The sequence below is a fragment of the Listeria sp. ILCC796 genome, assembly GCF_900186175.1.
Lineage (GTDB): Bacteria > Bacillota > Bacilli > Lactobacillales > Listeriaceae > Listeria > Listeria goaensis.
Map to the genome: position 1 here is coordinate 115,344 of NZ_FYBV01000001.1, position 57,671 is coordinate 173,014.

Annotated in this window: 53 protein-coding genes (2 of these 53 cut by a window edge); 44 read left to right on the top strand and 9 right to left on the bottom strand. The window is 38.8% G+C overall.

The window, feature by feature from the left end; genetic code table 11:
- The 6 genes in view from CFS04_RS00590 to moaA are tightly spaced (at most 11 nt apart) and all read left to right on the top strand, a layout consistent with a single transcriptional unit that may run on beyond the window.
- Positions 1-245 carry the 3' portion of a molybdopterin molybdotransferase MoeA gene (locus CFS04_RS00590; protein WP_088808663.1) on the top strand. Its footprint begins 967 nt before the window's first position, so the window shows 245 of its 1,212 coding nt (coding positions 968-1,212); the start codon falls outside the window, past its left edge; its stop codon occupies positions 243-245.
- A complete protein-coding gene (mobB, locus tag CFS04_RS00595; protein WP_088808664.1) occupies positions 224-712 on the top strand; it encodes a molybdopterin-guanine dinucleotide biosynthesis protein B in 489 nt (162 codons plus the stop codon). The genes CFS04_RS00590 and mobB overlap by 22 nt, the downstream gene beginning before the upstream one ends.
- Positions 709-1,131, top strand: coding sequence for a molybdenum cofactor biosynthesis protein MoaE (locus CFS04_RS00600; protein ID WP_088808665.1), 423 nt, complete (start codon positions 709-711; stop codon positions 1,129-1,131). Before mobB ends, CFS04_RS00600 begins: the two co-directional genes overlap by 4 nt.
- Positions 1,118-1,360 (top strand): MoaD/ThiS family protein, encoded by a 243-nt coding sequence (locus CFS04_RS00605; RefSeq protein ID WP_088808666.1) that lies wholly within the window; start codon positions 1,118-1,120, stop codon positions 1,358-1,360. Before CFS04_RS00600 ends, CFS04_RS00605 begins: the two co-directional genes overlap by 14 nt.
- Entirely contained in the window at positions 1,360-1,836 is a 477-nt protein-coding gene (moaC, locus tag CFS04_RS00610; RefSeq protein ID WP_369821452.1) for a cyclic pyranopterin monophosphate synthase MoaC, read from the top strand. Before CFS04_RS00605 ends, moaC begins: the two co-directional genes overlap by 1 nt.
- Before the next feature lie 11 nt (positions 1,837-1,847).
- Positions 1,848-2,852, top strand: coding sequence for a GTP 3',8-cyclase MoaA (moaA, locus tag CFS04_RS00615; protein ID WP_088808668.1), 1,005 nt, complete (start codon positions 1,848-1,850; stop codon positions 2,850-2,852).
- Positions 2,853-2,897: 45 nt separating this feature from the next.
- Here the strand turns inward: moaA and CFS04_RS00620 are convergent, their stop codons facing one another.
- Genes CFS04_RS00620 through def form a run of 3 tightly spaced genes read right to left on the bottom strand, consistent with a single transcriptional unit; the run spans position 2,898 to position 4,999 of the window.
- Positions 2,898-3,386, bottom strand: a complete 489-nt coding sequence (locus CFS04_RS00620) for a molybdenum cofactor biosynthesis protein B (RefSeq protein ID WP_088808669.1) — start codon at positions 3,384-3,386, stop codon at positions 2,898-2,900.
- Positions 3,387-3,400: 14 nt separating this feature from the next.
- On the bottom strand, positions 3,401-4,399 hold the full coding sequence (locus tag CFS04_RS00625) for a ThiF family adenylyltransferase (protein ID WP_088808670.1): 999 nt from the start codon (positions 4,397-4,399) through the stop codon (positions 3,401-3,403).
- A 48-nt stretch (positions 4,400-4,447) separates the two neighbouring features.
- A complete protein-coding gene (gene def, locus CFS04_RS00630; RefSeq protein WP_088808671.1) occupies positions 4,448-4,999 on the bottom strand; it encodes a peptide deformylase in 552 nt (183 codons plus the stop codon).
- 765 nt (positions 5,000-5,764) lie between these two features.
- Between def and pdhA the strand changes: the two genes are divergently transcribed.
- From pdhA to CFS04_RS00680, 10 genes are all read left to right on the top strand, one after another.
- Positions 5,765-6,880 (top strand): pyruvate dehydrogenase (acetyl-transferring) E1 component subunit alpha, encoded by a 1,116-nt coding sequence (gene pdhA / locus CFS04_RS00635; RefSeq protein WP_088808672.1) that lies wholly within the window; start codon positions 5,765-5,767, stop codon positions 6,878-6,880.
- A gap of 2 nt (positions 6,881-6,882) precedes the next feature.
- The gene (locus CFS04_RS00640; RefSeq protein WP_088808673.1) at positions 6,883-7,860 is read left to right on the top strand and encodes an alpha-ketoacid dehydrogenase subunit beta; all 978 of its coding nucleotides are present in this window, start codon (positions 6,883-6,885) and stop codon (positions 7,858-7,860) included.
- Between the two features lie 73 nt (positions 7,861-7,933).
- A complete protein-coding gene (locus tag CFS04_RS00645; RefSeq protein WP_088808674.1) occupies positions 7,934-9,541 on the top strand; it encodes a dihydrolipoyllysine-residue acetyltransferase in 1,608 nt (535 codons plus the stop codon).
- A 4-nt stretch (positions 9,542-9,545) separates the two neighbouring features.
- Positions 9,546-10,949 (top strand): dihydrolipoyl dehydrogenase, encoded by a 1,404-nt coding sequence (lpdA, locus tag CFS04_RS00650; RefSeq protein ID WP_088808675.1) that lies wholly within the window; start codon positions 9,546-9,548, stop codon positions 10,947-10,949.
- Between the two features lie 111 nt (positions 10,950-11,060).
- On the top strand, positions 11,061-11,381 hold the full coding sequence (locus CFS04_RS00655; RefSeq protein ID WP_088808676.1) for a hypothetical protein: 321 nt from the start codon (positions 11,061-11,063) through the stop codon (positions 11,379-11,381).
- Between the two features lie 47 nt (positions 11,382-11,428).
- Positions 11,429-11,719 carry a hypothetical protein gene (locus tag CFS04_RS00660; protein WP_088808677.1) on the top strand — a complete coding sequence of 97 codons (291 nt, stop codon included), beginning with the start codon at positions 11,429-11,431 and terminating at the stop codon, positions 11,717-11,719.
- A gap of 161 nt (positions 11,720-11,880) precedes the next feature.
- Entirely contained in the window at positions 11,881-12,153 is a 273-nt protein-coding gene (locus CFS04_RS00665) for a UPF0223 family protein (protein ID WP_088808678.1), read from the top strand.
- Between the two features lie 15 nt (positions 12,154-12,168).
- Positions 12,169-12,705 (top strand): DsbA family protein, encoded by a 537-nt coding sequence (locus CFS04_RS00670; protein ID WP_088808679.1) that lies wholly within the window; start codon positions 12,169-12,171, stop codon positions 12,703-12,705.
- Between the two features lie 134 nt (positions 12,706-12,839).
- The gene (locus CFS04_RS00675) at positions 12,840-13,382 is read left to right on the top strand and encodes an NfeD family protein (RefSeq protein ID WP_088808680.1); all 543 of its coding nucleotides are present in this window, start codon (positions 12,840-12,842) and stop codon (positions 13,380-13,382) included.
- A 60-nt stretch (positions 13,383-13,442) separates the two neighbouring features.
- Positions 13,443-14,945 carry an SPFH domain-containing protein gene (locus tag CFS04_RS00680; RefSeq protein ID WP_369821506.1) on the top strand — a complete coding sequence of 501 codons (1,503 nt, stop codon included), beginning with the start codon at positions 13,443-13,445 and terminating at the stop codon, positions 14,943-14,945.
- A 119-nt stretch (positions 14,946-15,064) separates the two neighbouring features.
- On the opposite strand, the gene CFS04_RS00685 is transcribed toward CFS04_RS00680, so the two are convergent.
- Positions 15,065-16,009 carry a magnesium transporter CorA family protein gene (locus tag CFS04_RS00685; RefSeq protein ID WP_088808682.1) on the bottom strand — a complete coding sequence of 315 codons (945 nt, stop codon included), beginning with the start codon at positions 16,007-16,009 and terminating at the stop codon, positions 15,065-15,067.
- A 205-nt stretch (positions 16,010-16,214) separates the two neighbouring features.
- The gene (locus CFS04_RS00690; protein ID WP_088808683.1) at positions 16,215-16,826 is read right to left on the bottom strand and encodes a YktB family protein; all 612 of its coding nucleotides are present in this window, start codon (positions 16,824-16,826) and stop codon (positions 16,215-16,217) included.
- 122 nt (positions 16,827-16,948) lie between these two features.
- Here CFS04_RS00690 and CFS04_RS00695 point away from each other — a divergent pair, with 122 nt between their 5' ends.
- From CFS04_RS00695 to CFS04_RS00710, 4 genes are all read left to right on the top strand, one after another.
- A complete protein-coding gene (locus CFS04_RS00695; RefSeq protein ID WP_369821455.1) occupies positions 16,949-17,716 on the top strand; it encodes an inositol monophosphatase family protein in 768 nt (255 codons plus the stop codon).
- 285 nt (positions 17,717-18,001) lie between these two features.
- Entirely contained in the window at positions 18,002-19,840 is a 1,839-nt protein-coding gene (gene typA, locus CFS04_RS00700) for a translational GTPase TypA (RefSeq protein WP_088808685.1), read from the top strand.
- Between the two features lie 93 nt (positions 19,841-19,933).
- The gene (locus CFS04_RS00705) at positions 19,934-20,533 is read left to right on the top strand and encodes a GNAT family N-acetyltransferase (protein ID WP_244169912.1); all 600 of its coding nucleotides are present in this window, start codon (positions 19,934-19,936) and stop codon (positions 20,531-20,533) included.
- A 103-nt stretch (positions 20,534-20,636) separates the two neighbouring features.
- Positions 20,637-21,494, top strand: a complete 858-nt coding sequence (locus CFS04_RS00710) for a DUF5068 domain-containing protein (protein WP_088808686.1) — start codon at positions 20,637-20,639, stop codon at positions 21,492-21,494.
- Positions 21,495-21,548: 54 nt separating this feature from the next.
- On the opposite strand, the gene CFS04_RS00715 is transcribed toward CFS04_RS00710, so the two are convergent.
- A complete protein-coding gene (locus CFS04_RS00715) occupies positions 21,549-21,782 on the bottom strand; it encodes a YlaI family protein (protein ID WP_088808687.1) in 234 nt (77 codons plus the stop codon).
- Between the two features lie 160 nt (positions 21,783-21,942).
- On the opposite strand from CFS04_RS00715, the gene CFS04_RS00720 reads away from it, so the two are divergent.
- The 5 genes from CFS04_RS00720 to CFS04_RS00740 all read left to right on the top strand — a co-directional run bounded on the left by CFS04_RS00720 (position 21,943) and on the right by CFS04_RS00740 (position 29,241).
- Complete coding sequence (locus CFS04_RS00720; RefSeq protein WP_088808688.1) at positions 21,943-22,221, top strand: YlaN family protein; 279 nt, start codon at positions 21,943-21,945, stop codon at positions 22,219-22,221.
- 120 nt (positions 22,222-22,341) lie between these two features.
- Positions 22,342-23,514, top strand: coding sequence for a putative lipid II flippase FtsW (gene ftsW / locus CFS04_RS00725; protein ID WP_088808689.1), 1,173 nt, complete (start codon positions 22,342-22,344; stop codon positions 23,512-23,514).
- A gap of 261 nt (positions 23,515-23,775) precedes the next feature.
- Positions 23,776-27,216 (top strand): pyruvate carboxylase, encoded by a 3,441-nt coding sequence (pyc, locus tag CFS04_RS00730; RefSeq protein ID WP_088808690.1) that lies wholly within the window; start codon positions 23,776-23,778, stop codon positions 27,214-27,216.
- A 264-nt stretch (positions 27,217-27,480) separates the two neighbouring features.
- The gene (locus tag CFS04_RS00735; RefSeq protein WP_088809062.1) at positions 27,481-28,293 is read left to right on the top strand and encodes an ABC transporter permease; all 813 of its coding nucleotides are present in this window, start codon (positions 27,481-27,483) and stop codon (positions 28,291-28,293) included.
- Between the two features lie 12 nt (positions 28,294-28,305).
- Positions 28,306-29,241, top strand: coding sequence for an ABC transporter ATP-binding protein (locus CFS04_RS00740; protein WP_088808691.1), 936 nt, complete (start codon positions 28,306-28,308; stop codon positions 29,239-29,241).
- Positions 29,242-29,277: 36 nt separating this feature from the next.
- On the opposite strand, the gene CFS04_RS00745 is transcribed toward CFS04_RS00740, so the two are convergent.
- Positions 29,278-31,311: a DUF6270 domain-containing protein gene (locus tag CFS04_RS00745; RefSeq protein ID WP_088808692.1), complete on the bottom strand. Its 2,034-nt coding sequence runs from the start codon at positions 31,309-31,311 to the stop codon at positions 29,278-29,280.
- A 247-nt stretch (positions 31,312-31,558) separates the two neighbouring features.
- Here CFS04_RS00745 and CFS04_RS00750 point away from each other — a divergent pair, with 247 nt between their 5' ends.
- The 4 genes from CFS04_RS00750 to CFS04_RS00765 all read left to right on the top strand — a co-directional run bounded on the left by CFS04_RS00750 (position 31,559) and on the right by CFS04_RS00765 (position 38,644).
- Positions 31,559-33,565 carry an SH3 domain-containing protein gene (locus tag CFS04_RS00750; RefSeq protein ID WP_088808693.1) on the top strand — a complete coding sequence of 669 codons (2,007 nt, stop codon included), beginning with the start codon at positions 31,559-31,561 and terminating at the stop codon, positions 33,563-33,565.
- A 304-nt stretch (positions 33,566-33,869) separates the two neighbouring features.
- Positions 33,870-35,525, top strand: coding sequence for a DUF6020 family protein (locus CFS04_RS00755; protein WP_159457868.1), 1,656 nt, complete (start codon positions 33,870-33,872; stop codon positions 35,523-35,525).
- Between the two features lie 24 nt (positions 35,526-35,549).
- Positions 35,550-36,491 carry a glycosyltransferase gene (locus CFS04_RS00760; protein WP_088808695.1) on the top strand — a complete coding sequence of 314 codons (942 nt, stop codon included), beginning with the start codon at positions 35,550-35,552 and terminating at the stop codon, positions 36,489-36,491.
- Between the two features lie 149 nt (positions 36,492-36,640).
- Positions 36,641-38,644, top strand: coding sequence for an SH3 domain-containing protein (locus tag CFS04_RS00765; protein ID WP_117584596.1), 2,004 nt, complete (start codon positions 36,641-36,643; stop codon positions 38,642-38,644).
- 107 nt (positions 38,645-38,751) lie between these two features.
- Here the strand turns inward: CFS04_RS00765 and galU are convergent, their stop codons facing one another.
- Positions 38,752-39,660 (bottom strand): UTP--glucose-1-phosphate uridylyltransferase GalU, encoded by a 909-nt coding sequence (gene galU / locus CFS04_RS00770; RefSeq protein WP_088808696.1) that lies wholly within the window; start codon positions 39,658-39,660, stop codon positions 38,752-38,754.
- A 214-nt stretch (positions 39,661-39,874) separates the two neighbouring features.
- Between galU and CFS04_RS00775 the strand changes: the two genes are divergently transcribed.
- The 13 genes from CFS04_RS00775 to CFS04_RS00835 all read left to right on the top strand — a co-directional run bounded on the left by CFS04_RS00775 (position 39,875) and on the right by CFS04_RS00835 (position 55,670).
- On the top strand, positions 39,875-42,175 hold the full coding sequence (locus CFS04_RS00775) for a CDP-glycerol:glycerophosphate glycerophosphotransferase (RefSeq protein WP_088808697.1): 2,301 nt from the start codon (positions 39,875-39,877) through the stop codon (positions 42,173-42,175).
- Positions 42,172-43,158, top strand: coding sequence for a hypothetical protein (locus tag CFS04_RS00780; RefSeq protein ID WP_088808698.1), 987 nt, complete (start codon positions 42,172-42,174; stop codon positions 43,156-43,158). Before CFS04_RS00775 ends, CFS04_RS00780 begins: the two co-directional genes overlap by 4 nt.
- 65 nt (positions 43,159-43,223) lie before the next feature.
- Positions 43,224-45,794: a YfhO family protein gene (locus CFS04_RS00785; protein ID WP_159457869.1), complete on the top strand. Its 2,571-nt coding sequence runs from the start codon at positions 43,224-43,226 to the stop codon at positions 45,792-45,794.
- Between the two features lie 97 nt (positions 45,795-45,891).
- Positions 45,892-46,605: a 2-C-methyl-D-erythritol 4-phosphate cytidylyltransferase gene (locus CFS04_RS00790; RefSeq protein ID WP_088808700.1), complete on the top strand. Its 714-nt coding sequence runs from the start codon at positions 45,892-45,894 to the stop codon at positions 46,603-46,605.
- Complete coding sequence (locus tag CFS04_RS00795) at positions 46,598-47,623, top strand: ribitol-5-phosphate dehydrogenase (RefSeq protein WP_088808701.1); 1,026 nt, start codon at positions 46,598-46,600, stop codon at positions 47,621-47,623. The genes CFS04_RS00790 and CFS04_RS00795 overlap by 8 nt, the downstream gene beginning before the upstream one ends.
- Positions 47,624-47,685: 62 nt before the next feature.
- Entirely contained in the window at positions 47,686-48,822 is a 1,137-nt protein-coding gene (locus tag CFS04_RS00800) for a CDP-glycerol glycerophosphotransferase family protein (RefSeq protein ID WP_159457870.1), read from the top strand.
- Between the two features lie 17 nt (positions 48,823-48,839).
- Positions 48,840-49,223: a glycerol-3-phosphate cytidylyltransferase gene (tagD, locus tag CFS04_RS00805; RefSeq protein ID WP_088808703.1), complete on the top strand. Its 384-nt coding sequence runs from the start codon at positions 48,840-48,842 to the stop codon at positions 49,221-49,223.
- Positions 49,224-49,347: 124 nt separating this feature from the next.
- On the top strand, positions 49,348-50,838 hold the full coding sequence (locus CFS04_RS00810) for a nicotinate phosphoribosyltransferase (protein ID WP_088808704.1): 1,491 nt from the start codon (positions 49,348-49,350) through the stop codon (positions 50,836-50,838).
- A 58-nt stretch (positions 50,839-50,896) separates the two neighbouring features.
- On the top strand, positions 50,897-51,721 hold the full coding sequence (gene nadE / locus CFS04_RS00815) for an ammonia-dependent NAD(+) synthetase (protein WP_088808705.1): 825 nt from the start codon (positions 50,897-50,899) through the stop codon (positions 51,719-51,721).
- Positions 51,722-51,733: 12 nt separating this feature from the next.
- Positions 51,734-52,042: a putative quinol monooxygenase gene (locus CFS04_RS00820; protein ID WP_088808706.1), complete on the top strand. Its 309-nt coding sequence runs from the start codon at positions 51,734-51,736 to the stop codon at positions 52,040-52,042.
- Position 52,043: 1 nt separating this feature from the next.
- Positions 52,044-52,439, top strand: coding sequence for a PTS sugar transporter subunit IIB (locus tag CFS04_RS00825; RefSeq protein WP_088809064.1), 396 nt, complete (start codon positions 52,044-52,046; stop codon positions 52,437-52,439).
- 121 nt (positions 52,440-52,560) lie between these two features.
- The gene (gene guaA, locus CFS04_RS00830; RefSeq protein ID WP_088808707.1) at positions 52,561-54,117 is read left to right on the top strand and encodes a glutamine-hydrolyzing GMP synthase; all 1,557 of its coding nucleotides are present in this window, start codon (positions 52,561-52,563) and stop codon (positions 54,115-54,117) included.
- 230 nt (positions 54,118-54,347) lie between these two features.
- Positions 54,348-55,670 carry a TerB N-terminal domain-containing protein gene (locus CFS04_RS00835; protein ID WP_159457871.1) on the top strand — a complete coding sequence of 441 codons (1,323 nt, stop codon included), beginning with the start codon at positions 54,348-54,350 and terminating at the stop codon, positions 55,668-55,670.
- Positions 55,671-55,852: 182 nt separating this feature from the next.
- Here the strand turns inward: CFS04_RS00835 and CFS04_RS00840 are convergent, their stop codons facing one another.
- Complete coding sequence (locus CFS04_RS00840) at positions 55,853-56,170, bottom strand: helix-turn-helix domain-containing protein (protein WP_088808709.1); 318 nt, start codon at positions 56,168-56,170, stop codon at positions 55,853-55,855.
- A 139-nt stretch (positions 56,171-56,309) separates the two neighbouring features.
- On the opposite strand from CFS04_RS00840, the gene CFS04_RS00845 reads away from it, so the two are divergent.
- Together CFS04_RS00845 and CFS04_RS12935 are read left to right on the top strand one after the other, a co-directional pair.
- Positions 56,310-57,209 (top strand): site-specific integrase, encoded by a 900-nt coding sequence (locus tag CFS04_RS00845; protein ID WP_369821502.1) that lies wholly within the window; start codon positions 56,310-56,312, stop codon positions 57,207-57,209.
- Positions 57,210-57,584: 375 nt separating this feature from the next.
- Positions 57,585-57,671, top strand: the start of a protein-coding gene (locus tag CFS04_RS12935) for a hypothetical protein (protein ID WP_159457872.1). The gene runs 261 nt beyond the window's last position; the window shows 87 of its 348 coding nt (coding positions 1-87); the start codon lies at positions 57,585-57,587; the stop codon falls past the right edge of the window.

Genomic DNA, 57,671 nt, shown 5'->3' on the forward strand with positions numbered 1-57,671 from the left:
TACCGATTCGTGAGGTGACGGGGATTATGGCAGAAGACTACTTAAAAAATAATGGCTACGACCGCTTCTTACGCGGCACATATAGCGAGCAAGCAGGCACCTTTTTTGTTTCCAAAGTAGGAAGTGATATGTCGAGTTCGCTTGGCAACCTGCATCTAGCAACCTGTTTAATTATGATTCCGCGGGGACAAGTCGGCAAGAAAAAAGGAGAAGAGGTTAGCGTATGGCTATTGTCCTCCAAGTAGTGGGCTTTAAAAATAGCGGTAAGACGACGCTCATTCGCGATTTTATCGGCATGTTGAAACAACAAAGCTATACAGTTCACGCCATTAAGCATGACGCTCATGATTTTGAGATGGATCATATCGGAACGGATACGTATTTTTTTGCAGAAGAAGGTGCGGATGCGGTCATGATTACGTCTAGCGAAAAATACGCCATCGTCAGTCAGGAAAATGTCACACTTCATGATGCGATTGCAAAATTAGGGGCAGCAGATATAACGCTCGTAGAAGGCTATAAAAATGCGCCTTTTCCTAAAATTGTCCTTCTGCGTTCGGCAGACGAGATGATGTGGTTTAAGCAGGAAGTAGGGCAAATTATCGCGTTTGTTTCCCTTGTGAGGTTGGAACAGAATGAAGTGACTTTCATTGGGACAAACGAAACGAGAACGGCATTTTTAGAATCGTTAATTGGGGAGTTTTTAGAATGAAAAGGGTAGAATTAACACATAAAAAAATTGAAATTGCGCCGCTGTATGATTTTCTAATTGACGCTAAATACGGCGGAATCAATACATTTGTAGGTACGATTCGCGAATGGACGGGGGAAGTTCAGACGGAGCGAATGCGTTACACAGCCTACGAGGAGATGGCGCTTTTAGAAATGGAAAAGCTTGCCCAATTTGTAGAAGCTAAATTTGATGCACGTGTTGCTATTGTGCACCGCCTAGGCGACCTAGAACTTTCAGATATTGCCGTTTTTATTGGTGTCGCAACGAAGCATCGCGCTGAAAGTTATGAAGGCTCTCGCTATATTATTGAGCAGTTGAAAAAATCGGTTCCCATTTGGAAAGAGGAATTCGATACGGATAAAGTAAGATGGGGAGGCTTAAACGATGACAACCATTAAGTTTTTTGCCTATTTGACAGAAAAAGTCGCGCCTGAAGCTGCACTCAACGTGACAGGCTGCCAAACGGTAGGCGATGTGCGGGATTTAATTAGCAGTGAGTTTCCAGAAATCGCAGATGACTTACACCGCTCTATGCTTGCCGTCAACATGGAATTTAAACAAGATACAGATGAATTACCCGAGTCAATTCTAGAAATTGCGGTCATTCCGCCTGTTAGTGGAGGTTGATGATGGATAAATTATCACATTTTAACAAAGAAAAGCGCGCTCAAATGGTAGACGTGACAGAGAAGAATGAAACAAAACGAATTGCGGTTGCAGAAGCAGTTGTTGTGATGCAACCTGAAACATTAACGCGCATTAAAGAAGGTAAAATTTCAAAAGGTGATGTTTTGGCCGTAGCTCAAGTGGCTGGCATTATGGCTGCGAAAAAAACGAGCGATTTTATCCCCATGTGTCACCCGTTAATGACGACAAAAGCGGATTTATCGTTTCAAGATGACGGTGACAGGACGCTGACCATCCAAGCGACGGTGGTTACAGTTGGCAAAACAGGGGTCGAGATGGAGGCACTCTCAGCAGCAAGCATCGCGGCACTCACCATTTATGATATGTGTAAAGCCATGGACCGCGGCATGGAAATTACACGGACGCGTTTGCTTCAAAAATCAGGCGGTAAAAGTGGCGAATTTTCGTCAAAATAGGGGGAATAGCTGTGCAAGTTTTAACGGATCGTTTTGGTCGGGCGCATGATTACATTCGAATTTCGGTTACGGATCGTTGTAATTTACGCTGCGTTTATTGTATGCCAGAAGAAGGACTTAAATTCTTACCTCACGAAAAAGTGTTATCAAAGGACGAAATTGTCGATTTCATGAAAATTATGGCGCAATTTGGCATAAAAAAAGTACGGATAACAGGCGGGGAACCGCTTCTCCGGACGGATATTGTCGAAATCGTCAGAGGCATCGCAGCAATTCCAGAAATTGAAGACATCGCGATTACAACAAATGCCATGTATTTGGCTAAAAAAGCAGAAGCTCTAAAAGAAGCGGGACTTTCGCGAATTAATGTTAGCCTTGATTCTTTAAAAGCGGACCGATTCAAGGAAATCACACGCGGTGGGCGCTTACAGAAGGTACTTGACGGCATAAAAAAAGCGGAAGCAGTGGGCCTTTTTCCGATTAAATTAAATGTTGTCCTCATCAAAGGGCAGAATGACGACGAAATTATCGACTTTTTAAAGTTTACACAGGATAAAGATATTAACATTCGGTTCATCGAGTACATGCCAATTGGTCATGCTGGAAATAGTTGGAAGAAGAAATATTTGTCTTTAACGACCATTTTTGACAAGTGTAAAGAAGTTGGGTTTGAATATGAAGCGGTCGATTCAGTGAGAGGAAACGGTCCGTCTGAGAATTACCGCTTGAAAGGGGCGGCCGGGACTTTTGGCTTAATCCATCCGGTGAGCTCGCATTTTTGCGCGAGTTGCAATCGGCTGCGTCTGACGGCAGATGGCTACATTAAAGCATGTTTATACTGGGACGAGGAGCTTAATATTCGCCCGTACATTCAAAATAATCCTGAAGAATTGATGAAGATTGTGCAACAATCCATTGACAATAAGCCTGAAAATCACGAAATGGCCTTGAAACTTCAAGATGAGGATACTTCGCATAAACCAACTTGGCGACGAATGAGCCAGATTGGTGGATAATAAAAAGGACGAAATCTCGGAAAAGGTTTCGTCCTTTTTGCATTTTTATTTATGTCGTTCTGCCAAAAGATGCCCCATCTCCGGCAAAATTAAGTGTTTCATACCCGTTTCGCAGGCGTTTTTTGAACCCGGTAACGCAAAAAATAAAATATCGTTATCTAGGAATCCGCTAAACGCACGGGTTGCCATGGCTCTTGTGCCAATCTCAGCAAAACTAATTTGTCTGAAAAGCTCACCAAAGCCGGGGATTTCCTGTATGATTTCCGAAACAAGCGTTTCGAATGTTACATCGCGTTTCGCAAGTCCCGTACCACCAGTCGAAATAATACAGTGTATGTCCTCTTGTTTTAGAGCTTCCATTGCCTGCTTAATTTGCACCGCGTCATCTGGCACAATTACGCGCTTTAAAACGCGGTGAGGCGATGCCGCTAAACTCTCTTCAATATAAGCTCCGCTAGAATCCGTTTCAAAAGTCCGCGTATCGCTAATCGTCAAAATGGCTACAGTCGCCACAAATGAATTGCCTGCATGCATTGAAATGCCTCCTTTTAATTGAAAAAGTGGTGATAAATTTTCCGCGCCGTATTTAATTCGTCCGTTCCATGAACTAAAACGCGCCCGTTTTTAAAAACCGTGAGTTGGTAGCCTTCAAAATCAAAATAAAGCAGAAAATCATTGCGGTGCACGTCCAATTGTTCCCGCACAAGCCGCTTCATAATCCCGTCAAAATCAACCTGCCGACTTTCCACCAGTTGAAATTGCACCGTATCACGCCCACAAAGCAAAATAGGCTGCGAAGAAAATGCTCTCTGCTCTTGCTTTTTTTCCCCGCAAGATGGACAAGTCCGCAACTTCAAAACAGCAATTTTTTGTAATGAGAATTGCCAGTTATCAATTTGATAAAACGTATTATATGTAAAATTTTCATCAAGCATCATTTTAATTAACAGCGAAACTTGCGCCCCTGCTACAATGGGGATAAGTGCACCATGCACCCCAATAATATCGCAACTTGCTTCATTGGTTTGCGGCATTTCCCCAATCAGGCAAGTTAAACAAGCAGAAGCTTTTGAATCAATCGGCATCAGCCCAGCGTAAGTCCCCGCACAAGATGTATAAATCCACGGAATCTCGTGTTCCCGGCACCAATCATTTAAAAAGCGCCGCGTCCCAAAATTGTCCGTACAATCAAGCACAAAATTCACGTCCGTAAAAGGGGCAAGCGACTCCGCATTGGCGTCGTCCACAACAAAATCCACCACAACATCACGATTCATTTGTTTTAAAGCTAAGGCTGCAGCGTACGCTTTAGGAAGTCTTGCTTCCGCATCAGCTTCCGTAAAAAGCGTCTGACGTTGCAAATTCGACAGTTCAACAAAATCGCGGTCGATTAAAACAAGCCGCTTAAAACCCATACGGACAATCATTTCAGCCGCATAAGTCCCAATTGCACCCACTCCAACAATAAGGACAGTCGTTTCCCTAATTTTTTTTTGCCCAAAAGCTCCGATTTCCTTAACCCGAATCTGTCTATCGTATCTCTCCATAGCAAAACCTCCTAAAAAAGATGCGCAAAATAGGCATCTTTTTTTATCTTAACCTAACACGTCCACATCTGGCGGAAGGTAAGATGGATTATTTTTATTAATGTGGTCAAAAAACATAATGCCGTTTAAATGATCAATTTCATGTTGCACCACAATCGCAGGATAATTTTTTAGGCGAAGCTTAATAGGTGTTCCGTTTTCATCAAAAGCAGTAAGCGTAATGCGCTCGCTGCGAACGACATAGCCCGGCACTTCGCGGTCAACAGATAGACAGCCTTCACCGCCTGCAAGGCATGCTTCTTGAACGGAATAGCTTTTAATTTTTGGGTTATATAAAACATAGCTATACAGTTTATCATTTTCATCTTCAATATGGATAGCAATAATTCGTTTATTAACAGCAAGTTGCGGGGCAGCAAGACCAACACCACCACGTAGTCCATATTTTTCTGCTATTTCTTCATCTTGACTATTTTTTAAAAAAGTTAACATCTCTTGTCCTAATTGTTTTTCTTCATCAGAAAGAGGGAAAGTTACTTCTTTTGCAACTTCGCGTAAAGCCGGGTGACCTTCACGAACAATATCTTTCATTAAAATCATCTCATCGACGCTCCTGTTCATTCATTAACTACTCTTTATTCTATCAAATATGTTTTAAAATTGGAATGGATTGAGAAAACTAAATTATATTGAGAGATAAAAGCGAACGAATTGATTAATATCTGAGTGATTATTCGTTTTTAATCCAGAAGAAAAATTTTTATAGTTTGTGAATTCACAAACTAACTAATAGGCAGATGAAAAAGTGTCTTACTGGTGTGGTAATAACTGTTTTATTATATTATATAACAGAATTTAAAATGGAAGGTGTTTTTTAGTACAGTGTGAATAAACGAATAATGACTGATGTTAAGCTAATGAAAGCGATAGAAATTCCGAAGTTCATTATATTGACTTCCTTTGGTTAGTAGTGTAAATTAAAAGGGAAGATTGGTGTATTAATAAAGATTCCGTTTTTGATTAGAACAGATTTCGTAAAGAAAATGAGCTGATTAAAAAATTGGTAAGGTCTTTTTGTGAAAAAACATTCGAAAATTCACAAACTCAGAAATATACAGATGTTTTGCTGTGTGTGTCTGGGGAAAAGTAAAGCAGCAACTAGACCAGTGAACATGTTTAGAAGAAATATTCTAAAGTGCAACCAAACAAGTTTTACATACATTTAGAATGATTTCTTCTATTATTAATGCTCGCATTTTTATTAATACATAATCAGGTTTTCAGGAAATGAAGCTTTCAGAGAGTCTGAATGATGGCGCATTCATTTTCTCCACTATTTTGTTAAACGAAAGGAAGAGATACGTAATGGCTTCTAAAGAAAAGAAGGCAGTAATTAATGTAACGCAACAATTTGATGCAGTTGCGAAACAATTTGAAATGGTTCAAATTTTAAATGAAAAAGGTGAAATTGTAAATCCGGATTTAATGCCTGATTTAACAGATGAACAATTGGTTGAACTTATGACGCGTATGGTTTGGACTCGTGTGCTTGATCAACGCTCCATTTCGTTAAACCGTCAAGGTCGTTTAGGTTTCTATGCACCTACAGCAGGTCAAGAAGCATCTCAACTTGCAAGTCATTATGCCCTTGAAAAATCAGACTACGTGTTACCAGGTTACCGTGATGTGCCACAACTTATTTGGCACGGTTTACCGCTTACAAAAGCATTCCTTTTCTCACGTGGACATTTTGTAGGGAACCAATTCCCAGAAGACTTAAAAGTGTTGTCCCCGCAAATCATTATCGGCGCACAAATCGTGCAAGCAGCGGGTGTTGCATTAGGACTTAAAAAACGTAAAAAAGATAATGTTGTTATCACGTATACAGGTGACGGTGGTTCATCTCAAGGTGACTTCTATGAAGGATTAAACTTCGCTGGTGCGTTCCATGCTCCTGCTATTTTCGTTGTACAAAATAACATGTTTGCCATTTCGACTCCTCGTGAAAAACAATCCGCAGCACCAACGCTTGCGCAAAAAGCTGTTGCAGCTGGTATTGCAGGTGTTCAAGTAGACGGAATGGATCCACTTGCAGTCTATGCCGTAACGAAATTTGCTCGTGAACGTGCAGTTGCAGGCGATGGTCCAACACTTATCGAAACGATGACTTACCGTTATGGTCCACATACACTTTCAGGGGATGACCCAACTCGTTACCGTACAAAAGAACTTGACGGAGAATGGGAACTAAAAGATCCAATCGTTCGTTTCCGTACTTTCTTAGAAGGCAAAGGCCTTTGGAACGAAGAAAAAGAAAATGAAGTTATCGATCGTGCGAAAGAAGAAATCAAAGAAGCAATTAAAGAAGCAGACGCAATTCCTAAACAAAAAGTATCTGATCTTCTTAAAAATATGTATGAAACACCAACAGCCAACGTTAAAGAACAATTGGCAATTTATGAAGCGAAGGAGTCGAAATAATCATGGCGCAAAAAACAATGATTCAAGCGATTACAGATGCGCTTGCAGTTGAACTTAAAAATGATGAAAACGTCTTAGTATTCGGTGAAGACGTTGGTAAAAACGGCGGAGTTTTCCGTGCAACAGAAGGTCTACAAGCTGAATTTGGCGAAGACCGTGTATTTGATACACCACTTGCAGAATCCGGTATCGGCGGTCTCTCAATTGGTCTAGCACTTGAAGGTTACCGCCCAGTGCCTGAAATTCAATTCTTCGGTTTCGTATTTGAAGTTATGGACTCTGTAGTTGCACAAATGGCACGTATGCGTTACCGTACAGGTGGTACACGTACTGCACCGATTACAATTCGCGCACCATTTGGTGGCGGGGTTCACACGCCTGAACTTCATGCCGATAATTTAGAAGGTTTAATGGCACAATCCCCAGGGCTTAAAGTCGTTATTCCGTCCACACCATATGACGCAAAAGGATTGCTTATTTCTGCGATTCGCGACAATGACCCAGTTATTTTCCTAGAACATATGAAATTATATCGTTCGTTCCGTGAAGAAGTTCCAGAAGGCGAATATACCGTTGAAATCGGCAAAGCAGCAGTTCGCCGCGAAGGTACAGATGTAACAATCATCGCTTACGGTGCAATGGTTCAAGAATCTTTAAAAGCAGCAGAAGCTTTGGAAAAAGAAGGCGTGTCTGCTGAGGTAATTGATTTGCGTACAATCAGCCCAATCGATACCGACACAATTGTTGCCTCTGTGAAGAAAACAAACCGTGTTGTTATGGTTCAAGAAGCACAAAAACAAGGTGGCGTAGCGGCAAACGTTATCGCTGAAATTAATGACCGTGCAATTCTTTCACTTGAAGCGCCAGTTATGCGTGTTACTGCACCAGACAGCGTTTTCCCATTCTCACAAGCGGAAACAGTTTGGTTACCTAACCATAACGATGTAGTTGAACGTGTTAAAGAAGTTTTAGCTTTCTAATTAAAAGCGTACGTTACGTGATGGCGTAATATTCTATATAAAGTTTGAATAAAAACAGGAGGCTTAATAGACAATGGCATATTCATTTAAATTACCGGATATCGGTGAAGGTATCCACGAAGGTGAAATCGTCAAATGGTTCGTAAAACCAGGCGATAAAATTGAAGAAGACGAATCTCTATTCGAAGTACAAAACGATAAATCTGTGGAGGAAATTACTTCCCCCGTTTCAGGTACAGTAAAAGAAATTAAAGTAGCTGAAGGCGAAGTAGCCACTGTAGGTCAAGTTTTAATTACTTTTGATGGCGTTGAAGGTCATGAAGACGCAGCTGAAGAAGTGAAGGAAGAAGTAACAGCACCAGCGGCAAAACCTTCTAGCGGAGCAGGCGTTTTTGAATTTAAATTACCTGACATTGGTGAAGGAATCCATGAAGGCGAAATCGTCAAATGGTTTGTTAAATCCGGTGACAAAGTAGAAGAAGATCAAGCAATTTTTGAAGTACAAAATGATAAATCAGTCGAAGAAATTACATCGCCAGTTGATGGTACGGTTAAAGACATTTTAGTTGGTGAAGGTACAGTTGCAACAGTAGGTCAAGTGTTGATCACATTTACTGGTGACTTTGAAGGTACAGCGGATCATTCCTCTACACCAGAAGCGCCAGCTGAAACAGCTAAAGTAGAAGAAAAACCTGCGGCGGCTCCTGTAAGTGGCGGCAACGGAACACCATCTGCTGAAAAAGATCCAAATGGTCTTGTTATTGCGATGCCATCTGTTCGTAAATTTGCTCGTGAAAAAGGCGTTGACATTCGCCTTGTTGCAGGAAGCGGCAAAAATAACCGCATCTTAAAACAAGATATCGAAGCTTACTTAAGTGGCGATGCACCAGAAGCGCCAGCTGCAGAAGCGGCAGCACCGCAAAAAGAAGCGGAAGCGACGAAAGCAGCACCAAAACCAGTTCCAGCTGCTGGCGATGCTTATCCAGAAACACGCGAAAAACTTACACCAACTCGTCGCGCGATTGCAAAAGCAATGGTGAACTCGAAACACACAGCACCACACGTTACATTAATGGACGAAATTGAAGTTTCTGCTCTTATGGCGCACAGAAAACGTTTCAAAGAAGTTGCGGCTGAAAAAGGTATCAAACTGACATTCCTCCCTTACATGGTGAAAGCTTTAGTTGCTACATTAAAAGAGTTCCCAGTGCTTAATACAACGATGGATGATGCAACTGAAGAACTTATTTATAAACATTACTATAATGTCGGCATTGCGGCTGATACAGATCACGGTTTATATGTGCCAGTCATTAAAAATGCAGATACAAAATCCATCTTCTCCATTTCAAATGAAATTAATGAGCTAGCTGGAAAAGCACGCGATGGTAAACTAACAGCTGACGAAATGCGCCACGGTTCTGCAACAATTTCAAATATCGGTTCTGCCGGTGGACAATGGTTCACACCAGTAATCAACTATCCTGAGGTTGCTATTTTAGGTGTAGGTCGTATTGCTGAAAAAGCAGTCGTAAAAGACGGCGAAATTGTAGCTGCTCCAGTTCTTGCTTTATCATTAAGCTTTGACCATCGTGTAATTGACGGCGCAACAGCTCAAAAAGCAATGAACAATATTAAACGTTTATTAAATGATCCAGAATTATTACTAATGGAGGCGTAAAATAATGGTTGTAGGAGATTTTCCAGAAGAAAGAGATACGATAGTTATCGGTGCAGGCCCCGGTGGATATGTTGCCGCAATTCGTGCAGCGCAACTTGGACAAAAAGTAACGATTATTGAAAAAGAATATTTCGGCGGTGTATGTTTAAACGTCGGTTGTATTCCTTCCAAAGCTTTAATCACAGTTGGTCACCGTTTTAAAGAAGCAAGTCATTCTGATAATATGGGGATTACAACGAAAGATGTTAATCTCGATTTTGCGAAAGCACAAGAATGGAAAGGCAGCGTTGTTAACAAATTAACGACAGGCGTTCGTGGACTTCTTAAAAAGAATAAAGTTGAAATGTTAGAAGGGGAAGCATTCTTCGTAGATGAACATTCACTTCGTGTCATTCACCCAGATTCTGCTCAAACTTATACGTTCAACAATGTTATCATTGCGACTGGCTCACGTCCTATCGAAATCCCAGGTTTCAAATATGGCAAACGTGTGTTAAGTTCAACAGGAGCACTCGCTTTACAAGAAGTACCGAAAAAACTCGTTGTTATCGGCGGTGGCTATATTGGTACTGAACTTGGCGGAGCATTTGCTAACCTAGGCACTGAACTTACGATTCTTGAAGGCGGACCTGAAATTTTACCAACATATGAAAAAGATATGGTATCGCTTGTTAAACGTAGCTTGAAGAGCAAAAACGTTGAAATCGTAACGAAAGCACTCGCTAAGTCAGCAGAAGAAACTGAAAATGGCGTGAAAGTGACTTATGAAGCAAATGGCGAAACAAACACAATCGAAGCGGATTATGTACTTGTAACAGTTGGTCGTCGTCCAAATACAGATGACATCGGCTTGGAACAATTAGGCGTAAAAGTTTCTGAACGTGGATTAATCGAAGTCGATAAACAAGGACGTACAAATGTACCGAACGTATTCGCAATCGGCGACATCGTTCCAGGTGTTCCTTTAGCCCATAAAGCAAGCTATGAAGCAAAAATTGCTGCTGAAGCTATTGCTGGGGAAAAATCTGAAAATGATTATACTGTGCTTCCAGCTGTTGTGTTTAGTGACCCTGAACTTGCAACTGTAGGTATGACAGAAAAAGAAGCGAAAGAAAAAGGAATTGATGTGAAAGCATCGAAATTCCCATTCGGCGGAAACGGCCGTGCTCTTTCACTTGATGCACCAGAAGGTTTTGTACGTTTAGTGACACGTAAAGAAGATGGCCTTGTACTTGGCGCTCAAGTTGCAGGAATGAACGCTTCAGATATTATTTCTGAAATCGGTCTTGCAATTGAAACGGGTGTAACCGCAGAAGATATTGCCCTTACAATCCATGCCCATCCTTCACTTGGAGAGCTTACAATGGAAGCGGCTGAACTTGCTTTAGGACGCCCTATTCACATTTAATAAAAAAATACGCTGTTTACAATTGTAAACAGCGTATTTTATATGTTAAAATTTACATGGCGTAAAAAAGAGGAATATTTCACGAAAATAACTTAGAATTCAGGTGTGAAAATGAAAAAGCATTGGCATATTCCGCATTCCGTTTTTATTTTACTTATGATTGTTGCAGGGCTTTGTACAGTGGATACATTTATACAATTTGGGATTGGTTTTATTCATCATATGCATGATACCGATGGCTATAAAGCTGTTTTGCGTATCATTGCGACACCGTTTACAAATCCTGTTGTCACCATTCCAATTGCAAGCGTTCTTGTGCGCTATGTAGTCGTGTTTATTTTGAATTTTGTTCTTCCCGCATTCTTTTTTGTTGGCATGCACTTCGCGAGAATCAGTTACAGAGAAAAACATGTGGAATCGCATAGTTATTAGGCGTTGATGTTTTTATTCTGGGAAATAAACGAGAGTAAGGTGAAGTGATGAAAAAAAGTTTGTTTTGGATATCTTATGTTATAGCGGGAATTTGTTTTCTGCTAGCCATTGTGGCTTTCGTTATTGGCTTTATTCAACATATGCATGATGCAGGGGGATTTCAGGCGGTTTTTAAAATTTTAGAAACACCGATTACTGGTTTTATTAAATTAACGAATGGCTACATTCAAAAATCGACGCTGGAAATTATCATTTTAATTATTGTAAGTTACATTTTACCGGCTTATTTTGTTGTGATGACAATGTTACTAAAACGGAAAAGAGAACAAGGTTATTAAAGGTGCTGCTAGCATCTTTTTTTTGTAAACAATTCATTTTAAACTTTGGAAGTTGCATGATAAAATGAATTTAATAGGCTGTTAGTTCCGAAACTGAGCATTTTATGTTGTCTTGGAAATGTGGAACTTGGGAATTTGTCCAAAAGAAGGGGTGACAAGAAATGAATTATAGTTATCCGATTGATATGGACTGGACGAAAGAGGAAATTGCGGTCGTCATCCATTATTTTGAGTCGATTGAGAAGGCTTATGAGAAAGGCGTCAGTGCGGCGGAATTGAAAGAAACGTACCGGGCGTTTAAGACGGTCGTGCCGTCGATTGGTGAGGAGAAGCGTCTTGGGCGTGAGTTTGAAGACGTTAGTGGTTATTCGCCTTATCAGGTGATGCAAATGCTGAAAAATGCTACGACGAGTACGATTAAAATGAAACCATAACTAGGGGGAATAAAAGTGGATATTAGTCAAATTAAGGCTGCTGAAGTGAAAACAACAGAAGGAATTCATATTGCACAGTCACAAAATGCGAAAGTTAAAGTGATGTCATTTGTGAATTTGCGTTGTCCATATTGCCGTAAATGGCATACTGATTCAAGAAAAGTGTTAGATCGTTTCGTTCGAGATGGAAAGATTGAGTTAATTATTAAACCATTTGATAAGGAAAAAGAAAAACTTCAGCCGGGCAACGTGGCGCATCGCTATTTAAATTACGATACGCCGTTTGAAACGTGGGAAGTGATTGATAAAATTTATGCGACGCAAGATGAGTGGGGCAATTTGCCGCTTCACGAAGTAGCTTCTTATATGGAAGATAAATTGCAGTTAAAAGAGCAAAATAACGAAGAGGCGACGGCGGCTATTATCGAGGAAGCGAACCGCGCGAATGTTGTTTTTGTTCCTACTGTCATTGTCGGTGAACATATTTTTGATGAACACATTACACCCGAAGAGCTGGAAGAACTTTTAAACGCTGAATTTGCTAAAAAATAACATGTTTTAATGGAAGTGAGAAGTGTACTCACTTCTTTTTTTTTGCTTCCTAGGAACAATTGATGTGGTGCCGACTTTCTGTTAAAATGGAAGTATGACTATTTGTTCACAAAGAAGTAATTGGAGGGAACAACATGATGGTATTTGGAATGCCAATAGAGAATGTATATTATTACATATTGATTGTGGTAGGTATACTGATTGTAATCGATCTAATATCGGCGTTAATCTTCTCAGTTAGTATTGTCAGCTTTGCCTTAGATTTATTACCTATTCCAGGATCGATTATTTTATACTTTTTAGGTGCGTTTTCATTAGCCGGCTTTTTAGGTGAGAAATATACGTCTTTATCAAGTATAAATGTTTTAATTGGTTCGATTATTATCGGATTGATTTTTTCGTCAATTCTCTATTTTGGAATACTTTTGCCACTTTCTAGGACAAGTGATTCAATTGCTTATGAAACAAAGGATTTAGAAGGAAAAACAGGTGTCGTCATTACTTCTATTCCGAGCGATGGTTTCGGTGAGGTCTTGATTGAAATGAATGCAGGTAAAGTAGCAAAGGCGGCGAAATCAAGTGATAATGAACCTATTTCGCTTGGAGAAACAGTGCTTATTATTGATGCAGAAGATGCTTACATTTTAGTTTCGCCCTATACCTCTTTCTTAGGATAAGGACAAATTAGTTACTACACAAAAGGGAGGCTGTAAAGTTTGAATATTTTAACCGGAGGAATTACATTAGTTTTAATCGTTGCAGTTGTTGTTTTAATTTTGTTTTTAATTGTGTTTGTAACCAAATACAAAACTGTCGGACCAGATGAAGCATTAATCGTTTCGGGAAGCTACTTAGGTCGTAAAAATGTCTTTGTTGATGAAGGCGGAAAAAAAGTCAAAATTGTTCGCGGTGGCGGTACATTCGTAATGCCAGTTTTCCAGCAATCGCGTCCAATTAGTTTACTTTCGAGTAAATTAGATGTTAGAACGCCTGAGATTTATACGGAACAAGGGGTTCCTGTTATGGCGGATGGTACGGCAATTATTAAAATCGGTGGATCAATTTCCGAAATTGCCACAGCCGCTGAACAATTTTTGGGAAAAACAAGTGAAGAGCGAGAAGCAGAAGCGATTGAAGTGGTTGAAGGGCACCTTCGTGCGATTTTAGGGTCCATGACGGTGGAAGAGATTTATAAAAATCGCGATAAGTTTTCTCAAGAAGTGCAAGGAGTTGCGGCTCAAGATTTAGCTAAAATGGGATTCATTATTGTTTCCTTTACGCTTAAAGAAGTGCGAGATAACAATGGCTACTTAGATGCGCTAGGTAAGCCGCGTATTGCGCAAGTGAAGCGTGATGCAGATGTGGCGGAAGCAGAAGCGAGTAAAGAAACGCGTATGAAACGAGCGGAAGCAGAAAAAGAAGCGACTCGTTCTGAACTAGAGCGTAAAACAGAAATTGCTGAAGCTGAAAAGCAAAACCAATTAAAAGTTGCTGAATATCGCCGGGAACAAGAAACAGCAAAGGCGAATGCCGACCAAGCTTATGATTTAGAAAGCGCACGTGCGAAACAAGAAGTTGTTGAGCAACAAATGCAAATTCAAATTATTGAGCGTCAAAAACAAATTGAATTAGAAGAACGTGAAATTCAACGCCGTGAACGTCAATATGATGCGGAAGTGAAGAAAAAAGCGGATGCGGATCGTTATGCTGTTGAGCAACAAGCGGCGGCTAGAAAGAGCCAAGAATATGCAGAAGCAGAAGCGAACCAATATCGTATTGAAACAAAAGCGAAAGCAGAAGCGGAACAAGTTCGCGTTCAAGGGATTGCAAAAGCCGAGGCGGAGCAAGCACAAGGGACAGCGGCAGCCGAAGTTATCAAATTACGTGGTTTAGCAGAAGCAGAGGCAAAACGAAAAGTGGCGGAAGCTTACGAATTGTATGGCCAAGCAGCGATGCTCGATATGATTGTCAATATGCTGCCTGAATATGCGAAACAAGTAGCAGCTCCAATGAGCAATATTGATACGATTACTGTTGTTGATACTGGAAGTGATGGTACAAACAGTGGTGCAAATAAGGTAAGTGCGTATGCAACGAATTTGATGACGACCGCACAAGAAAGCCTAAAAGCCACTACAGGCCTTGACATTCGCGAATTGCTGGAGAACTTTTCTGGTAAGGGTAATGTGAAAAATAGTGTGGATGAACTAACTAAAACGATTCAGTCAGATAAGGAATAAAAAGGTGGGGTAAGCCTCGTCAGCTTTTATTCCAAAAGATAGTCAATAAAAAAAGCATAAGTCCAGTAAGATTACCATTTTGAAAAATGGATTTTACAGGATTTATGCTTTTTTATGCTTTAAAAAAACTTTCTTCGCCAAAAAACAAGTGCAAGTATTCCGGCGATGCTAAATGAAATACCTAGCGTGACAATCCAGGCGAGTGACATATCCATAAACGGCAATTTTACATTCATCCCATAAAAACTGAATACCATCGTTGGAATCGTTAAAATAATCGTGAAAGATGTCAAAAATTTCATGACGATGTTCATATTGTTCGAAATAATCGAAGCATACGCATCCATCATACCACTTAAAATATTGGAATGAACTTCCGCCATTTCAATTCCTTGGCGGTTTTCAATGATGACGTCTTCTAGTAAATCCTGATCTTCCTCATACATTTTTACAATGTGTTGGCGCATCATTTTATCTAGCACAAGTTTGTTGGATTTGAGGGCAGTGACAAAGTAAACTAAACTTTTTTCTATCCCCATCAAATCATAGAGCTGCTTGTTTTTCATGGATTCATGCAATTCTTTTTCGATTTCATCGGTTTGACGATTAAGGCGTTTTAGATGGCGCAAAAATTGCGTGGAAATCATATAGAGAATTTGTAAGGCAAAGCGCGTTTTCATATGCGTATAAAAGCCTTTGATACGCCGTTTTATAAAGGATTGAATAATCGACGAATCAATCGTGCAAATCGTAATAAAATAGTCTTTTGTTAAAATAATCCCCATTGGAATAGTTTCAAACGAGGCGTAATGAATATCGTCTTCATCCACAACTGGAAAGTCACAAATGATTAAAACGGCTTCCGTGTCGTCATCGCGTTCAATCCGCGCACTTTCATCTTTATCGAGTGGATCTTCGAGAAATTCTAATGGAATATTGTAGTTTTCGGCAACTTGATTGATTTCTTCTGATGTAGGCGCAACAATGTTAATCCATGCATTGCGTTCCACTTCTTCAAGCTCAATTAATTTGCCATCTTCATCGGATTTAAAAATTTGGTGCATTTGGAACCCTCCTCTTTTTTAACTAGAGCAGGCGTTTTGCAACTAGTGAAGGAATTGTCCTCCGCAAAATTGACTCGCGCCTGTATACTTCGATGTGGATCAGGCTCACTAGGCTTTCGATTTTGTTTCTTCATGACAATTCACTTCCTTTCCAAAATACTCACAACTTCACTATTATATCGAGTTTAGGCCTATTTGTACATGTTTATTTTAGCGCAAGTTTGTAAAGTGGTATGAGCGCGCGCAAAACGTCTTCCGCTTCCTCGATGAACGCTTTCTCGGAGCGCAGCACAGCCGAATTTTCCGAATAAATCTTCCCAACTAAAAACTCGCCTTTTTTCACATCGCGAAAACGTTCTAAAGCGCTTTTAAGTTCTTTTTTGTTTAAAGCAAAAGTGGTGCTGACGGTATGATCTTTCGAGAGGGAGAAGCCATCTGGCAACGCTTCAAACATGGCCTGGTGCGCCAAAAAGCGACTGGCAATTTGATCCCGGTCCTCGTTTTCATAAATGAAAGCGAGCCAAATAAACACATAATCGCCGTAAAGGCCGACTTGAAAGTGCGGGTGTTTCTTGTAGCCACGCTTATCCGCGCAAATGGCAAGCCAAGTACTATCAGGCGGGTTCACCGACCGCCTAGCGTGCCGTGCGATATGTAAATGCATCTCCGTATTAAGGGCATCACTTAAAAATCCCGTAAGTTCCTCACCAAGCGCCTTAAATTTCGGCTGAATGTCCGTCTGAATCGCTTCCATTCGATTCGCGAGTCCAGGCGTTCTCATCGCCTTAAATTCCTTCTTTGTAAAACCGTTTGTCATGCTATATACCCTCCAAAAATAGTCGTTATGACTATTATACGAAAGTAGCGAGGCATATACAATCAGAAGAATTTTATGCTAAAATAAAACATTATAACTAAGGAGCTGTTGAGATGAGCCGTCTGGATAAAGAAAAACAATTTGTTAGCGCTTTTTTTGAAGAAGCAGGGGCCGAAATCATGGCTTCTTTTGAGGAAAAATTAGAAATTGAAACAAAATCAAATCGTAATGATTTAGTCACGAATATCGACAAGCAAGTAGAAACTTTATTTGTGAAGCGCGTTTTAGAACAGTTTCCAGACCATCGTATTTTCGGCGAAGAAGGAATGGCGGCCGAAATCGATTCGCTCGAAGGCCCCGTTTGGATTGTCGATCCAATTGATGGCACGCTTAATTTTGTCATGCAGCAAAAAAACTTTACAATTTCAGTGGCGCTTTACATCGATGGCGTGGGCGTATATGGCGCCATTTATGAAGTTGAAAAAGGGGACATTTACACGTGCGAAAAAGGTTGCGGTGCCTATTTAAACGGCAAAAAATTAACACCAGTAAACGCAGACGACACGCTCGCTGATCATTTGCTAGTGGCGAATTTAAGTGCGATTCAGACCAATGAACGGCTTTGGGAGGCTGTTAAAGCGTCACGCGGCTTGCGGCTTTACGGCGCTGCCTCACTGGAATATATGTATGTTGCAACAGGAAAAGTCGGCGCTTATATGTCGGCAAACTTGGCCCCGTGGGATATTGCGGCAGGTAAAATGATTGCCGAAGAATTGGGCTGCATCGTAACCCGCCTAGACGGAAGTCCCATCAACATGCTTGAACAAGGCTCGTCACTTGTGGCTTTACCAAACGTTCATAAGACACTTTTGGACAGTTATTTATCATAAAAAATTTCGTTTTCTGAAAACAAATGGGTGTCAAGTGAAAGAAGTTGTGCTATAATAGGAAAGTTGATTTATACGAAATGTTCGGATTAGGCATAAATGGTCGATTTCACGGATGACTCATCTGGTTGCGCGTCGTGCGTTTAGTACTTCGTAAGTTTAATTTTACTGCTTCCGAGGAAAATAAATTATTTTCCTTTTTCTTTTTATTTGGAAGTTAGATGAGATTCATACACATTTCGTTCTAAAAAAGCAAATTGAAACCCGATTTTAGGAGGAAACAAACCAGTGAAATTAAGAGAAGACATTCGTAATATTGCGATTATTGCCCACGTTGACCACGGTAAAACAACGCTCGTGGATGAGCTTTTGAAACAATCCGGAACGTTCCGTGAAAATGAGCATGTTGATGAACGTGCGATGGACTCAAATGATATTGAACGTGAGCGTGGTATTACGATTTTAGCAAAAAATACAGCTATTAATTATAAAGGTATCCGCGTTAACATTATGGATACACCAGGACACGCCGATTTCGGTGGTGAAGTGGAACGGATTATGAAAATGGTTGACGGTGTACTTTTAGTTGTCGACGCTTACGAGGGTACAATGCCACAAACGCGTTTCGTACTAAAAAAAGCGCTTGAGCAAAACTTAACACCAATCGTTGTTGTAAATAAAATTGACCGCGATTTTGCGCGCCCCGAAGAAGTTGTCGATGAAGTTTTAGAACTGTTTATTGAATTAGGTGCAAACGATGACCAACTAGAATTCCCTGTCATTTATGCATCCGCAATTAACGGGACTTCAAGCGAAGATTCTGACCCAGAAAAACAAGAGAAAACAATGGCGCCACTTTTAGATACTATTGTGGATCATATTCCAGCGCCAGTGGATAATAGCGATGAGCCGCTTCAATTCCAAGTTTCCCTTTTGGACTATAACGATTATGTTGGTCGTATTGGGATTGGTCGTATTTTCCGCGGAACAATGCATGTCGGCCAGACGGTAGCACTTATGAAACTTGACGGTTCTGTGAAACAGTTCCGCGTAACAAAAATGTTCGGTTTCTTCGGCTTAAAACGTGAAGAAATTAAAGAAGCAAAAGCAGGCGACTTAGTGGCTCTTTCTGGAATGGAAGATATTTTCGTTGGAGAAACAGTGACACCGTTCGATCAACAAGATGCGCTCCCTGTATTACGTATCGATGAGCCTACGCTTCAAATGACTTTCGTAACAAATAATAGTCCTTTTGCGGGTCGTGAAGGAAAGCATGTGACGAGTCGTAAAATTGAAGAGCGGTTAATGGCCGAGCTTCAAACGGACGTTTCACTTCGCGTAGAACCAACAAGTTCGCCAGATGCGTGGACAGTTTCAGGTCGTGGTGAGCTTCACTTGTCGATTTTAATTGAAACGATGCGTCGTGAAGGCTACGAACTACAAGTATCCAAACCAGAAGTTATCATTCGTGAAGTGGAAGGCGTAAAATGTGAACCAGTCGAAGATGTTCAAATTGATACACCTGAAGAATTCATGGGCGCTGTCATTGAATCAATCAGCCAGCGTAAAGGTGAAATGCAAAATATGGTCAATGACGGAAACGGTCAAGTGCGCTTACAATTTAAAGTGCCTGCACGTGGCTTAATTGGCTATACAACTGACTTCCTTTCTATGACGCGTGGTTATGGTATTATCAACCATACGTTCTTAGCGTATGAACCAATGCAAACGGGTCGTGTCGGCGGACGTCGTAACGGCGCTTTAGTATCAATGGAAACAGGAAAATCAACAACATATGGTATTATGCAAGTGGAAGACCGCGGAACCATTTTTGTTGAGCCAGGTACGGAAATTTATGAAGGCATGATTGTTGGTGAAAATAGTCGTGAAAATGATATCGCGGTTAACGTCACAAAAGCTAAACAAATGACGAATATTCGTTCCGCAACGAAAGACCAAACGAACGTTATTAAAAAACCACGTCAAATGTCTTTAGAAGAATCACTTGAATTTTTAAATGATGATGAGTACTGTGAAGTAACACCAGAAAGTGTACGCTTGCGCAAGAAAATTCTCAATAAAAATGAACGTGAAAAAGCTCAAAAACGCGCGAAAAGCGCTGAATAATGAATGATGGAACTGCTACTTAATCAAGTAGCAGTTTTTTTGTATTCCAAGTAATCATTTGCTAAGATGGAAGTAGGAAAGTAGGTGGACACATTGATTCAAGTAATTACTTCTACAGAGTGTCGTAAGGACCCACGCATGGAAATGAGCCGTATTTTTGTGGACGGCTTTTATCAGTGGCTGAAATTTTTCTCGAAAGATAAGAAAAAGCTCGCGAAAGCCTTTAGTCATGCATTCCAATTAGACGTCTTTCATCTGGCCATAATCGATCAGGAAATTGCCGGAATGACCGCGCTAAACGATGGTTCAAAGCCAACACTTATTTTGGATAAAAAGGAGTTACGCAAACACCTCGGTTTTATTCGCGGAAGCATTGCTTTTAAAGTTTTAAAATATGAATTTGAAGAGAAGCAATATCCGTTCCCGTCAGAAGTTGGACTCGGCTACATTGAATTCGTAGCTACTTCGGAAAATTACCGGCACATGGGAGTAGCAAGCACGCTTATTCAGTCGCTCCTTGAAACAGCCAGATTCACCTCTTACGCGCTTGAAGTGGCGGATACGAATAGCCATGCTGTTATGCTCTATCAAAAACTTGGTTTCAAAGAATTTATGCGCGTTGAAATGAAACATAAGAAGCGTAGTGGCGTAAATTATTTAATTTATATGAAGCGAACTGAAGAAACTGCTTAACAGAAAAAGACCAGTCCATTTTTTTGGCGGTCTTTTTATTGTAATATGATTGTAATATTCCCAGTTTTTTGCTATAGTATAAGGAGAAAGGAGTGTGTTTAGTATGAAAAAGTGGTTACTAAGCTTAATCATTTTGAGCATCGCGATTTTAGGCGCGGCTTGTGGAACAGATGCAACAAATTCTGATAAAGAAAAAACATCTGAAAAGCAAGAAAAAGTACAGAAGAAGGAAACTGCAAAAAAAGAGGCAACATCTGAGGCGGAAAAAGAAGATGCGGATACAAATACAACTTCTGATGATGGTAAAGATAACTCGGAAGCAGACAAACCAGCAGCTGATGAAAATCAGGATCAAAGTCAGAACAAAGATGCATCGGAGAATTCAAATGATGCAGCGAAACAAACGATTGCAGCACCGCAAATTGATAAATCAGCATTTAGCGTATCAAACGTATTGCCAATTACAGGCGGTCAAGTGACTACTGTTTCTGGAAATTACAGTCCATCTTTTATAAAAGATTTTAATTCGCTTGTTATTCGTATTAATCAATATAAAGTAGAGCGCGTTCAAAATCCGACGAAGGAAATTGATGTTTACTCACCTGAAAGTTACATGAAACACGGCGGGTATGTCGTCACATTAGACGTATCAATTTTTAACAAAACAACGAAAGATATTACTTATAAAGCCGAGCAAATTAATTTAGTTGGAAAAAGTAAAAGTACTGGTGGTAGCCTAGATAATTTCATTCCGAATAAGTACCATTTAGCAGGAAGTGCAGCTGATCCTTATGTGTTTAGCCCAGGGAAAACAGCAGAAGGCTTCATTACGTACATGATGGATGATGCCAAATATGCGGACTTTAAAGCGAGCCCAAGCGTTGCAGTTCCTAGTCCAGGACAGTTTGATGCTAGCTTGCCGAAAAGTGAAGCGGCAGTTGCAACATTAACTTTAAATTAAAAAGACTGCGTGTAGTTCCACTTAGCAGGTTAAGCTAAGCGCTACACGCAGTTTTTATTTAGATTCCCGCTCTAAAATTTCGCGCTTTAATTGACTAAGCGGTTTATTGAACGGCTTATTAAAATGAAATTTCCCGGAATTGATTCGCGCCATCGTTTGAATAGCAACGCGATGATCGCAATCTGGGCAAATATACATACGAATTGGTTTATTGCGCAGTTGCTTCGTTTTAAATTCACGTTTGTCTAAATCGTCTATCCGGTCGCATAAAATGCAAGTTGCTTTCATGAAAAATCACCTCGTGAATCCATTATAGCATGTTTTAAAGAAAAAGAAGAGAAGCGCGATTTTTAACATAAACCGTTTGCAGTCCATCGATTTTGTGCTATACTTAATTTATTAATAGATTGAAGCGTCTAGAGAACGCATAGAGAGGGAGGTCGCTGTGATGACTGAAAATACAAGCCACCGAGATCAGGCTGTTGAGTTACTAAAAGAAGATTCGCGTCGAATTTTGCAACTGATTAAAGTTCAGATGGATAATTTAACTTTGCCACAGTGTCCAGCGTACGAAGAAGTACTAGATACACAAATGTACGGTTTATCCCGTGAAATTAATTTTGCAACTAGACTTGGCTTAATTGATATGGAAGAAGGCAAACGTCTTCTAGCAACATTAGAAAAAGAATTGTCGACATTACATGAATTGTCAATGAACAAACAGTGAGATTTTAAAAAGGGTCTACAAATTCTGTAGACGCTTTTTTTCGTTTACACCTAGGCTCTTTTTCTTTATAATGTTAAAATAGAACGCTTAAAAAAGCGCAACAAAGATTGGAAGAGGACTATGCTTAAAAAAATTCTAAAATCGTATGATTATTCGTTAATAGCAGTGTATCTTGTCCTATGTATATTTGGCTTGATTATGGTTTATAGTTCCAGTTGGTCGCTTGCTTATCGGCAAGATTTGCCTGCGGACTTTTACTATTTGCGCCAAGTTAAAAATTTAGTGATTAGCTTGCTATGTTTCGGTTTGTTTGCTTTTTTCCCATACCGAATTTATCAAAACAATAAATTTTTAATTCCGATGATGTTCGGCTCCGTTTTATTACTCTTACTTATTTTTGCGATGGGGCATACGGCAAACAATGCACAAAGTTGGTTTAGACTAGGTACTGCTTCGCTTCAACCAGCGGAATTTGTGAAAATCTCGGTCATCATTTATTTAGCCGCGATTTATGCGAAAAAGCAAAAATACATTGATGATTTTAACCGCGGTGTATTGCCACCTATTTTCTTCCTAGCGGTCGTTTGCTTTTTAATTGCCATTCAGCCAGACATTGGCTCCGCATTTATTATTTTTATGACAGGCTGCTGTATCATTATATGTTCAGGCATGCGTCTTAAAACAATTTTAAAACTAATTGGGCTTGGACTAGGTATCATTTTAATTTTAAGCGTTATAGTGCTTCTGCTGCCAGATGAAATTCAAAAAGAAATCATTTCTCCGACTAGAATGGGAAGGCTGACAAGTTTCCTTAACCCGTTTATCGACCGAGGCAATACAGGACATCAACTCGTCAACTCGTTTTTTGCCATCGGTTCTGGAGGTGTTTTTGGACAAGGCTTAGGAGAAAGTGTACAAAAACTTGGTTATTTGCCAGAAGCGCATACCGATTTCATTATAGCTGTCATTGCTGAAGAACTAGGCATATTCGGCGTGTTAGTTGTTATTTTCGGACTGTTCTTCATGATTTTTAGAATTATTTTGACTGGATTACGTGCGAACAATCCATTTGGTGCTTTGCTTTGTTACGGGACGGCTGGACTTATTGGCATACAGTCATTTATCAATTTAGGCGGTGCAACTGGTGTAATTCCAATTACTGGGGTTACATTGCCGTTCATTAGTTACGGGGGCTCCTCGCTAATGGTTATGTCAATTTTAATTGGAATTGTTGCAAACGTGGGGATGTTCACAAACTATCAGCGGAAATACGGAAAACAAGAGGGAATATGATTGGAGAATGAGGCAAAACATGACGAATGTTTTGCCTCATTCTTTCAAAAATATTCGTTTGTTTTGTAGACTTTCTAAAAAATTGGTAGAAAGTAATTTACATCTAGTATGTTTTAATACTATAATTGAATTTATATACCGCTTTTTACATGACAGAATAAACAAAATGAAAAGAGCTTTCTTGTTGTTGATAAAAAGGGTTTAAGCAACCAGAAGGTTATTTTGTGCTAAAAAGGCAGAGTGTTGGTTAGGAGGAGAAAAATGAATAATATTAAAAAAGTATTAGTGGCAAACCGCGGTGAAATTGCAATTCGCGTGTTACGTGCATGTACTGAACTCAGAATCAAGACAGTAGCAATCTATTCACAAGAAGATACGGGAGCATTTCATAGATATAAGGCGGATGAAGCTTATCTCGTCGGAGAGGGTAAAAAACCAATCGATGCCTACTTAGATATCGAAAATATCATTGAAATTGCAAAAGAAGCAGAAGTTGATGCGATTCATCCAGGATATGGTTTCCTGTCTGAAAACATTGAATTTGCGCGCAGATGTGAACAAGAAGGCATCATTTTTGTTGGTCCTAAATCGAAGCATTTAGACATGTTTGGCGATAAAATTAAAGCGAAAGAACAAGCTTTACTAGCTGATATTCCAGTTATCCCAGGAAGCGATGGTCCTGTTTCTGGAATTGATGACGTCGTTGAATTTGGTAAGAAAAACGGTTATCCGCTCATGATTAAAGCTTCTTTAGGCGGCGGCGGAAGAGGTATGCGTGTTGTTCCATCAGAAGAGCATGTAAAGGAAGCCTTTGAACGGGCTGCCTCAGAAGCAAAAGCTGCTTTCGGTAACGATGAAGTTTACGTTGAAAAATGCGTCATGAATCCAAAGCATATTGAAGTTCAAATTTTAGGCGACTCGCATGGCAATATCGTTCATTTGTTTGAACGTGATTGTTCTGTCCAAAGACGCCATCAAAAAGTAGTGGAAGTTGCCCCTTGTAATGCCATCACATCAGATTTACGTGAGCGCATCTGTTCGGCAGCTGTTAAATTAATGAAAAACGTGGATTATCTAAACGCAGGTACAGTTGAATTTCTTGTTGAAGGGGAAGATTTCTACTTTATCGAAGTAAATCCGCGTGTTCAAGTAGAGCACACCATCACAGAAATGATTACTGGAATTGATATTGTGCAGTCGCAATTATTTATTGCAGATGGCTATTCAATGCATGACCAACTCGTTGCTATCCCGCAACAAAAAGATATTCGTATTCAAGGTTCAGCTATTCAATGCCGTATCACAACAGAAGATCCACTTAATAATTTTATGCCGGATACTGGACGAATCAATACTTACCGTTCAACAGGTGGTTTTGGTGTCCGTCTTGATGCGGGGAATGGTTTCCAAGGAACAGTCGTAACACCGTTCTATGATTCACTACTCGTAAAATTATCAACATGGGGTATGACATTTGAGCAAGCACTAAGAAAAATGGTTCGTAATCTAGTTGAATTCCGAATTCGTGGCGTAAAAACGAATATTCCGTTTCTATTAAACGTAGCACGTCACCCAGACTTCATTAGCGGAAACTACAACACATCGTTTATCGACTCAACGCCAGAACTATTTAAATTCCCTCACGTACGCGACCGCGGGACAAAAACCCTGCGTTATATTAGTAACGTCACCGTGAACGGCTTCCCGGGAATTAAGCAAGATGAAAAGCCAGTTTATAATGAGCCACGAGTGCCAAAAATCCCTTACGGACAAAAAATTGAACCAGGTACGAAACAAATTTTAGACGCAAAAGGGCCAGAAGGTGTAGTGGATTTTGTGAAGTCACAAGATGAAGTATTACTCACAGACACCACGCTTCGTGATGCGCACCAATCCTTGCTCGCGACACGCGTTCGCTCTAAAGATATTTTCCAAATTGCAGATGCTATGGCGCATTTGCTTCCAAATATGTTTTCATTCGAGATGTGGGGTGGTGCCACGTTTGATGTCGCTTATCGTTTCTTAAATGAAGACCCGTGGGTACGTTTAGAAACCTTGCGCAAACAAATTCCAAACGTCATGTTCCAAATGTTGCTTCGTGGTGCAAACGGCGTCGGTTACAAAAACTATCCAGATAACGTCATTCGCGAATTCGTGAAACTTTCCGCTCAGTCAGGCGTCGATGTTTTCCGTGTGTTCGATAGCTTAAACTGGATTAAAGGAATGGAAACGTCCATTGAAGCTGTTCGCGATACAGGCAAAATTGTGGAAGCGACAATTTGTTACACAGGTGATATTGATGACGAAACGCGTACAAAATACACAATCGATTATTACAAAGATATGGCCAAAGAATTGGTGGCGCAAGGGACACATATCCTCGGTATTAAAGATATGGCAGGCCTTTTAAAACCACAAGCTGCTTATCGTTTAATTAACGAACTAAAAGATACGGTCGATGTACCAATTCATTTGCATACGCATGATACGAGCGGTAATGGAATTTACACATATGCTGCTGCTGTTAGTGCTGGCGTGGATATTGTCGATGTTGCGTCAAGCGCGATGAGTGGGGCGACGAGCCAACCGAGCATGACAGGTCTTTATTACGGTCTTGTAAACGGGAAGCGCCAAACAAATTTAGATGCGCACAACTCGCAAATTTTGAACCATTACTGGGAAGATGTTCGGAAATACTATAAAGACTTCGATAATGCGCTCAATTCACCGCAAACAGAAGTATATGTACACGAAATGCCAGGTGGCCAATATACCAACTTACAACAACAAGCAACGGCTGTAGGACTGGGCGATCGTTTTGATGATGTGAAGGAAATGTACTCTACAGTGAACCAAATGTTTGGCGATATCGTAAAAGTGACACCTTCTTCAAAAGTTGTCGGTGACATGGCACTCTTCATGGTACAAAACGATTTAACAGAAGAGCTTGTTTATGAAAAAGGAGATACGATTGATTTTCCTGATTCGGTCATTGAATTTTTCCGCGGCGAAATTGGACAGCCGTACGGAGGATTCCCTGAGAAGCTACAAAAGCTCGTATTAAAAGGTCAAAAGCCACTAATCGATCGTCCGGGAGCGCTTATGGAGCCAGTTGATTTTTCTAAAGTAAAAGAAGAATTACAAGAGAAAATGGGCTACGAGCCAACTGAACGCGATGTGATGGCTTACATTCTCTATCCAAAAGTATTCCTTGATTATCAAAAAATGATTGATAAATATGGTAATGTAACAGTTCTTGATACACCAACATTCTATAAAGGAATGCGTCTCGGTGAAACAATTCAAGTGGAGCTTGAAAAAGGAAAAATCTTGCTCATTAAATTGAATTCTATCGGAGAACCAATTGCTGACGGAACACGAGTCATCTACTTCGAATTAAACGGTCAACCACGTGAAATTAACGTGCAAGATTTCAACGTACAAGCGACTGTTGTTGCGCGGCGTAAAATTGATACGACGAATCCGGAACATGTAGGTGCAACAATGACTGGCTCTGTTATCCAAGTTGTTGCGGCTAAAGGACAAAAAGTGAAAAAAGGCGACCCACTTCTCATCACGGAAGCGATGAAGATGGAAACGACCATTCAAGCACCATTTGATGGTGAAGTCAAAACTATTTTCGTATCAGACGGTGATACGATTGAATCTGGCGATTTGTTAATGGAAGTCGCACGCATTTAAGAAAACCTCTAGGGGCATGGCTCGCCATGCCCCTTTTTTATGAAAAAAGGCTTGAAATTACTTTACAAATATTACGTTTTGAGGTAACTTAACATAAGGTGGTTCTCCCACCAAATGAAAGCAGCTTATGCGAAACGGAAGGCGTTACATAAGAAAACATACAAATACATCGACATCCGTAGGCTTCTAACTTGGAGGCGATTTTTATAAGAGAGAGATAAATTGACGAGAATTTATTTACTAAACTTGGAAAGAAGTGTTTTTGTGAAACAAGTATGGGAAGTTTTAAAAGAACAAATTAAATATACTCCGATGATGATTCGTATTTCGCGTTATGAAGACCGAGCGAACTATCAAAGTCACTACTTAGGATTATTATGGGAGATTTTAAATCCGCTAATTCAAGTCGCTATTTATTTCCTAGTCTTTGGTTACGGGTTAAGAGGAAGCTCCACACTTCAAGGGACAGACGTTAGTTTCCTTGAATGGATGCTAGCGGGAATTGTGCCGTGGTTCTTCATTAACAGTGTTGTCATGCAAGGAACAAATAGTATTTTTAATAAAATTCATCTCGTATCAAAAATGAATTTTCCGATGAGCATTTTGCCGAATATTACTATCATCTCGAATCTAATGAGCTATTTTGTGATGACCATCATTATGGTAATCATTTTCTTAGTGAAAGGAACACCTATCAGTATTTACTGGGGGCAATACCTCTATTATTTCGTTTCGATGATTTTATTCTTATTTAGCTTTTCGCTTTTCAATGCGACAATCACTGTCTTAGTACGAGATTACTACATGGCGCTTCAAAGCGTTATGCGCGTTTTATTTTATTTAACTGGGATTGTTTGGAATATCCCGCAACTATTGCCTGAATGGGCCGCTAACCTATTAAAACTAAATCCATTTATGTACATTGTAGACGGCTTTAGAGATTCGCTTCTGCTCGGAAAATGGTTCTGGGAGTCGCCGTCTTATACGATTTATTTCTGGCTGCTCACCTTATTTTTCCTCTTTGTCGGATCAATCTTACACATGAAATTCCGCGAAAGATTCGTTGATTTCGTATAAGGAGCGTTTTGTATGAGTACAAATCTAAAAGTATCTTTTAAGCACGTGTCTAAAGAATACGATTTATTTGCGAGTAAGGCGGAAAGTATGAAAGCTGCCTTCCGTAAAGAGTCCCAAGATTCATTTTGGGCATTAAAAGATGTGTCCTTTACTATTTTTGAAGGGGAGTCAATCGGTATTATTGGCATTAACGGTTCTGGAAAGTCCACGATTTCAAGTATTATGGCTGGTATCGTGCAGGCGACAGAAGGCGAAGTTAAAACAAATGGCGTGGCATCGCTCATTGCGATTAATGCAGGTTTCAAGGGACCACTCACTGGGCTTGAAAACATCCGCCTGAAATGCCTTATGCAAGGATTAACGAACAAACAAATTGAACGTATCCTGCCAGATATTATCGATTTTGCTGACATTGGCGATTTTATCAACCAACCCGTCAAAAACTATTCAAGCGGCATGCGCTCACGTCTGGGATTCGCTGTATCGGTTCATATTGACCCGGATATTTTAATTATCGATGAAGCTCTTTCTGTCGGGGATGACACATTTTATCATAAATGTGTGAATAAAATCGAGTCGTTTAAAGCAGAAGGGAAGACGATTGTTTTTGTGAGTCACTCCTTAGAGCAAGTGAAAAAGCTATGTGACCGTATTATTTGGATGCATTACGGTAGCTTAAAGGAAATTGGCGCAGCAAATGAAGTGGCGGAGTCCTATGAGTCGTTTGTAAAATGGTTTAATGAACAATCGAGATCGTTTAAGAAAGCCTACCAACTAGAAATGAAAGCAGCACAAAAAAGCCGTCCTGAAGAAATTCATGAGAACCCAGCCTTTAGTGAACAAAAAGTAAAAGTAAGCGATAAATGGCTACTCGTTTCGGGCGTAGCTTGTCTGGCTCTTTTTGGAACTTTAGTTGCGACAGGACATTCATTTTTAGGTTTATTTTAAAAGAACAGCTGAACCATTTTGGTTCAGCTGTTCTTTTTATAGAAGCCGATCGGTTTGATCAATATAAATCATTTCTTTCAAGAAATCTTTGTAGTAATCCGATTCGAAATGTGAAAAGGAATGCCCAAATGGATAGTAATAATCACCGATATAGCCTTTGTTCGTGAAATCAATGACACGAACGTTTGGTGCTTTCAACAAGAAGTAGTTATTTAAACGGTCCCATAAATACTGTGCTTTTTGAATAGCCATTTTATTTGGATAAACTGTTTTTTTCCCAACTTCATCATAATACTCACAGGTGAAGCCGCCTTTATTCAAGATAATCCGGTTTTCAGGAATAATTGTCGTAAGTTCTTCAATAAAACGATCGGCATAATGCGTCCATTCGTTAAAAAATTCTTCATCATTCAAATGCGTCATCATTCGGTGACAAGGTAAATCATCAGCAATGTGGCTACCTTCAACAATGTAGGAAAAAGTAATGGCCGTTTTATCATTCAACCACATAACAGGGCGAATAGCATCGGCATATAAATCAATAATAAAATAATCCGGTTTTGCTTTTTTTAACCGCTTAAAGAAATCCTTCTTAAAATCGTCTTTCATATAAGACATATCAAAATGAGTGATTTCATCCTTATACTTATTAAAATCCACTTTTTCATCAAAATCTTCCGTCATAATGCTTATGAGCGAGGAATGCATTTGCGTAAGAGCAACATGAAAGAAAGACTTATACTCTGGATTAAAATAAGGGGAGGAGTTAAACGCATTGCGACTAAAGCAAGTTCCCAGTACAGCGATATTTTTAGCTTGTCCTTTGCTCGTTGGACTTGGAGCAATTCGAATATATAAATTATTTCTAGACATCTTAGCTAATTTAAAATCAAATGCTTTTTTGGGAGCTGTTTGTAATTTATTCTCAAATTGAATACTTTCAGGCACATAAACAGGAAAATCAGGGAAACCATCAAGACGAATAAATGCATCCCAAATTTGATATGGCTTGAAAGTATCGAACGGAAATAAATTCGCTTTATTTACTTTTACATGATAGGACGATAACCAGTTTGTTTTAAAAGGAAAAATCAGCTCTTCTAAATACTCAAATTTCAAGAATTTCTTATCGCGCCGTTTTAAAACAAATTTGCCATTCTTTAGTGAGTGTTGGCTTTCAAATTTAAACGATAGCTCTTTTGAACTCTCAGAAAAACTCTGTATTTGCACTTCTTGCTCCACTTTTTTGATAAAATAAAAAGCCAACCGATTTGAGCCAGTTTTATAAAAAGAAATACTCGTGTAAGGAATTGCATCCGGAAAAACAGTTTGATCCACATTGTTTTTCAAAGATTCGGCTAAATCTAAGTACATAGGATGAGATTCTTGGCCAGCAGTTTTTACAACTAAAAAGCAGTCTAAATTATTTAAATCATCTACTAAGAAAGCATCATCTAATCTATCAAAAGAAATGTCAAAGCTAAAATTCTGATTTTTAATATCAAAAAGTTCGAATTTTTGTACATGTTCAAAATAGTTATAGAGGGTAGGGTTAGGACGTCTTTTAATCACCAACTGCAATTTCAAGTTTTGTCTAGCCCAGTTAAAAGCATCTGCTTGAATAGAACCGGAACCACTAAAACCATTTTTGGTTAAAGTAAATGTTTCTAATATGGCCTGAAATGGCTTAGGCGTTGCGACTAGAATGAGCTTACTCGTTGAAAGATTAAACTCAAATTCAAAAAAGCTATCAGCATCTTTTAATGTATCTACTTGGCTGATGTCATTCGTTTGAACGATAGCTTCGCCTCGACTTGTATGGCATAAAAATGTCCAATTTGTTTTTCGGTCGTGAAGTGATTGTTTAGAGAGTAAAGCAAAAGGGACTTCTATTTGATAGAAACCATCTGCAAAAGCGGTTTTTAACTCAAATGACTTCGCCGGATGGATAAACTGGTTTTGTTGCTTATAAACTGCAGAAACAGTTTGAATGTCTACAGAACTTTTTAAATCAATTAACCAAGATTGTGTTTCTGTAGAGGTAGTAATTTTAGCAGCGATAACTTCCATGCGTATTCTCCTTTTCATTGTAATGCTCACATAAAATATTGTACCATAAAAAGAAAAATTTAAATCTTTCATTGCTTAAAAAGTGTATATTTTTTGTCGAAAGATGTTTCGATTTCTTTACAATTCTATTTTTTGACCGCAAGCGCTGTAATATATGTTATAACTAAAAAGTACCAAAGTAAACAAGGAGGAGATTTTAATCAAACATAGAAGTAATCATTGGCGATTTTTGATTTGTTTAGCTCTTATGTTGCTATTCATTCTGCCTGTGACAGAAAATGCTCAAGCTGCTACGTCATATAGTACGTATTATGCGCCAAATACAATTAATTTGAGAGCAAGCAGAACGTTTGATAGCAAAACGATTGTTCAAATTCCGAAAAATGCATCCTTTAAGGTGCTTGATGGATCAAAGGACAAAAATGATTGGGCAGAGGTCACATATAAGTCATATAAAGGATATATGCAAACGCGTTATTTCGCGAATACAAATCCAACTAAAACATACACGACTTACTATGCGCCATCAAATATCAATTTGCGTGAAAATCGAACATTTGATTCAAAAACGATTGTCGTTATTCCAAAAAATGCATCGTTTATTGTTGAAGACAACTCCGCAGATGGAAATAATTGGGTACGAATTATGTATAATCAAAAAGAGGGTTATATGGAAAAACGCTATTTAACGTTGTATAATCCCTCGAAAGGTTACGGCACATATTATGCGCCGAGCCCGATTAATTTACGTAAATCAGCAACTTTTGATTCAGCAACGGTAACTCAAATTCCAACAAATGCATCTTTTTCTGTGGAAGACAACTCAGCAAATAGTGCGGGATGGGTGCGAATTATTTATCAAGATAATATCGTTGGTTATATGCAGCAACGTTATTTAAGTGGCTATGATCCTCGTAAGACATACAACGATTATTACGCTTCTGATGTAGTAAATCTGCGATCAGGTCGTGATTTTTCAACAAGCGTTTCTTACGTGGTACCAAAAGGACAAGTCATGTATGCTTTGCAAGGATCAACAGATAGCAATGGCTGGACAGAATTTCAAGCAAATGGTCGAAAAGGTTATATGCAATTGCGATATGTTACAGCTAAAATTCCTAATGCCACATATGTTAATTATTATGCAATTAACAATGTTAATTTAAGAAATAAACAAGACTATAATTCACCAACCACCGTAACGATTCCTGCGAATCAACCTGCACTCGTTAATAAGGCTGATATCGGTAAAGAATGGGTGCGTGTAGTGTATAACAATATTCCTGGTTATACGAAGTTAGGATACTTGTCTAATGGGGCTCCTATCCAAAAACGTTATTACACGACAACTTATCCTACAACGTTTTCAAGCATGCTTGATACAAACATGAGGCTGACTCCGCAGACGGATAAAAAACCAAGTCAAATGTATATTTCAAGTGATGGAACATCTGTTACAGGTACAAGCGGCAAAGTTACGGCTACTAACATTTCAGTTAGAAGTGCCGCTAATACTAATGGTTTTGTTGTAGCAACGTTGAAAAAAGATCAGACATTTACCGTTTTAAATACGATAACTGATAGCAACAAGAAGAAATGGTATCAAGTGAACTTTTCGAGACAATGGTTTAATGCCAATCGAACTGATACTGCCTATTATTTAAATCCTAATAATTTTAGTAAAAACTCAGCAAGTTACTTGCAATTTCTTATTTTGTCGAAGCCAGCAAACATTGATCCAGCAGAGGTTAATCGAACGGTCTTAGCTGGAAAAGGAATACTAGCGAATAAAGCAACTAGTTTCCAAACTGCGGCTCAGCAAAATAGTGTTAGCGAAATTTATTTGCTGGCACATGCGCTTCTAGAAACAGGTAATGGTACATCTCAATTAGCAAATGGTGTAGTTGTGAGCAGCGTAGATGGCAAACCTGTTACACCTAAAAAGGTGTATAACATGTATGGCATTGGAGCTGTTGATAGCGCGCCACTTCAAAAAGGCTCAGAACGCGCCTATAAAGAAGGTTGGGACACACCTGAAAAAGCGATTATAGGTGGAGCTAAATTTATTGGTGATAAGTATATTAATGCAGGTCAAAATACGTTATACAAAATGAGATGGAATCCAGCTACTCCAGGTACTCATTTGTATGCAACTGACATTGCTTGGGCATACAAGCAAGTGAATACAATGAATCAAATTTATAGCAAGCTTACGCGTTACACCCAAGAATTTGATACACCAATTTATAGGTAAACAAGAGGCCAAGGGTATTATTACCTTTGGCTTTTCATGTTGTATTTTTATAGTAGAAGTTGATTAAAAAAGTTTATTTTGCTATATTAATAGATAGTTTGAAAAGGAGGATGGTTTTTTGAAGAGCAAAAAAAAGATGTGGTATCTTTTCTCTATTTTTATCGGATTTATTTGTTTATTAGGCTTTTATAAATTTGATATCATTAGTTTTTTAGTTATCTTTTCCTTTGGAGCAATGCTTTTTTTATGCATACGACAATTGGAACATCTCACATTTAATTGGCTAAAATGCGTGGGTAGCATTTTGATAGCTGCATTTTGGTTAGCATCTACATATTTAGGAAATTTATCGTCTCACACAATAATAAGCTTTATCTACATATTAGGGGCATTTTACTTTTTAACAAATTTATTTTACTTACTTTTACTTGAACTTGCTCATCCGTTCTCACCTTTAGTTAAGAGTCGAATTAAAAAATATGAATTAGCCATATATGCCGGCATACCTTTTGTTTCATGGATGTTTTCATTTTTAGCTTATTTTCCAGCAAAAATGACTTTTGATTCTTATTATCAATGGGCAATGGCACATGATGTTAGGCAGTATAGCGCATGGCATCCGCTACTACACACCTTATGGGTGGAGTTCACATCTAATATTTATAATTCTCCAGCTAGTTATATTTTCACTCAAATCGTCGTAGTGGCACTTATTGTTGGCTATGCCATCTATTCGTTAACGAAATTAGGTTTACCGAAATTTTTAGGATATTTACTTGTTTTTGGCTACGCGCTTTGGCCTGTTATGATGTTATACAGTGTGACAGCGTGGAAAGATATTCCGTTCGCGGCATTCATTCTATTATTCACAACATTATTAGCAAAAATTGTTGCTTCAAACGGTACTTGGTTGAAAAAACCACTTAATCTTACTGCACTTATTTTAGTAGCTTTTGTAACAATTAATTTAAGAAATAATGGTGTATTTATTGTCGTCGTTACTTTGCTTCTTTTAGTCATTTTTATGAAGGGATTCAGAATCCGAACGGGCCTTGTGTTTGTTATCGTTATGGCAATGAATTTGCTTTTCAATGGTCCGGTTGCAAACGCACTAAATGTACAGCAAAATCCGTTAAACCAAGCTTTAGCGATTCCGTCACAACAAATTGGTGCAACTTTTTATTACAACGGTCAGTTTACAAAAGAATTAAAGGACTATTTTACTGAAATTTTACCTGAAGAAAATTGGAAAAAAGACTATAATCCTTATACGGTTGACCCAATTAAACATGATGCAGCTTATAACTCTGCGCCTATTGATGCGGATTTTGGGCTATACATTAAAAACTGGGCGAAGTTAATGACGGATAATTTTGGGATTTATGTAAAATCATATTTGGATCAAACTAGTGCGATTTGGCGTTATCAGTCGCCAGACAACTATTCAGTCTTTTTCGGTTCAACAGCAAAATTACAAGATATTAATTATGATATTCGAACATTTGCGATAATGACAAATACGCCGAATGATGTTGAAAAGGTTAACCGGGCAGGGTACGAACGCTATATGAATGAGCTTAAGTCTGTAGGTGTAGACAGCAATCTTTCTTATGAAGATTACATTAAAAATAGTGTTGAGCCATCTGCTAAACCGCTATATTCCGACTCTAAATTTACGAGCTATGACAATTTTTTAAACCAACTTATGGAAAAAGTTAGAACGGATTGGCAAAATATTTTACTTAAAGGGGCAATTCCGTTATTGCTACTTCTAATTGCATTTGTTTCAAATCTTGGTAGGGGCAGAAGATTAAGTTGGCTACTTTTTGTACCAGCGTTTCTAGCTGTTGCAACAATTGCTGTTGCGATGCCAGCGACAGACTTTAGATACAGTTTTAGCTTCATTTTCACAGTGCCTTTCCTATTTTTTGTTGCAAAGCTAAACTTGGAAAAAAATTAGAATTATTTGGAGGCAAAGAAAAACATGGAAAAAGTGGCTGTTTTAATCCCTTGTTACAATGAAGAAATTACTGTAGGAAAAGTAATACGGGATTTTAAGCAAGAATTACCAAATGCTGACATATACGTATACGATAATAATTCAAGCGATCGAACAGTTGAAATTGCGAAAGAAGAAGGTGCAATTGTACGTTCGGAAGTTAGACAAGGAAAAGGGAATGTTGTTCGAAGCATGTTCTCAGACATAGATGCAGATTACTATGTGATGATTGATGGCGATGATACATATCCTGCAGGAGCTGTGCACGAAATTTTAGACGTTCTAAGAAATAACGAGGCTGATATGGTCATTGGTGACCGTTTAAGTAATGGAACGTATTCGAGCGAAAATAAGCGGAATTTCCATGATTTTGGGAACAATTTAGTGCGCAACACGATTAATAGTATTTTTAAGAGTAATATTCGTGATATCATGACAGGCTACCGTGGCTTTAATCGGTATTTTGTAAAGACAATGCCAGTACTAAGCCCAGGGTTTGAAATTGAAACAGAAATGAGTATTCATGCGTTAGAAAATCGTTTTTTACTTAAAGAGATTCCAATTGATTACCGTGACCGCCCTGAAGGAAGCGAATCGAAACTGGATACATTTTCTGATGGGATGAAGGTAATTAGTACTATTATACGCTTATTTAAAAATAGCAGACCGTTTTTGTTCTTTGGCATTTTGGCAGCATTGTTCCTAATTATTGGCATAGCCGTAGGTATTCCAGTGCTTGTTGGTTTTGCTAAAACTGGGTTAGTTTTGAAGTTCCCTAGTGCTATTTTAGCTGTAGGCTTAATCATTCTAGCTATGTTATTTTTCATTTGTGGACTTATTTTAGATACAATTCAACATCGAAATAAACAAATTTATTTTTTAGAGTTAGTAAAATATAAAGAAAAAGCAACACGAAAAACGACTTAATTACATATTAAGTCGTTTTTCATATTAATAATCAGAAAAAACGGATTTTTAAAACATAAAGACCTATTGAAGTTTTGTTGTTGAGGCGCTAGAATGGAATGTATAGTAATCATTTTTGATTACAAATTTAATAATAGAAAGGATGCGCTATGAAAAAAAGAAATTGGGTTGTTATTCTGCTTGGAATATTTTCTCTGATGTTATTTTTTGTGAATCCGGAGAAAGTTTTAGCAGAATCTGGGGACAGTGGTATTGGAGCAAATGAAATTTTAGATAAAGAAGTTAACGAAAAGGTGTATACCCCAAAACAACAAACTGAGGAAGAAAAAGATGAGAATAAGCAAAAGCCTGTCGAGGAAGAACAGGGCCAAATGCTTTTTCGTTCTGCACTTCCAGGAGTATCCGCGACGTCTCTTTCTACGCTAAATCAGCATATCATTAACCAAAACTATCCGAAAGCAACTATTCAACAACAAATCAAGAATTTTGATCGCTTTGCTTATCAGGATGGTGTTGGGAAGCCTCGAGGTATTGTTATTCATGAAACGGCTAATGATAATTCAACGATTACGCAAGAAATCAACTATATGACGAACAATTGGCAAAATGCATTTGTCCATACGTTCGTAGATCATAATCAAATTATCGAAATCCATCCAACTGATTATGCAGTTTGGGGAGCTGGACCGAAAGCAAATCCATATTTTGTGCAAGTTGAGCTAGTACGTGAACGAACAGCAGATGGCTTTTACCGCTCTGTTTATAACGATGCTTACTATGCAGCTTATATTTTAAAGAAGTATAATTTAGCACCAGTAAATGCCCATAATACAGGTAGTGGAACGGTTTGGTCTCATGACGCTGTATCACGTTACCTAGGTGGTACGACACACAGTGATCCGGTTGGATACTTTTCAAGATGGAACTATTCATTTAATGAGTTTTTCCAATTGGTTCAGTATTTATATGATCGTATGGATGTAACTTACTATGCTTCTTCGCCAATTAATTTAAGAGCGGATGCAAATTGGTCTTCCAAGACGGTAGCAACAATTAAAATTGGTGGTTCGATGAAAGTTGATCCAGCTAAAAGTAAGAATGGCTGGGCGTATGTCAATTATAATGGAACGATTGGATATATTCCTTATGCATACATTCAAACACAGAACACCTTTAAAACGGTTTATGCAAAAGATAACTTGAATTTACGTTCTGATTCTAGTTGGAGTTCAAGCGTATCTGGCGTTGTTCCGGCAGGGAAAGCTATTGTGGCTAACTCATCAAAGAATAAAAATGGTTGGTCATATGTCACGTATGTCACGAGTACTGGAAACATTTCTGGCTATATTCCAGCTGCTTATTTTCAAGATACAAACCCATTGAAAACCTATTATGGGAAAAATGATCTTAATTTAAGAGCTGACAGCAATTGGGGTTCAAAAGTTGCGATAACAGTACCGGTAGGAAAAGCGGTTGTTGTGAACAGTGCGCTCGCTAAAGATGGCTGGTGGCATGTTACGTACAACGGCGTTTCAGGATACATGCCAGGAAGTTATTTGCAAACTACAAACCCGATTGCCACTTACTATGGCAAGGATAATTTGAATCTTAGGGCAGATAGTAGCTGGGATTCAAACGTCACCACAACTGTTCCGGTTGGTGAAGCCGTAACTGTAAACTCTGCTTTAGCCAAAGATGGTTGGTGGTATATCACTTATAAAGGTGTTGCAGGGTATTTGCCGGGGACGTATTTGCAAACAACGAATCCGATTCGTTATGCTTATGCTAATGATTTGCTAAATGTTCGCGCTGACAGCAATTGGAGTTCTGCGATTAGTGTCGTGGTGCCAGCTGGTGAAAAAGTGCAAATTAATGATTCTAAAGAGAAAAATGGTTGGGCCTACATGACATATGCTGGGAAATCAGGATATTTGTCTGAGGCATATGTTTCAAAAGAGAATAAATATACAGCTTACTATGCGATAAATGCGATTAATTTAAGAGCCGATAGTAACTGGAATTCTGCCGTTGTTGGTGTGATTCCTGCTAGAGCAAAAGTGGCTGTAGATTTAAGTAAAACTAAAAATGGTTGGTTATATGTGACCTACAATAATTTAAAAGGTTACATTCCCGAAGTTTATTTAAGTAAATAAATAGTGAATCCTCAAGGGGGAGACGATAAGTCGATACCTTGAGGATTTTTTTGAACAAAAATAGAGAAGGTCGGGATTCCGATCCTTCTCTATACGATAGTTGTGAATTAAGAATTCTTTTTCTTGCTTGTAGCCTTATCGTCTTTATGCATTTCAAGATAAAGCTTATCGACTAATTGACGTACGTTATCTTTAATTTCAGGGTGTTCTAAAGCAAATTTCATTGTTGTTTCGATAAAACCGAATTTATCACCAACATCAAAACGTTGCCCTTCAAAATCATACGCGAAAACACGTTGGATTTCATTTAAGCGATTAATCGCATCGGTTAACTGGATTTCTCCACCAGCGCCGGGTTCTTGTGTTGCTAAATAATCAAAAATCTGAGGTGTCAATAAATAACGACCTAAGATTGCTAAATCAGATGGTGCTTCATTTGGATCAGGCTTTTCAACAAAACCTTTTACATTAAATAAACGATCGCTCATCTTATCAGCAGGATCAATAATTCCATAACGATATGTTTCTTCGTGTGGAACTGTTTGAACACCAATGACCGAACTATGAGTATGCTCATACTGGTCGATAAGTTGTTTCACACAAGGAACTTTAGACTTAACAATATCATCGCCAAGCATGACAACAAAAGGTTCATTACCAACAAAACCCTTTGCTTGTAAAATGGCGTCACCTAACCCTTTAGGTTTAGATTGTCTGATGAAATGCAAGTTAATATTTGTTGTTTCTTCCACAAGGTGGAGTAATTCAAGTTTGTTCTTTTCTCGTAATGTTATTTCAAGTTCAGGAACAGAGTCAAAGTGGTCTTCAATCGCACGTTTTCCCTTACCTGTAACAATTAAAATATCTTCAATTCCTGAGGCCATCGCTTCTTCAACAATAAATTGAATCGTAGGCTTATCTACAATAGGTAGAATCTCTTTTGGCATAGCTTTTGTAGCAGGTAAAAATCTAGTCCCTAATCCTGCAGCTGGAATAACAGCCTTTCTTACTTTCATCTCGAAACCTCCAATAAATATGTACTTCATTGCCTCCTAACATTATAAACGATATTGATGCAGAATAGCAAGACTGATTTCTGTACTGATAAGCGTAGAAATAGATTGGCGGAAGCTAACATGCGCGGGAGAAAATCGAATTGGAATTGACATCCATAAATTTAATAGCTAAAATTAAACAAGATATGCCATTTAGTTAGGAGAATAATATTTTATGAACATGCGAGTAACTGAAAACAAAAGAGTCGCAATAAGTATTATCGTGCCGCTTTACAATGTGGAAGAAGTCATCTTAGAAACTTTAAAAAGTATTGAAGCTCAAACATTTGATAATTATGAAGTTTTACTTATTGATGATGGTTCAACAGATAGAACAATTGAAATTGTAAAAGATTTTATCAAAAACCATAAACTATTTAAACTTATTCAACAAGAAAATGCGGGGCCAGCAGTTGCTCGGAATCATGGTCTTCGAAAGGCTCAAGGAGAGTATATTTGTTTTGTAGATAGCGATGACATTATTCCTGATAATGCGCTTGATTTAATGTATCAAGCAGCAGTTAAGAATAATGCTGATTTAGTTACAGGGGCAACTAAACGGTTTAATTCAGAGAAAGAATGGTTTATTCCTTCTCATGTGGAACACAATATTGCCAAACCGGGGAGTAAAACGATTTTCAAAAATCCGGAATTGTTTTATTCGATAGGGCCGTGTGCTAAATTATATCACCACCAATTAATCGAAAACCTTTTTTTTCCTGAAACAATTAGATACGGAGAGGACCAGCCATTCGTACTTCATGCATTGCTGAATGCAGAAAATATTTATACGGTAGAAAAAGTGGTTTATTACTACCGTTTGAGGGACGGTGAAGGTGAGTCCTTAACACAATCAGTCTATAAAGATCCTGTGCGTATTTTGCAATCTGTGTTTGATGTTTTTGATTACGGGGAGAAAGAAATTAAAAACAGTAAGACGCCTGAAAATATTGCGTTGGAGTATTATAAACGTGTTTCTAGTGTTGAATTGTGGGCTGCTCTCAAGGCATCAACAGAAAGTAAAGATGTTGACATTCAAAACACCTGTTATACGATGATTTTAAATTGGTTTGAAACAAAATCGGATAAGTTTTTAAACTTAATTCCATCTTTCCGTTATTTTCTTATGTATAGTACGATGGACCGAGCAAACTATATTCGAAAGGGAGCTAGGGATTCTTTCCGCAAACTAATTACTTACTTGTGGGCAAAACAAAGAGAAGAGGCGAAGGATGCTTTCATCAAAACCTATCCTGTATACTACCAAGCGACCATTAGTATTATAGATGAAGACAACTGGAAAAAAGCGAAGAGAATTTCTAACCGATTTATTATTCGTTCGAAATTAAAAACGCCACGCCTCGTAAATGGTTTTGCGCGAAGAATCTTATTTAAATTGGTGAGTTTTTTGCCGAAAAAAGATTATCTTGTACTTGCAACAGAAAGAAGCGTGAAGCTTGAAGGCAATTTATTAGCGATTTATGACTTTATGTTTTTAAATAATCGACCTGAACGAATTTTTGTCTTTTTGAATAAACAGCGAAGTTGGCTAGAAATACTACAGCTTTATTATGTGTTGGGGCGTGCTGAGAATATTGTTTTAGATGATTATTACAATAAAATCTATGGATTGAAGTTCAGTAAAAGAACTAATGTTATTCAATCTTGGCATGCGGCAGGGGCTTTTAAGAAGTTTGGCTTTAGCGCATTAGAAGCCGATGATTCAAACACTGAAGAATTTGAAGCGCGAGCGCATTCGCCTTACTCTGCCGTTTTAACGAGTTCAGAAGCGATTGTCCCGCAATATGCAGAGGCGTTTCGCAAAAAGGAATCTCAAATATTTCCAATTGGTGTGCCTAGGACAGATATCTTTTTTGATCATGACTATAAAGAATATATCGAGGAAGTTTATCGGAAGCAATATCCGATTTTACGCGAAAAGAAAGCCATTCTATATGCGCCAACCTTTAGGGGAGGACCAGACGAGCGGAAGAATTTCTCTGTTGTCATGGATGTCAAAAAAATGCGCGACTGCTTGAGCGATGAATACGTCTTAATTTTAAAATTTCACCCGATGATTAAAAATATCACCATGAATATTGATTTAGACGATCCATTTATTATTATGATTGATTCAACAGATGATATAAATGACGTAATGCTATTTAGTGATGTTCTAATAACAGATTATTCTTCAGTGATTTTCGAGTATAGCATTATGAATAAACCTATGTTTTTCTTTGCTTATGATATTGATAATTATTTTGATGAACGCGGTTTTTATTTCAACTATGAGGAAATGATTCCCGGGAATATTTACAAGACAACAGATCGATTGGTTGAAGCTATCAAATTGGATCAATATGATTATGAGAAATTAGTTTCATTTAGAAAGCAATTTATGTCTAGTATTGATGGTCAATCCACCCGTCGCTTTATTGAAACTTTTATAGATAATAAAGGGGGGAGAGCATGATTTCAATTATCCAAGTGAGTTCGGAGGAACGTGTTCAAGAAGCACTTCCGAAATTAAATACAGCTGAAGGCGAATTTATCCTTTTAAATGGAAATGAATCGGACATCGTAACTTCTCAAATTATGACTTTCGCTAAAAATTATGAGGAAGTTATTGCAAGTGCAGACATTCATTATTTTCAAAAAAACCCTGTCTTTTTAAAAGAAGTCAAGAACTTTTCTTATGAAAAAACAGAGTTAGAAGAAGGGTTAAACTATATCAATGAAGTAGAGCTTTCTGTGCCTAGCTATCTCGAACAAGAGCCCTTTCTAATCTTTGAAGAAAATTATCATTTTATGTTGGTTCGTAAAAAAGAACTTTTGAGTGCAGCGAGTGAACTTGATGGCCACGACAATTTTGAGGAGTTAATGTTTAGATTGCTTTCGAAAAATCAAAGTATCGTTAAACAAAAAATCTTAGAATTTCAAGATGATGTTTTCCAAAAAGAATTAGCTGAAGTGGATGTGGAACAAGTTTTTGAGAAGTATGCGTTTTTAAAGATGCGGCAGGAGAAACATAGCCATATTCGTTTGCTTAATCAAAAGTATAATATTAATACTTTGAATTATTTAGTTCGGGAGCAAATTGGCCCGTACTTCCAGCAACTCATTCTCAAAAATGAAGTAGCAAAAGCGGAAACATTTTTAACCAGTTTACTGAAAAAACTAGAGCAATTAGATAAAATAATTGTTTCTGATTTAGTTTCACTTGGTTATTTCTTCGTGCAAGTTCCAATCGAAAATTATCAAAATTTAAAGAGCGACCCATTATTTGTCGAAACATATCTGAAATTTAGTACATTTTTATTTGATCAAATGCATTTTAATTCAAGACAATACTACTTGCGTTTTTACCGTCAAACAACGAATGCATTGTATAAAGCTGTGCGGGCAAATTCTGATAAAGAACTACAAAAATGTAATGAACTATTTTTTAGCAAGTAAATCAATATCAAACAGAAGTTAGCTAAAAAACTAGCTAGCTTCTCTTTATGGCTGAGGGGATAAATATGGAGACGAAAGAACTTAATAAAAAGTGGATATATGGCATTAGTTTTGTTTTGCCTATTTTGTTAGTAATCATTGCACAATCATTAAACAGCATGTCTTTTTGGGGAACAAAAACGTTTCTGGCTGCCGATCTGAAAAGCCAGTATATCTCATTTCACTATCTACTGCATGATTTGATTTACGGAAAAGCGAATTGGGGATTTACATTTCAAGGTGGCATGGGTGTAGGAACACTCGGGATAATAGGCTACTATTTGATGAGCCCATTTGCTTTCATCATCGCGTTATTCCCAAAGGACTTATTAGTATACCTGATTCAAATTGTTTACTGGATTAAAGTAGGTCTTGCAGGATTATTCATGGCAATCTATTTAAAAAACACATTTAAAAAGATGACGTGGTGGACAATTCCGCTTGCTATTAGCTACGCGCTATCAGGTTTTATAGTTGTTTATCAATCGAATATTATGTGGCTGGATGTAGTTTATATTTTCCCCATTATTATGCTTGGGGTAGATAAACTTATTCAAGATGGAAAATCTGGAATATTCATTTTTGGTATTACATATGCTCTTGTTACAAACTTTTATATTGGCTATATGGCTTGTATCGGGGCATTCTTATATTTTCTTGTTCGGATTTTTGAGCTCGGGGAAAAGCCGATTTCTTTTTGGAAGAAGTTTTTCCATTTCGTTTCATCGGGAATTATTTCTGCCTTATTAGCGGCACCAATTGTTGTGCCAGTAGTGTTAGAAACGCTATCTGCACCAAAAAAGGATCAGGCTATTCAATGGTTTAAGTTTGATTTAACAGAACCAATCAATACGTTAAGCAAATTTTTAACGGGCGTTCAGTATCCACTTGTGGATGTGAATCAAAATGCGCCCAATGTTTACGTAGGCCTCTTTATTTTATTATTAGCTGTGTTATTCTTTTTAAATCGCACTATTTTATTGAAAACGAAGTTGTTGTGGTTAGCCGCTTTAATCGTATTATTTATAGCGACGCAAAGTGTTGGAATGAACTATGTTTTCCACGGGTTTGCGGAACCAAACGGATGGCCATATCGTTATATTTTCATCTTTTCGGCCTTTGCAGTTGTCATGGCGGCTAAAAGTATCGATGTATTTTCAGGTTTGAAAATGTATCAAATCTTAATCGTTTTATCTGCTCTGCTGCTGTTATTTGTACTGCTTTACTTGAACAATGGCGAAATCATCTCTAGAAAAATTTTAGTTATCAATGCGGCTATGCTTATTTGCTTGACGATTGGCCTGATTGGTCTCGAGAAATATCAAAAAATCGCTATTTCGTGTTTAGTGTTACTCGTTGCAGCGGACTTACTGATGAACACCTATCAAACAAATCGCGTCTACCCGGCTGAAACGTATGAACAATACAACCAATTTGATAAAGAAAAAACAGCGATTGTCTCGGAAGTTGGCGGTAGCGATTTTTCAAGAATGGATTTTACAAGTCAACAGCCGTTTCGAAATAATGATTCATTCCGCTATGGTTTGAATGGCATAACCAATTACAATACACTTACGCATAAGCAACTGAACCAAAATCTAGGGAAACTAGGCTTTTTAACAACACCTTCGATGGTGTGGTTACGCTACGAAGGGAACACTTTAATTACCGACTCCTTGTTTGGCGTGGCATACAACATACAACCTAAAAATAGCCAGATTACAAAAGAGGGTTTTAAGCGGGTCATGCAAACTGCTTCTTACGACGTTTATCAAAATCAAAACGCGCTTTCCTTAGCCTACATTCCGCAAGTGGACTATCAAGCGGTTAGCAGTAAACTTGATGATCCGTCGCTAAATTACTTTGAGAAGCAAAACCTACTTTTTTCCAAAAAAGGAAGTGAGTTACCGTATTTCCAAATGACGACCCCAGTAAAATGGGAGGCAAAAGATTTAACAGTGACGCGAAACAATAATGTTTTGACGCTCCAAAAAAATCAACACGTCACGGAAGGGAAATTGGAAGCACAAATTGAAATCCAAAAACCTTCGCAACTTTACCTGTCATTAAATGGAATCGTGAATAGCGCTACGCCTTTACAAATCTATGTAAACGGTAAACAAGTGTCACATTCTACCTTTGAGGTAGCGCCGCATATTATTAATCTTGGCGAACAAAAAAGCGGGGTGACCACCGTTACTTTTGTAGTTCGAAACGCGGTGGAAAACATCGGTGGTTTACAGTTTGCTAAACTGGATTTAGAAATGTTCCGAAATCGAGTGAATGCCCTAGAAAAAAGTAACGTACATGTAGAAAAAATACGTGAAGATCAGCTAGAAACAAATTTTGTAGCAGAAGAAAAAGAAACTGTCCAATTTACAATTCCGTATAGCAAAGGCTGGAGTGCCAAAGTAAATGGCGAAAAAACTGAAATAACGCCACTTTATAACAAGAGTTTTATTGGGGTTGAAGTGCCTAAAGGGAAAAATAAAATTGAGCTGAGCTACAGACAACCTGGTCTTTTTGCAGGATTCCTTGCGCTACTAGCAGGTAGTGCGCTATTGATCTGGTTAAGATTTAGAGCGAAACGTTCGTAAGACTCGCGTGAATATGGATAGCTTCTTTTTACAATCTTTTGTGTTACAATATAGCTGTATGAGCTTTCAAACTTTAGAAATAAAGGAGAATAAAGAAATGATTTATGCTGAAATTCTTGCTGGGGGTAAAGGTACCCGGATGGGCAATGTGAGTATGCCAAAACAATATTTACCGCTTAACGGTAAACCCGTTATTGTGCATACCGTTGAAAAATTTATTTTAAATGCACGTTTTGATAAGATTTTTGTGGCTTCACCAAAAGAGTGGATGAACCACACAGAAGATGTCCTAAAAAAACATATTCAAGATGACCGAGTTGTTGTCATTGAAGGTGGTACCGACCGCAATGAAACGATTATGAACGGAATTCGTTATGTAGAGAAGAATTTCGGTTTAAATGAAGAAGATGTTTTAATCACACATGACGCTGTTCGTCCATTTTTAACGCACCGAATTATTGAAGAAAATATTGATGCGGCTTTGAAATACGGCACAGTAGATACAGTAATTACGGCGACGGATACAATTGTTGAATCGACCAACCATGAATTTATTACAGATATTCCGGTTCGTGATGTGATGTATCAAGGTCAAACGCCGCAAAGTTTTAACATGAAAATGATTTATGGGCACTACAACGCGCTTTCTGCCGAGCAAAAAGAAATTTTAACGGATGCTTGTAAAATTTGTCTGTTAGCTGGTGAAAAAGTGAGTTTAGTAAAAGGTGAAATTTTTAATATTAAAATTACGACACCGTACGATTTGCAAGTAGCGAATGCCATTATACAGGAGCGGATAAATAATGATTAATCAAGTATACAGGCTCGTGTCTGAACGACAATTCGAAGTCGCGAACATTGATGAAACATTGACGGAAGATGTCGTTGTTGTTCGCCCAACTTATCTTTCGATTTGTGCGGCCGATCAGCGCTATTATACTGGTTCACGCGGAAAAGAAATTTTAGCGAAAAAACTTCCAATGGCACTGATTCATGAAGGTGTCGGAGAAGTCGTTTATGATGCTAAAAAAGAATTTCCTATTGGGACAAAAGTCGTCATGATTCCTAATACACCCGTTGAAACTGACCCCGTCATTGCAGAAAACTACTTGCGTTCAACGAAATTCCGTTCAAGCGGTTTTGATGGACTCATGCAGGACAATGTTTTCATGCGTCGGGACCGTCTTGTGGTGTTACCAGAAGATATGGACATGTCAGTTGCCGCTTTTTCAGAGCTCATTTCAGTAGCTGTTCATGCGCTACTTCGCTTTGATTCACGCGCCGACCAAAATCGCTCGTCTTTCGGCGTTTGGGGCGATGGCAACTTAGGCTTCATCATGACGCTTCTTTTAAAAGATAAGTACCCAGATGCGAAGGTCTATATTTTTGGAAAAACACCGTACAAACTGGATTTCTTCTCGTTTGTAGACGGTGCCTATAATATTGACGAGATTCCGGAAGGGCTTGTTATTGACCAAGCGTTTGAATGTGCGGGAGGCAGAGGCAGCCAGTACGCGGTCAGCCAAATTATTGACCTCATCAAACCAGAAGGTACGATATCGCTACTCGGTGTTTCAGAATATCCGATTGAGTTTAATACACGCATGGTGCTTGAAAAAGGGCTTACCGTTTACGGTAGTAGCCGCAGTGGTCGTGTTGACTTTGAAGAAACCGTTCGTTTTTTAAATGAAAATAAACGCGCTGTGGAATACTTAGCCAATTTAGTCGGTGAAATCCATGATGTTCGCAGTATTCAAGATGTCATTGAAGCGTTCGAATCCGATTTACGAAGCCCGTGGGGGAAAACGGTCATGTCGTGGAACATATAAGAAAAAGGCGTCGCTGTGCGGCGCTTTTATAAAAGGGACAAAGAATAAGGAGTGTGATGAAAATGAAGCGTATTTTAGCTTCTGTATACATGTGTTTCGTCAAGGTAATCGCCTTCCTTTGTCGCATGTTTAAACGGCAAAACAAAGTGGTTATGCTGATTACGTTTAGCGATAGCCCAGAACAAATCTCCAAAAAAATGGTGGAACTAAAAGTGACACCTGAAACAATTGTTTTTTATGACCCACGTTTAGACACAACAAAAATCGCTCAAAATTTTATGCGAATGATTCCTATGAAAACAAAAACATTGGTGTCGCGCATTTATCATATGAGCACGGCAAAAGTTGTCCTTGTTGATAATTATTTCCCCGAGCTTGCTGTGATGAAATGGGCAGAAGGAACAATCTGCGTACAAATTTGGCATGCGAGTGGCGCACTCAAAAAGTTTGCATGGGAAGATAAAAGTGTTGCGGGACGGACAGCTGCCGAACAGACGCGATTTAAACGCGTCTACGCGGCGTTCACTCATGTGGTCGTGGGATCTGATGTGATGGCTGACATTTTCAAACGCTCTTTCTTGTTAGACGACAGTAAGCTGCTCAAAATCGGAGTGCCAAGTACAGACTACTTTTTTCAAAAAGAAGAGGTCATGAGGGTGCATAAGCGCTACCGCGCGAAGTATCATAAAAAGACAATTTTATATGCTCCGACATACCGGGACAATGAGCTTGGTGCGGCCAAATTGCTCATCGATGTGGAAATGATGCGCGAAAAATTGGCGAGCGAATACGTCTTGCTGTTAAAACTGCATCCCGCAATTGCGAGTCAACTTGACGTACCAGAAGATGATTTTGTACGCATTGTACCGAAAGCAGAATCAATGAAGGAAGTCTTGGCTGGAAGCGACATTCTCGTGACAGATTATTCATCCACCCCCGTTGATTTTGCGCTACTTGACCGCCCAGTGTACTTCTACACGCCAGATTTAGAGACGTATGATAGCGAACGCGGTCTTGTCACAGGCTACTTGGATCTAATTCCGGGGACGCCGTATCAGACGACAGAGGCGCTTTCAGACGCTATTTTAGCGGAGGCTGCGCATGCCGAACAAATTGAGGCGTTTAAAAAAAGCTGGAACAAGTACTCGACAGGAAATGCAAGCGAAAAACTTGTTTCTTTTATTAAAAAAAATCTTTAAAAAAAGAGGGACGTACGATGAAAAAAGTGATAACTTACGGCACGTTTGATTTGCTCCACTGGGGTCACATTGAACTTTTAAAGCGGGCAAAAGCCCTTGGCGATTACTTAATTGTCGCCGTCTCAACGGACGAATTTAACGCGCTAAAACATAAAGAAGCCTATCACAGTTACCCGCACAGAAAATTGATTTTAGAAGCCATCCGTTACGTAGACGAAGTTATCCCAGAAAAAACATGGGAACAAAAAATTGACGACGTCAAAACGCATGACGTTGATATTTTCGTGATGGGGGACGATTGGCGCGGCGAATTTGACTTCCTAAAAGATTACTGTGAAGTCATTTATTTACCAAGAACGACCGGCATTTCAACGACACAAATTAAAGATGATTTAAGTTAAAATCCTACGCCCATTTTTGCGTAGGATTTTTTGCGTTCAAAAATTCACGGAAGTAGTAACACACCCCGTTTTGTGCTATGATGGGGTTATTAAATTCGTTTCCAAATGAGGATAGGAGAGAACGATGACGAACTTATATCAAGACGACAGTTTAACACTACATACTGATTTGTATCAACTTAATATGATGAAAGCGTATTTTGATGACGGCTTGCATGAGCGTAAAAGCGTATTCGAAGTTTTCTTTCGCGATATGCCATTCGATTCAGGCTTTGTCGTTTTTGCTGGCTTAGAGCGCATTATTGCTTATATGAAAAATTTGCGTTTTACAGAATCCGACATCACCTATTTACACGATGAACTAGGATTTGATGGCCCGTTTTTAGAGTATTTACGAAACTTTAAATTTAAAGGCAACATTCGTTCCGTTCGCGAAGGTGAATTTGTTTTTAAAACAGAACCCATCGTGCAAGTGGAAGCGAGCTTAGCGGAAGCACAGCTCATTGAAACGGCACTTTTAAATATTGTGAACTTCCAAACCTTAATTGCGACCAAAGCGGCGCGAATTCGTGAGGTTGTGGAAGCGGAAAGCTTAGCTGAATTTGGCACGCGGCGAGCGCAAGAAATGGACGCAGCAATTTGGGGAACGCGCGCGGCTTATATTGGCGGCTGTGATTCCACAAGTAACGTGCGCGCTGGAAAAATTTTCGGCATTCCAGTTTCAGGAACAATGGCGCATGCGATGGTTCAGGCGTACCGAGATGAGTATGAAGCATTTAAAAGTTATGCGAAGAGTCATAAAAATGCTATTTTCCTCGTAGACACGTATGATACGCTGAAATCAGGCGTACCGAATGCGATTCGGGTGGCGAAGGAACTAGGTGATAAGGTGAATTTTATGGGGATTCGTTTGGACAGCGGGGACATGGCGTTCTTGTCGAAAAAGGCACGCCAAATGTTAGATGAAGCAGGGTTTCCGGATGTGAAAATTTTTGCGTCGAGCGATTTAGATGAACATACGATTTTATCTTTGAAGGCACAAAAAGCGAAAATTGATTCATGGGGTGTTGGCACAAAACTAATTACAGCATATGATCAACCAGCGCTTGGTGCGGTTTACAAAATGGCGGCCATCGCGGACGAAAACGGTGTGCTGCAGGATTCAATTAAGCTGTCGAGCAACACGGAAAAAGTTTCCACCCCGGGTAAAAAGACCGTGTATCGTATCATCACGACGGACGAAGGCTTGAAGGCAGAAGGTGACTATGTGGCGCTTTCCGATGAATCTTTGGACGGGGTGGAGGAGCTTACGATGTTCCATCCGGTGCATACTTACATTACGAAAACGGTGGAGCATTTTACGGCGCGCGAGCTACTTGTGCCGATTTTTGAGGACGGCGAGCTTGTCTATGAGATGCCGACTTTAGAGGAAATCAAGCAATATAAAGAGGATAACCTGGCGCTGCTTTGGGATGAATACAAGCGTACGATTCGTCCAGAACAATACCCAGTTGATTTAAGCGTGAAGTGCTGGAAAAATAAGATGCGCAACATCGAGAAAGTGCGCAAAAGCGTGCAGCTTCATTCACCAGTTGATTTAGATATACCATTTTAACAAACACGAGCGGCTTTCTTTTTGTCTAAAAGTAGGTCGCTGTTTTGATAGGAGGATTTTGATGTTGAGAGAACAAATTATACGCGAGATGCACGTTTTACCGGAAATAAACCCACAAGAAGAAATTCGGAAGAGTATTGACTTTTTAAAGGCCTATTTAAAGCGAAATCCGTTTTTAAAATCGCTTGTCCTTGGAATTTCCGCTGGGCAAGACTCCACCTTAGCTGGCAAACTAGCCCAACTTGCGATTACCGAATTGCGCGCCGAAACAAACGATTCGAGCTACCAATTTATCGCCGTAAGCTTACCGTACGGCAAGCAAATCGATGAAGCTGACCGCACGGATGCGCTCGAATTTATTGCGCCTGACAAAACGATTACGATTAACATTAAAGCTGCCGTCGATGTGAGCGTCATCACTCTAGAGCAAGCTGGCGTAACACTTTCCGATTTCGCGAAAGGAAATGAAAAGGCGCGCGAGCGCATGAAGGCTCAGTATTCCATTGCAGCGATGTATCAAGGGGTGGTCGTTGGGACGGATCATTCTGCGGAAGCTGTTACTGGTTTTTATACGAAATACGGGGACGGCGGGACGGATATCAATCCGCTTTTTCGCCTCAATAAACGACAAGGTAAGGCTCTCCTTAAGGAACTAGGATGTCCTGAACATCTTTATTTAAAAGCACCGACAGCGGACCTTGAAGACGATAAACCCGCTTTGCCGGACGAAGTGGCGCTTGGTGTGACGTACGATGAGATTGATGATTACTTGGAAGGGCGCGCAGTCCCAGAAGATGCTGCACAAAAAATCGAAGCTTGGTACACAAAATCTATGCATAAACGTCATATGGCGATTACAATATTTGATGATTTTTGGAAATAGGAGGGATGCAAAATGAAGATGGGATTTGGACTATTCACGACGTTTGTTGCTCACCCGGGCCAGCAAAAAGCGCTTGCAGAAATTTTACTGGAAAGTGCCGCTGGTCTCGAAAAAGAGGCGTCTTGCCTTTCTTACATCGTTGGCATATCTGAACAAGATGAAAATATTGTTTACGTGAGCGAAATTTGGACGGACGAAGGGCACCACCGCGCTTCGCTTGAAAACCCGGCAACGAAGGCTGCAATCGAACGGGCAATGCCGCTAATTGCAAATGTGGAACGCAATAAGGAACTCGATATTATTGGTGGAAAAGGGCTATAAAATGAAAACGATTATGATTGTTTGCGCGGGCGGCGCGACTTCTGGCTTAATGGCGCAATATGTTGTAAAAAGCGCGAAAGAACAAAACTTAGACGCCGCTTTGCTTTTCCCGGAGGACGTAAAATTGAAAGCTGATTTTTTCCAAAAAAATAAAGATCGTGATGTTGTGTTTTTCATGGGTCCGGTGACGGCGATTACGAGTGCGCATTTTCGCGACTTTAAGGAGCAAGTGGACGCCGTTTTGGTTGCCCCGCAAGTGAGTTACATGTATAAAGAAGTGGAGAAAGTTTTGGGAGAAATCGGGATTCCAAGTGCAAAAATTGATTCGCTTGCGTTTGGTCGCATGGAAGGTGCGAAAATTTTAGAGCAGGCGCTTAGGCTCACTGGTGAAATCTAGGGTTGCAACTTTCCTCGCAAGACGTTAAAATGTAAGAAGAATGAAAGGGCAAGCGATTGTCCTTTTCTTATTTTGTGGTTTGAGCCGACTATCTCGGCTTAATTTTATAGATAAGGTGGTTTTGGAAAAAAAGATGAAAGAATTTCTAGAGCAAGAAAAAATTATCGTTTTGGATTTTGGTAGCCAATACAACCAATTAATTACGCGACGTATCCGCGAATTTGGTGTATATAGTGAGCTTCACCCGCATACGATTACGGTAGAGGAAATGAAGGCACTTAACCCAACTGGTATTATTTTCTCAGGCGGGCCGAACAGTGTGTATGATGAAGGTGCATTCCGCTGTGATGAAGGCTTATTTGAAATGGGCATTCCAATTTTAGGTATTTGTTACGGCATGCAGCTAATGACTTTACATTTTGGCGGTAAAGTAGAGCCTGCAAAAGACCGTGAATACGGAAAAGCAAATGTACATCTAGAAATTCCAAACCATTTATTTGCTGGCATTCCGACTGACCAAACTGTTTGGATGAGCCACGGTGACCTCGTTGTTGAAGCGCCAGCAACTTTTGACGTTATCGGTACAAGCAAGTCTTGTCCGGTTGCAGCGATTGCTGATGAAAACAAAAAGATGTACGGTGTCCAGTTCCACCCGGAAGTGCGCCACTCAGAATACGGCAACGACCTGCTTAAAAACTTTGCTTTAAACATATGCGGTTGTAAGGGTGATTGGTCGATGGAGAACTTCATTGACGTCGAAATTAAAAAGATTCAAGAGCTTGTTGGGGATAAAAAAGTGCTCCTAGCTCTCTCTGGCGGGGTCGATTCTTCCGTTGTCGGCGTTTTGATCCACAAGGCAATTGGTGATAAGCTTACGTGTATTTTTGTTGATCATGGCTTACTTCGCAAAGGTGAAGCCGATCAAGTTATGGCAACCCTTCAAGGCGAGTTCAAAATGAATATTATTAAGGTTGACGCCAAAAAACGTTTCATGGACAAATTAAAAGGCGTTTCAGACCCTGAACAAAAACGCAAAATCATCGGCAACGAATTCATTTACGTATTCGATGATGAAGCGAGCAAACTAGACGGCGTAGAATTCCTAGCGCAAGGTACGCTTTATACGGACATCATTGAAAGCGGCACAGCGACGGCGCAAACAATTAAATCGCACCACAACGTTGGCGGTCTTCCAGAAGACATGCAATTTAAATTGATTGAGCCATTAAATACGCTATTCAAAGACGAAGTGCGCGCACTCGGAACGGAACTCGGTATGCCAGACGCAATTGTGTGGCGCCAACCCTTCCCAGGTCCTGGCCTCGGTATTCGCGTACTCGGTGAGGTGACGGAAGAAAAACTAGAAATCGTCCGCGAATCCGATTTTATCCTAAGAGAAGAAATTAAAAATGCCGGTCTTGAACGCGAAATCTGGCAATACTTCACAGCCCTACCAAACATCCGAAGCGTGGGTGTCATGGGTGACGGCCGCACATACGACCACACTGTCGTCCTCCGCGCCGTAACAAGCATCGACGGCATGACAGCCGACTGGGCGCGCATCCCGTGGGACGTGCTGGAGAAAATCTCCGTGCGAATCGTGAATGAAGTGAAGCACGTGAATCGTGTTGTGTATGATGTGACGAGTAAACCACCAGCGACGGTGGAGTGGGAGTAATGTACAGGTGAATTCAAGCTTAGAATGTTGATTTAATAGCCTTCTGCTTGATGTTAAACTTGGAATTTGATTGAATTTCCATCTTAAATCAGATTAGTAGTAACTGCAAATGTAACCACGAAGTCAGTCAGAAATGGCTGGCTTTTTTATTAGACACTATCGAGAGAATAAAGATTTCTACTTAAAAACTTTGATATAATTAAATATATAGTATTTTGGGAGGAATGAAGATGGGGTTATTTGATTTATTTAAGAAGAAAAAAAGTTCTAAAACGGAAACCAATACAAGAACTAATTTAGATATTTACACTAAATCTATTCCACTTAATATAAGGAAACTGCTTTTCATTTCTGAAACAAGAACTACTGTAAATAAAAATACGAATACTTATAACGGGATAAAAATTACACTTAGTTCTGAAAGTGATTTCGAACCATCAGAAATAATAACCACTCTGCCTGTCATTAAAGGAAGGGCCGAACCATTAGGGTATTATCCATCCTATTATGAAATGTCACCTGAACAAAGGTATAACTATTTAACATTTTTAACAAATATCCACGCAAATATAGATATTGGATATGTTTTTGTATATTACTATGGTTTAGAAAGAAAAATTTTCTTAGATGAAGATTTATATGACGCAGTTAAAATGATAGCAACACTTCAAAAATATCATGACAATCGTTCTTTTATCTCGTACTCTAATGACGCTATAATATACGCAGCTATGAAAAAGAAAGACCCTAGTATATTACTTAACATAAATCTGGATACCCTAAGACCTGAGTTACTATTCCTAGTTAAAGGATTTTTCATCGGAGAATTTAGTGCGCAAGATTTAATGTTATTGTCAAAGGGAGTAGGTTTTACCAATAATAGATATATAAAGTCATCACCTGAAATATTCCAAACAAATCTAGCTGAATTATTGCTAAAAAAATTTGGTTCCGAAACTTATAAACTTGATAAATCAATAACATTAGATACACACGAAAAAATAAGGTTTGCACTATCAAATATTTCTATAAAAAATAGAGAATTTGAATACCCAAATACGCTCCTAAACTCTGATATTCAATCTGATATCTATCTATTACTAAAAGAGAGCCATGAAAAAACGAAAGTAGATGTTGCCAATTTACGAAAATCTAGTAAAAAAACATCGTCAGAACACATCACTACATTAAAGCAACCAAAAAAAGAAAAACAATCCATTTTCGTTCCAACTGATAACTTAACTTTGAAAGAAAGAATACTCTTGTCAAAAGAACCTTCAGCAGATGGATTTGATGAAGAAATTAAAGGTATTAATTATTATAAACAAGGAAACTATAAAGACGCCGAGGAATGGTTGTTACGCTCTGTAAAAGGTAATTTCGATGTCCCAGCGCTCTATGAAAGACTAGGTATTCTATACCGTAAACAAAAACGCTACAATGATGAAGTAGAAATTTTAAAAATTGGTATAAAGAACGTTGGCTTTAATTCAAAATTAAACGAGCGCCTTGCTAGAGCAATAGAACTCAACGAAAAAAATAAATTAAAATAAGATGTTAGAGCAGTTTATAATATCTCTAAAAATAGTAAAAGCTGGTTTAAATTTAATTGGCTTTTTTATTTTATTCACCTACTGGCAATTTTGTATATTGCCCTTTTGGTAAAACCGAAAATACCAGTTCGAACATAAATTCGTTGTGGCCTTAGCCGCCGTCTAAATATAAGAAAAGCGACTTACTCTTTTTTGAGCAGGTCGCTTATTTTTATACACTGAACTAACAAATCTTCCTTTTCTTTAGGAGAAAGTCCATCCACCTTTTCTAATGCATCATTGTCCTCTCTGTTAAAATCAAAAAACTCTTGATATGAAATACCTAATCCCTTTATCAACCTATCTAGCGAGGGCACTGAGAGACTAAAACGACCATTTTCTAACTTATTTACATAATGTCTATCCAATTCTGCTTTCAAAGATAATTTCTCTTGACTTATTTTCAACCTAGTTCGAACTTTTTTCAAACAATCCACCAAAATTTGATTTAAATCATCCATTAAGGAACCCACCTTTCATTATAATGCTACGAGGTTACTCAAAAGATAGACACCTTGATTTAGTGAATATTTACATAGCATTATAATGAACTATTTGATGAAATATGTTGGTAACAACTATGAAAAGGAGGATTTAGAAATGAAAAAAGCACTAAAGGGACTAGGAATAATCTGTTTAAGCACAATAATTTTAACTGGTTGTGGAGGTGGAAAGAGTGAAAAAGAAGACACTCTTAAGGACGGAACCTATTATCGATATGATGACTATCTCAAGGTCAAGCTAGTTATTCAAGGTGATGAAGTTTTACGGACTGGAAATATTGAAGGTGACACGGCTGAAATTGGCGAAATCAAAGGAAAAGCGAATATTCCTTATTGGACAAAAGAAGAATTTGAAAAAGTGGTTTCGCAAATTTGTATTTCTGACTACTATCAACATCTCAACTTCGTTATGCTTTGGGTTTATTTCACTACTGGCAGTCGTGTAAACGAAGCCTGTGTATTTTACTGGAATGATATTGATTTTGAAAAGAAGACTATACGAATTCATCATATGCTTGAAATAAAAAATAAAGAGAATTGGGTTCGCAAAAACTACACAAAAACCGAAAATGGAAAAAGAATCATTTCACTGGATGATTATACTCTCCAAATTTTGATGAATTGGAAAAAAAGACAAGCACAACATTGTACATCTAATTTCATATTCAGCTACAATGGAAACACAATGCAAAAGTCAACGATTGCCAGAATTATTGAACGTTACGCCAAACTTGCAGGGATCCATAAAATCCAATCTAAAGGTTTAAGACACTCTCATGCATCGTATTTAATTAATGAGTTTAATGTGGATATTCTTATGTTATCTAGAAGACTAGGCCACTCAGGGCCTGAAATTACCCTCAAACATTATTCTCATATGTATCCGAATAGAGATGAGGTCATTGCAAATAATATCACTGGAAACATCAAAATAGAGACCTCCCAAATAAATCAAATTAAGTTCACCGGGAATCAAAATATAAAATATGATTATTAATAGTGTGGAAGGAGAAATGTTGTTACTCTCCTTCTATTTTGCTATAATTACAGTACGAGTACCCAATCAGAATTTCCCTGAATTTATTTGTTGGATAAGTATTTATTCAACGTATGTATTCTGAAACCCAAACCTATTTTTGCTATTTGTCATGTGAATGCTAAACGTCATTTCAAGCATATATTGGCATACAAATATGTAATAACATGTACCTTGCTTGTGAGTAGCAATAAACTGATTACCCTATAGGGCGTGTTATAACAAAAACAGGGTTTTTTAGCGGAGATTAGAATAAGCTCTCTATTTCTGATAATTCCTTATAACAAACAGGGGGGATGTTTTACCATCCTAATATATAAGGAAGGAGGAAATTTTATGGATAAGCGATCCAAAAAAGCCTTTAAAACTCGTATAGAGCGCAGAAAATCAGAAAAATATAATCGAACCTTTAAATCATTATTA

What these genes read in the sequence shown, in the direction of transcription:
- mobB (WP_088808664.1), top strand. Translation starts at nt 224, where the DNA reads ATGGCTATTGTCCTCCAAGTAGTGGGCTTTAAAAATAGCGGTAAGACG.
- CFS04_RS00600 (WP_088808665.1), top strand. Translation starts at nt 709, where the DNA reads ATGAAAAGGGTAGAATTAACACATAAAAAAATTGAAATTGCGCCGCTG.
- CFS04_RS00605 (WP_088808666.1), top strand. Translation starts at nt 1,118, where the DNA reads ATGACAACCATTAAGTTTTTTGCCTATTTGACAGAAAAAGTCGCGCCT.
- moaC (WP_369821452.1), top strand. Translation starts at nt 1,360, where the DNA reads ATGATGGATAAATTATCACATTTTAACAAAGAAAAGCGCGCTCAAATG.
- CFS04_RS00620 (WP_088808669.1), bottom strand. Translation starts at nt 3,386, where the DNA reads ATGCATGCAGGCAATTCATTTGTGGCGACTGTAGCCATTTTGACGATT.
- CFS04_RS00625 (WP_088808670.1), bottom strand. Translation starts at nt 4,399, where the DNA reads ATGGAGAGATACGATAGACAGATTCGGGTTAAGGAAATCGGAGCTTTT.
- def (WP_088808671.1), bottom strand. Translation starts at nt 4,999, where the DNA reads ATGATTTTAATGAAAGATATTGTTCGTGAAGGTCACCCGGCTTTACGC.
- pdhA (WP_088808672.1), top strand. Translation starts at nt 5,765, where the DNA reads ATGGCTTCTAAAGAAAAGAAGGCAGTAATTAATGTAACGCAACAATTT.
- CFS04_RS00640 (WP_088808673.1), top strand. Translation starts at nt 6,883, where the DNA reads ATGGCGCAAAAAACAATGATTCAAGCGATTACAGATGCGCTTGCAGTT.
- CFS04_RS00645 (WP_088808674.1), top strand. Translation starts at nt 7,934, where the DNA reads ATGGCATATTCATTTAAATTACCGGATATCGGTGAAGGTATCCACGAA.
- lpdA (WP_088808675.1), top strand. Translation starts at nt 9,546, where the DNA reads ATGGTTGTAGGAGATTTTCCAGAAGAAAGAGATACGATAGTTATCGGT.
- CFS04_RS00655 (WP_088808676.1), top strand. Translation starts at nt 11,061, where the DNA reads ATGAAAAAGCATTGGCATATTCCGCATTCCGTTTTTATTTTACTTATG.
- CFS04_RS00660 (WP_088808677.1), top strand. Translation starts at nt 11,429, where the DNA reads ATGAAAAAAAGTTTGTTTTGGATATCTTATGTTATAGCGGGAATTTGT.
- CFS04_RS00665 (WP_088808678.1), top strand. Translation starts at nt 11,881, where the DNA reads ATGAATTATAGTTATCCGATTGATATGGACTGGACGAAAGAGGAAATT.
- CFS04_RS00675 (WP_088808680.1), top strand. Translation starts at nt 12,840, where the DNA reads ATGATGGTATTTGGAATGCCAATAGAGAATGTATATTATTACATATTG.
- CFS04_RS00685 (WP_088808682.1), bottom strand. Translation starts at nt 16,009, where the DNA reads ATGCACCAAATTTTTAAATCCGATGAAGATGGCAAATTAATTGAGCTT.
- CFS04_RS00690 (WP_088808683.1), bottom strand. Translation starts at nt 16,826, where the DNA reads ATGACAAACGGTTTTACAAAGAAGGAATTTAAGGCGATGAGAACGCCT.
- CFS04_RS00710 (WP_088808686.1), top strand. Translation starts at nt 20,637, where the DNA reads ATGAAAAAGTGGTTACTAAGCTTAATCATTTTGAGCATCGCGATTTTA.
- CFS04_RS00715 (WP_088808687.1), bottom strand. Translation starts at nt 21,782, where the DNA reads ATGAAAGCAACTTGCATTTTATGCGACCGGATAGACGATTTAGACAAA.
- CFS04_RS00720 (WP_088808688.1), top strand. Translation starts at nt 21,943, where the DNA reads ATGACTGAAAATACAAGCCACCGAGATCAGGCTGTTGAGTTACTAAAA.
- ftsW (WP_088808689.1), top strand. Translation starts at nt 22,342, where the DNA reads ATGCTTAAAAAAATTCTAAAATCGTATGATTATTCGTTAATAGCAGTG.
- pyc (WP_088808690.1), top strand. Translation starts at nt 23,776, where the DNA reads ATGAATAATATTAAAAAAGTATTAGTGGCAAACCGCGGTGAAATTGCA.
- CFS04_RS00740 (WP_088808691.1), top strand. Translation starts at nt 28,306, where the DNA reads ATGAGTACAAATCTAAAAGTATCTTTTAAGCACGTGTCTAAAGAATAC.
- CFS04_RS00745 (WP_088808692.1), bottom strand. Translation starts at nt 31,311, where the DNA reads ATGGAAGTTATCGCTGCTAAAATTACTACCTCTACAGAAACACAATCT.
- CFS04_RS00750 (WP_088808693.1), top strand. Translation starts at nt 31,559, where the DNA reads ATGTTGCTATTCATTCTGCCTGTGACAGAAAATGCTCAAGCTGCTACG.
- CFS04_RS00760 (WP_088808695.1), top strand. Translation starts at nt 35,550, where the DNA reads ATGGAAAAAGTGGCTGTTTTAATCCCTTGTTACAATGAAGAAATTACT.
- CFS04_RS00765 (WP_117584596.1), top strand. Translation starts at nt 36,641, where the DNA reads ATGAAAAAAAGAAATTGGGTTGTTATTCTGCTTGGAATATTTTCTCTG.
- galU (WP_088808696.1), bottom strand. Translation starts at nt 39,660, where the DNA reads ATGAAAGTAAGAAAGGCTGTTATTCCAGCTGCAGGATTAGGGACTAGA.
- CFS04_RS00775 (WP_088808697.1), top strand. Translation starts at nt 39,875, where the DNA reads ATGAACATGCGAGTAACTGAAAACAAAAGAGTCGCAATAAGTATTATC.
- CFS04_RS00780 (WP_088808698.1), top strand. Translation starts at nt 42,172, where the DNA reads ATGATTTCAATTATCCAAGTGAGTTCGGAGGAACGTGTTCAAGAAGCA.
- CFS04_RS00785 (WP_159457869.1), top strand. Translation starts at nt 43,224, where the DNA reads ATGGAGACGAAAGAACTTAATAAAAAGTGGATATATGGCATTAGTTTT.
- CFS04_RS00790 (WP_088808700.1), top strand. Translation starts at nt 45,892, where the DNA reads ATGATTTATGCTGAAATTCTTGCTGGGGGTAAAGGTACCCGGATGGGC.
- CFS04_RS00795 (WP_088808701.1), top strand. Translation starts at nt 46,598, where the DNA reads ATGATTAATCAAGTATACAGGCTCGTGTCTGAACGACAATTCGAAGTC.
- CFS04_RS00800 (WP_159457870.1), top strand. Translation starts at nt 47,686, where the DNA reads ATGAAGCGTATTTTAGCTTCTGTATACATGTGTTTCGTCAAGGTAATC.
- tagD (WP_088808703.1), top strand. Translation starts at nt 48,840, where the DNA reads ATGAAAAAAGTGATAACTTACGGCACGTTTGATTTGCTCCACTGGGGT.
- CFS04_RS00810 (WP_088808704.1), top strand. Translation starts at nt 49,348, where the DNA reads ATGACGAACTTATATCAAGACGACAGTTTAACACTACATACTGATTTG.
- CFS04_RS00820 (WP_088808706.1), top strand. Translation starts at nt 51,734, where the DNA reads ATGAAGATGGGATTTGGACTATTCACGACGTTTGTTGCTCACCCGGGC.
- CFS04_RS00825 (WP_088809064.1), top strand. Translation starts at nt 52,044, where the DNA reads ATGAAAACGATTATGATTGTTTGCGCGGGCGGCGCGACTTCTGGCTTA.
- CFS04_RS00835 (WP_159457871.1), top strand. Translation starts at nt 54,348, where the DNA reads ATGGGGTTATTTGATTTATTTAAGAAGAAAAAAAGTTCTAAAACGGAA.
- CFS04_RS00840 (WP_088808709.1), bottom strand. Translation starts at nt 56,170, where the DNA reads ATGGATGATTTAAATCAAATTTTGGTGGATTGTTTGAAAAAAGTTCGA.
- CFS04_RS00845 (WP_369821502.1), top strand. Translation starts at nt 56,310, where the DNA reads ATGAAAAAAGCACTAAAGGGACTAGGAATAATCTGTTTAAGCACAATA.